A 57,671-nucleotide genomic window follows, 5' to 3' on the forward strand; every position below is an offset into this window, starting at 1 on the left:
GCTTCGGGCGAAAAATCGGTAGGAACAAGGATGTTTTGCATGGCTGGGGCTGGTATAAAGTAAGCCGTACCCAGGCGGCCTGCCTCGGTAACGCCGGCAGGATAATTTACGAAAATATTGTTGTAAAACCGTGTTTATATTACTTGTACTGCCGCGACGTTCTTTTCACAGATGCACGGCTACTTACCGCTGGGGCGCAAAGGGCTCGGATTTGAAAGCAAACTCGCTGATTACGAAAGCGTTTGCGTAAAGAAAGTCAGCCCTTTCCAAGCAAAGCTGCCCGGGAATGAGCATTTTTACTAAGTGGCGCCGCACCGGTGCTAAGTAGTTGACGCTCTATGAAAAACAGCCCCAGCTCACCCGACAAAACCCCACTCGAAAGCCTCGAGCTTTGGGAAGACGACCTGCTGAACCGCTACCCCGACCCGGACGCGATTGCGCAAGGCCGCGATACGGATGCGTACCGCAACTACGTGGAGCCCACCCGCGATTCGGTGCGGGAGTTTTACCGCCTCAACCACCTGCACCAAACCTACGACTTTGTGCAGGCCAAGCGCCAGGAGTTTCTGGGCTTCGACAAGCGCGAAATGCCGGTGTGGGATGCGTTTCAGTTTCTGAACCAGCTCGTGGACGACTCGGATCCCGACACCGACCTCGACCAGTTTCAGCACTTGCTGCAAACTGCAGAAGCGATTCGGCAGGACGGGCACCCCGACTGGTTTGTGCTGGTGGGGCTGCTGCACGACATGGGCAAGGTGCTGTGCCTGTTTGGCGAAGCGCAGTGGGCCGTGGTGGGCGACACGTTTCCAGTGGGCTGCGCTTTCTCCGATAAAATCGTGTATGCGGAATTCTTCCAACACAACCCCGACGCGCACGACCCGCGCTACAACACGCAACTTGGTGTGTACGAGCGACATTGCGGACTGCGCAACGTACACATGTCGTGGGGCCATGACGAATACGTGTACCACATGGTGAAGGACTACCTGCCCGAGCCGGCCCTGTACATGCTGCGTTACCACTCCTTTTACCCGCAGCACCGCGAAAACGCCTACGCGCACCTGCTCGACGCCCACGACCGCGCAATGTTCAAGTGGGTCGATCTGTTTAACCCCTACGACCTCTACTCGAAAAGCCCCACACCGCCCAACTGGTCTGAGCTACGCCCTTATTACGAGGAGTTGGTTGCCAAGTATTTGCCGCCCACGCTGAAGTTCTAACAGAGCAGATTAAAGCTTTAAAACATTGCATATAACTAATTTACAATCAATTGGTTATATACATAGTATTATTTTTGAAATGCTGGCGTACCGGCGCAGACTGCTTAGTTTCCTTCGGTCGTTTCGGGTTGGGCTTGGTAGCGCAACGGGGCGTTATCCAATACGGTCAGAGGCAGGGCGATTGTGAATTCGGTGTACTCACCTTCTTGGCTCTCAACGGTGAGTGAGCCGCCATATCCTTGAGTAACAATGTCATAGCTGAGCGACAGGCCCAGGCCCGTGCCTTCGCCCGGCGGCTTGGTCGTGAAGAAGGGTTGGAAGATCTTGCGCTGAATGGACTCCGGGATGCCTACGCCGTTGTCGCGCACCTTGATAAGCACCTGATCGCCAACCCAGTGCGTGCTGATCCGCACCCACGGTTCGTACCCGGCTCCCTCCTGTAGTTTGCGCTGCTCGACGGCATAAAATGCATTGGCCAAAATATTAAGCAACACCCGCCCTAGCTCGGCCACGACAATAGGCACGGGCGGAAGGGTCGGTGCCCACTCGGTCCGGACTTCCACGGAACACGCTGGGCCGTGGGCGCGCCAGCCGTGATAGGCCAGGCGCAAATACTCGATGCAAACCGTGTTGAGGTTGGTCGGCTGCCGCACGCCGCCCGGCCGACGGGCGTGTTCGAGCATGCCCCGCACAATGCGCGACGCCTGTTGCCCGTGCTGTTTGATCTTGTAAAGGTTTTGGGTCAGGGAGGCCCACAGGTCCGTTTCCTGCGCCGGCGCGGCCTCGTTGGCGTGGGCGGCTCGCAGCTCGGCTACCAACTCGGCGCTTACTTCAGAGAAGTTGGTGACGAAGTTGAGCGGGTTTTGCATTTCGTGGGCAATACCGGCCGTCAGCTCGCCCAGTGACGCCATTTTTTCCTGTTGCACCAACTGCGCCTGCGTGGCTCGAAGCTCGGTAAGGGCTTGGTGAATCTGGTCGCGCTGGGCCTGCATTTCCTCTTTCTGCTGGCTAAGCAACGCGTTGGCGCGCTGCTTTTGCTGGTTGTTGCGCCACAGCAGCACACTCAAGCCGGCCACAATCGTGAGGGCAGCCAGCGAGCCGAAGAGCAACAGCCGCTGCTGGTTGGCGCGTTGGCGGCTGAGCTGCTCGTTGCGCGTGAGCAGCCGAATCTGCGATTGCTGCTTGTCGAGCTCGTAGGTGTACTGCAAGGCAGCCGTGCGGCGCAGCAAGTCCTGGCTGTTGAGGCTGTCTTTGTAATCCATGAACAGCACATGATAGCGATAGGCCTCAGCGAAACGGCCCAACCGGGCGTTGGCCTCGGCCAGCACTGAGCTGGCATCGCGGCTTACGCTCTTGGTGCCGTTGCTTTGGCTGGCTTGCAAACTCTTCTGACCGTAAATCAGGGCGCTGTCCGGGCGATCGGTGTGCAGATAGGCCCGCGCCAGGATGAGGTGTGCCCGCGGCAGGCTCCCGACCGCATCAAGCTTCCGCAACCGCTTCAGACACTGAAATAACCCGGCGAAAGCCTTCGGGTAGTCGCCTATGCGCTCATTGACTTCGGCAATGGCCAACTGGGCAATGGTGATCCAGCCTTGGTTGCCAGCCTGCTCAGCCAGGGCTAGTTGCTGCTCTTGGTATCGCAGGGCCTCGGGCCATTTCCGCTGCCGGCCGTACAGCTCGCCCAGCCCCGACAGGCAATGCACGATACCGTCTTGGTCGCCGGCTTGCTGGGCCAGGCGCAGGCCGTGCAGCAGGTATTGCTCGGCTTTGCCGTATTCGCCTACGGTTAGGCAGGTGTTGCCTAGCTGGCTGTTGAGCAACGTGATCCATTTCTGGCTGTGCAGGGCTGTCGCGATGTGCAGGCCTTCGAGGCTGTAGGCCATGGCTTGGGAAAACTGCCCCTGCCCCGACACCGCATACGACAAATTATACAGGCACGCGATCTGGCTAAGCTCGTCGCCGAGCTCCTGAAACAGCTTTTGGGCTTGCTTGGTGTACGTCAGACCCAGCCCGTACTCGTTGCGAAACCGATAGTAAAAGCCCAGCCCCAGCAGCGCCGTGGCCTCGCCCTCCATGTAGCCCAGCTTGCGCGCCAGGCTCAGGGCCTCTTGGTAAGCCGCCAGACTGCGCTTAGAAGCGTTGGCCCGCAACGCAAAAGCCAATTTGTTGAGGAGGTTTACACGTGCCGTATCGGGCTGTGAATTGGCCTGTACAGCCGCTTGCAACCGCTCGGCCGCCGGGTCTTGCGCTCCAATACCTGCCTGCACAGTCAGGAAGCTAAGCCAGCAAAAGAGCCACAGGGTTTTCATAGGGAGCAGCACGTTAGGAGGCAACTCACTAATAAGATATTGATTATAAATTATTTGCTAAATAAAAAAAGCTCGGATTGCCGCCCGCGCGCCTACTGCGGAGCTTGGATGCAGAGCCAAAACCCGCGCTCTTGGCCGTCTGCACATAAATTCGTACTTTCTAATATTCATCTCCCTAACGCACTTTGCCTATGCCCAACTCCTCCTGTGCGCGCTGCTGCTGAGCAGCCGGTTGTGGCGAAGGCAGCGCCGATGGGCCCACAACAGTTGGTGCTGCCGGAAAACTACCCTGTTGTGCCGAAAATGCTTCGGTTGGCACCCTTTGTTCTTCCGACAGGCCCTTTGGCCATCTGGCAGCTAAGATGGCAGGCCGCCTTGCTTGCAACAAGCACTTGCCTACCAGTCCTTTACCCGACCGGGCGGCTACTATGTTGCCAAACGCCGGAACGAGCCATCGTGTCCGAATAATTCATTCGCCAGATGTATCCGACCCATGCCGCTCACCCCATTCGAATAAATTTTTATGAAAAAATTTATTGGCAATATACCCACGGCCCTTAGCGTTCTTTGCGACCAGCCAGCCAGCATCCTACTTTGGCTAAGCATTTTATTATTAGCAAGTTGCAAAGACGGCGCCCAGCACGAGATAGCGCCCGACACGTACCAACTGGAAGCGCAAAGCGACCTGAAGCTGAAGAAGCCCGACTTGATAGTGAAGCCCGGCAAATCCATTCAGGCGGCCATCGACAAGGCCGAAGCCGGCGATCTGATCCTGATTTTGCCCGGCACCTACCGCGAATCTTTTCAGGTCAATAAGCCCCATATCAAGATCGTCGGGAGCCCGTTTGTGGTCATTGAAAACCCCGGCGAGGCCGAGGATGGCATTTTCGTGGGCGGCCGCAGCCCCGAACCCAGCAACGCCGACGGCTTCGAGCTGTACAACGTGACGCTGCGTGGGTTTGAGGAAAACGGCGTGATCTTAATTCGGGTGAATGACTTTGTGCTCAGCCACGTAACTACCATCAAATGTGGCGAATACGGCCTTTTCCCGCTGTTCAGCAACGGCGGCCTGATTGAGTTTTGCACGGCTAGCGGCCACACCGATACGGGCATTTACGTGGGCCAGTCGGAGAACATAAAAATGCGCAACAACAAGGCTTTTGCGAACGTCAACGGCCTCGAAATCGAAAACTGCTCGCATGTGGTGGCCACCAACAACCAGTGCTACGACAACGTAGCGGGCATATTGGTGGTGCTGTTGCCGGGCCTACGCGTGACAACTTCCACGGATATAGTGGTGGAAAAGAACCGTGTGTACAAAAACAACCACATCAATTTTGCCGAGCCGGGCGCGGGCTTTGAAAGCTTTGTACCCAGTGGCTCCGGCATTTTGGTCGTGGGTACCGACGGCACCCGCGTGGCGCAAAACTGGGTGCAGGACAACAATTTCCTGGGCATTGCGGTAGTCAGCACGAAGCTGCTGGGCGGTTTGGCGGGCTTGCCGGATGAGGCTTTCGCGCTCATCAACCCCGACCCGGATGGCGCGCAGATTGTCAGAAACCGGTTGGTGCACAACGGCATGGCCCCGCCCGCCGGCATTCCGCTGCCCGGCGTCGACTTGCTCTGGGACGGTACCGGTGCCGACAACTGCTGGCGCGACAATGCCTACGCCACCAGCTACCCTGCGGCATTGCCGACGTGCGCCTGGAACGCCTACGCCCAAGGGCGGTAAGTCAAAAAGACGCACGACCAGATGCAAAACGAAAAGGGTGGTTTGAGCTACCACTGGTATGCTCAAATTAACCTTTTTCAGAAACATTGCAGGTAAACACCTCACTCGCAAGTAGTTGTGACAGTATTCGATAGCAAAGCGAACAACCGCCCTAAGCAGGTTGTTTTACCGGCTAGCTTTCAATATTATGTCAACACCACTTGCTGCGCTGCCCCTATCGGTCCTCGACTTGGCAGCCATTTTAGAAGGAAAAACGCCTGCCGATACATTTCGCAACAGCCTCGATTTGGCACAGCACGCCGAGCAATGGGGCTACAAACGCTTTTGGCTGGCCGAGCACCACAACATGGCCAGCATTGCCAGCTCCGCCACGTCCGTCCTGATCGGGTACATCGCCGGGGGCACGTCCACCATTCGGGTTGGCTCGGGCGGGGTGATGCTGCCCAACCACGCGCCGCTGGTGGTGGCCGAGCAGTTTGGCACCCTAGCCACGCTGTATCCTGGCCGCATCGACCTGGGCCTGGGCCGCGCGCCCGGAACCGACCAGCTCACGGCCATGGCCCTGCGGCGCGATTTGCAGGGTTCGGTAAACGACTTCCCGCAGAACGTGCAGGAGCTGCAAGCTTATTTGTCGGCCGAAAACCGTGGCAGTAAAGTACGCGCCATTCCCGGTGAGGGGCTGGACATTCCGATCTGGCTGCTGGGCTCCAGCACGTACAGCGCGCAATTAGCCGGCATGCTGGGCTTGCGCTTTGCCTTCGCCAGCCATTTCGCACCCACGCATTTGCAGGCGGCGCTGCACCTATACCGGGCTCATTTTCAGCCTTCTGAATATCTATCGGAGCCGTATGCGGCCGCGTGCGTGAACGTCATTGCCGCCGACACGGATGCCGAAGCCAAACGGCTCACAACCTCTTTTCATCAGTTTGCCTTGGGCGTTATCCGCGGTTCGACCAAGCCCTTGCAGGCCCCGGTCGATAGCATGCGCGGCCTCTGGAACGAGATGGAGAAAGAAGCCGTCGAGCAGATGATGGCCTACTCGTTCGTGGGCGGGCCGGCCACGGTGCAGAAGCAGCTCGAAGCCTTCGTGAAGGGTACCCAGGTAAACGAACTGGTGGTGGTTTCGCACATCTACGACCACGCAGCGCGCCTCCGTTCTTACGAGATTCTCAAAGATCTTACGAAAGTCGAAACAGCTGCCACAGTGCCCGTTGCCGCGTCTCAGCTGAACTAGAAAGACATGAAAAACATGCCTAGAAGCATTTGATAATCAAATACTTATAGGCATGTTTTTCATGTCTTGATATAAATACAACCTTACCGATTTCAGCTTGCCGCTTGGCGAGTCTGTGCAGGATGAATTGCGGCAACGCCAAGGCTCCCTACCTTGTGCTCCTATGCGGACCCTTCTCCTCCTGACCCTCGGCCTGCTTACCGCTGCCCCGGTGCTGGCCCAACAACCCAACACCCTTTACCGCGCCACCCAGCGCAAAGTCAACGACTTGGTGCATACCAAGTTGGATGTGCGCTTCGACTACGCCAAGCGCTACCTCTACGGCAAGGAATGGGTGACGCTCAAGCCCCACGGCTACCCCACCGATTCGCTGCGCCTGGATGCCAAGGGCATGGATATCAAGGCGATTGCGTTGGTGCAGGGCAATGCATCGCAGCCCCTGAAATACGACTACAATCAGCAGCAACTGCTGGTGCACTTGGGGCGGATAGTACCGGCCGGCGAGGCGTACACCATCTATATTGAATACACCGCCAAGCCCGACGAGCTCAAGGCCAAAGGCAGCGCGGCCATTACGGGCGCAAAAGGCCTGTATTTCATCAACCCCGACAGCGCGGTGGCGGGCAAGCCGGTCCAGATTTGGACGCAGGGCGAATCGGAGGCCAACTCGGCCTGGTTTCCGACCATCGACAAGCCTAACCAGAAAACGACCTCCGAAATCAGCCTAACCGTGCCGAGCAAGTACGTCACGCTCTCCAACGGCAAGCTGGTGGGCCAAGCGGCAGCCGGCCCCGGTCTGCGCACCGATACCTGGAAAATGGACGAGCCCCATGCGCCGTATCTGGTCATGATGGCCATCGGCGACTTCCGCATCACCAAGGATACGTGGCGCGGCAAGGAAGTGGCGTATTACCTCGAACCCCGGTACACGGCCCAGGCCCGGCAGGTTTTTGGCAAGACGCCCCGCATGCTCGAGTTCTTTTCCGAGCGCCTTGGGGTGGCTTTTCCGTGGAATAAATATTCCCAGGTGGTCGCCCGCGACTACGTGAGTGGGGCCATGGAAAACACCACGGCTTCTCTGTTTGGTGAGCAGGCCCAGGGCACGGCCCGCGAGCTGCTGGATTGGGAATACGCCGGCGTGGAGCGCGAAATCGCCCACGAGCTGTTTCACCACTGGTTTGGCGACTACGTAACGGCCGAAAGCTGGAGCAACCTGACGATGAACGAGTCGTTTGCCAACTTCTGCGAAGTGGTGTGGGCCGAGCACGAATACGGTCCCGACGCCGGCGCCGCCCAGGCCGAGCGCAGCCAAAGCACTTACCTGCGCACCCCCGCCAACTACACCAAGCCGCTAGTCCGCTTTCACTACGACGACAAAGAGGACATGTTCGATGCCGTGACCTACCAAAAGGGCGGCACCATCCTGAACATGCTGCGGCACTACTTGGGCGAGGACGTGTTTTTCAAGGGCTTGCAGCGCTACCTAACCCAAAATGCCTTCGGCACCGGCGAACCCCACCAACTGCGGCTGGCCTTGGAAGAAGTTTCGGGCCAGGATCTCAACTGGTTTTTCAATCAGTGGTATTACCGCGCCGGCCACCCTACCGTAACCCTTGATTACCAATGGGATGCGACTCGGAAACAGCAAGCCGTGATCGTGCATCAGACGCAGGCCGGCGAGCCGTTTATCCTGCCGCTTACGGTGGATGTTTATGCCGGAGGGCGCACGCAGCACTACCCTGTCACGCTGCGCCGTGCCGTGGATACGCTTTACTTCCCGTCGGCCACTAGGCCTGATCTGGTGAACGTGGACGCCGAAAAAGTGCTGCTTTGGCAAAAGCAGGACAATAAATCGCTGGCAGAATTTGCCTATCAATTTCGCCACGCGCCCCGCTACCTCGACCGCCGCGAAGCCTTAGCAGCCGCCAAAGCCCAAATAGCCAACCCATTGGCGCAGAAGATTTTAGTAGCGGGTTTGCTCGACAAGTCGCCCGCGCTGCGCAGCTTGGCCATCGACCAGCTCGACCTTCAGAACTCAGCCCTGCGCAAAGCCGCGGCGCCCGTTTTGGCGAAACTGGCGACCAACGATTCGGTGGTGCAGGTGCAGGCGGCGGCCCTGCTGGCATTAGGTACGCTGAAAGAGAAACGCTACGCCAAGCTGTTTGGTAAAGCGCTGGAAAGCAAATCGTACCGGGTGCAGGGCGCGGCGTTGCAGGCGATGTTGCCTCTGGATCCGAAGCAGGCGCTAGCGCGCGCGACGGCCTTCGAGGCTGACAACAAGGGCGCCTTGACGGTTGCTTTGGTGGAAGTGTACGGCCAGGCTGGCGGCCCGGCGAAGTGGCCGCTGGTCATGGCCAAGTTCGACGCGGCCGACGCAAACGGGCGCTTCAACATGCTGTCGGGATTCGCTGCACTGCTCGGACGCCTCGACGACCCAACGGCTTTACGCCAAGGCATTACGCGCATCAAAGACTTGGCGGTGCGCTACAAGCCTTACGGCGTGGATGCCCGCCTCATTGCGTTGCTGCGCGAATTGCAACAGCACCAAGCCACTCGCCCCAATGCGGCCGAAACAACTACGCTAGTCGAGCAGGCCGTGGCAGAGATTCAGGCGGCCAAGTAGCGTAGCGGCGGTTGGGTTTCGGTTAAAAGCAACCTCTGAGGAGCAGTAGGAAACGGTATTATTTGGGCAATGCACAAACGGGCGATGCCAATCCCAGTGAAACCCAATATATTATCAAGATTATTACAAGCTGCTTCCGGCATTCTGTTTCGCCTAACTCCGCTTCTCATGACAAAACCCTCTACTTCCTTTCGCCGTCCGCTGTTGTCTGGTGCCGCGGCTTGTATGTTGGGCTTGCTCGCCGTGGCACCCAGCCCAGCAGCCGCCCAAACCAGCATATCGCCCGCTAAGCTGGAAGCCCTCAAGAAAGAGCTGACCGCCGAAATCGACAAGCAGCAGAAGTCGACGCAGCAGATGGTGGATATGGTCTTCAGCTTTGGCGAGCTGGGCTTTCAGGAAGTAGAAACCTCGCGCTACCTGACCGACATTCTGAAGAAAAACGGCTTCAAAATCGAGCAAGGCATTGCAGGTATCCCCACGGCCTGGACGGCCACTTGGGGTTCGGGCAAGCCGCTGATTGCCGTGGGCAGCGACATCGACTGCATTCCCAAGGCCTCGCAAAAGCCGGGCGTCGCGTACCACGACCCCATTATTGCCGGAGCGCCGGGCCACGGCGAAGGCCACAACTCGGGCGTGCCCCTCAACATCACGGCCGTGCTGGCGCTCAAGAAAATCATGGAGCGCGAGAAAATTCCCGGCACGCTGATGCTCTGGCCGGGCGTGGCCGAAGAATTGGTGGGCGCGAAAGCCTACTTCGTCCGCGATGGCTACTTCAAAAACGTGGATGCCTGCATTTTCACCCACGTCGGCGATAACCTGAGCGTGGCGTACGGCGACGCGGGCAACAACGGGCTGGTTTCGGTCACGTTCAATTTTGAAGGGGCTGCTGCCCACGCGGCCGGCGCGCCGTGGCGGGGCCGCAGCGCCCTCGACGCCGTGGAATTGATGGACATCGGCTGGAATTACCACCGCGAGCACATGGAGGTCACGCAGCGCTCGCACTACGTAATCACCGACGGCGGCGACCAGCCCAACGTCGTGCCCTCGAAGGCGTCGGTGTGGTATTATTTCCGCGACCGTACCTACCCCAAGATTCAGCAGATGTACCAAGACGGCATCAAAATGGCCGAAGGCGCTACGCTAATGACCAATACCACAATGACTTACGAAGTATTGGGTAGCGCGTGGCCGGGTCATATGAACAAACCGATCGCGGAAGCGATGTACAAAAACATCCAAACGGTGGGGCTGCCCACTTGGAGCGAGGCCGATCAGATTCTGGCCCGAGCTGCCCAGAAAGAAACCAAAGCGCCCAAAACCGACCGCCGCAACAAGCCCATCGACGGCTTGGCTACCCAGCTGGATTCGCTCAAAAAGCCCGAAACGTTCTCCATCGGCGGCGGCTCCGATGACATCGCGGACATCTCCTGGAACGTGCCTACGGTGGTATTGAGCTACCCCGCCAACATTCCCGGTTTGCCCGGCCACCACTGGGCCAACGCAATTGCCATGGCCACGCCCATCGCCCACAAGGGGGTCACGGCGGGCGCCAAAGCCGAAGCCCTGACGCTTTTGGACATGCTGGTGAAGCCGGAGATCATCAAGGACGCTTGGACGTATTTCAAGGATGTTCAGACCAAGGAAGTCAAGTACACGCCGCTGGTTTCCAAGACCGACAAGCCCGCTATCACCCTGAATAAGAGCATCATGGCGGAATACCGGCCGCAGATGAAGAAGTACTACTACAATCCCAGTAAATACAAAACTTACCTAGAGCAGTTGGGCATCAAGTACCCGACCATCCGCACGGATAACGTGCCAGCCGCTGGTGCCGGCGGCGAATAACCTACTCCCCCTAACTATTTGCTTGTCAAGTAGTTAGGAGAATACTTTAAATCAACTGGTTATCAAGTACATCTAAAAGCGCCCGCACGACACCGAGCGCTCAACTTGTCACGTATTCTTCCGCATGAACCAAGTGTACAGAACCACAATTGGCCTGCTGGTGTCGGGCCTGACAATCGCGATGCCGCTGAGCGGATCGGCCCAACAGAAAAAGCCGGCACCCAAAAAAACAACTTCCGCCGATGCGCGCGACGCCATCCGCGAGAGTGACCTGAAGCGCGATTTGTTTGCGCTGGCCGGCGATCACTACCGCGGCCGCGAAGGCGGCACGCTCGACGAATTGCGCGCTTCCGCCTGGATTGCCGAGCAGATGCGCGCCATCGGGGCCCAGCCCGCCGGCGACGACGGCACGTATTTCCAGTTTTTCCACATCCAGCGCACCCGCATCACCAAGGGCAGCCGCCTGAGCATTGGCAGCCACCAGCTCAAGGTGAATGAAGATGCAATCATCACGGTACCAGGCATTTCCTCGGTGAATGCACCCATGGTGTTTGTGGGCACCGGCACGCCGGAGGAAGTCGCCAAAGTCGATATCAAAGGCAAAGCCGTGGCGCTGGTGTTTTCGGGCACGCCACCGGCCAGCACGATTTTTCGCTACTTCCTGAACACGACCATGCGCACCCGCTCGGCCGAGTTGGTGAAGGCTGGCGCGGTGGCCGTGGTGTACGTATCGGATGCGCGGGCACAGGAGATTTTTAACCGCTGGGGCACCATCTACGAGCGCGGCCGCTACGACCTGCCCGGCGGCCCCAATACCAAAGTAGCGGAGCAGGCACCAACTATCTGGTTGCCAGAATCCGCGCTTTCTTGGGTGCAGCAGGCCGGACAGCAACTGGTGGCCAACATCAACGTGGAAAGCTTCAGCTATCCGTCCGTCAACATCGTGGCCAAAGTGCCTGGCACCGATGCCAAGCTGAAGGCCGAAAACGTGCTCTTCAGCACCCACCAAGACCACGACGGCGTGCGCCGCGCCGTGGCCGGCGACTCCATCTGGAACGGCGCCGACGACAACGCCACCGGCTGCGCGGGCACGTTGGCCGTGATGCGCGCTTTTGTCAAAAAGCCCGGCCGCCGCACGGCGCTGTTTGTGTTTCACGGCGCCGAAGAACGGGGTTTGCTCGGCTCGCGGTACTATTCGGCCACGCCGACGGTGCCCAAAGAATCCATTGTGGCCGTGCTGAACGCTGAGATGATCGGTCGCAACGCGCCCGACAGTGCCGCGCTGCTGGGCTCGCAACGCCCCCACCGCAACTCCCAGGATTTGGTAAACCTGGCGATGACCGCCAACCAAACCGGCCCGAAGTTTAAGCTCGACACGCTCTGGGACAAGGCCACGCACCCCGAAGGCTGGTATTTCCGCAGCGACCACTTGCCTTATGCGCGTCTGGGCATCCCCGCGATTTGCTATACCACGCTGTTGCACAAGGACTACCACACGCCCAAAGACGAGCCCGACCGCATCAACATCGCCAAAATGGCCAACGTCACCCGCTGGATTTACCTCACGGGATGGGCCGTAGCCAACCGCGATCAGCGCCCCACGCCGGACAAAGATTTCAAGCTGGAACGCTAGCCAGTCGGATGGAAACCCAACCTCTCAGCGGGAAAGTGGCCTTGGTGACGGGCGCCAGCCGCGGCCTGGGCCACAGTATCGCCCGCACGCTGGCCCAGGCCGGCGCCACCGTCATCGTCAATTACCACAGCAGCCCGGCAGCAGCCGACGCCGTAGTGCAGGACATTACGCGCCACAAGGGCCAAGCCTTTGCTATTCAGGCCGATGTAGCCGACACCGCGGCCGTAGAAAGGCTTTTTCGTCAGATTCGGGAACGGGTTGGGGCCGTGGATATTCTGGTGAACAACGCAGGAATTGGCGTGCCAAAGCCGTTTCTGGAAGTCACGCTCGACGATTGGCAGCAGGTGCTGCAAACCAACCTGACGTCGGCTTTCCTGGTTAGCCAAGCCGCGATTCCGGCCATGATGGCCAAACGTTTCGGGCGCCTCATCATGATCTCGTCGACGGCGGCCCAAACGGGTGGCGTCATCGGGCCGCATTACACGGCTTCCAAAGCAGGCCTGCTTGGGTTGGTGCACTCGTACGCTTCCTTGCTGGCGCAGCACGGCATCACGGCCAACGCGGTGGCACCGGCCCTTATCGAGACGGACATGATCAAAGACAACCCCAAGATCACGCCCGATCTGATTCCGATGAAGCGCTTCGGCCAGCCGCAGGAAGTTGCCGACGCGGTGCTCTTGCTGGCCACCAACGGCTACATCAACGGCCAGACCCTCAACGTGAACGGCGGCTTGTACATGAGCTAGCTCCAATTCGCTCGTCATCTACTTCTGCGTCATGCTTACCCGCCTCATTCCTTCCAGCCAAGAGCCTCTTCCCATAATCGGCCTCGGCACTTGGCAGACGTTCGATGCTTCCAGCAAAGCCGCTTATCCGCAGCTTTCACAAACCCTTGACGTACTGCACGTTGCTGGCGGCTCGGTTATCGATTCGTCGCCGATGTACGGGCGGTCGGAGGAAGTAATCGGTGATCTTACGGCGGACTTGGCGGCGCGGGATTCGTTTTTTTACGCCACCAAAGTCTGGACGACGGGCCGGCAGGCAGGTATTCAGCAAATGGAAGCCTCGCTGCGCAAAATGCGTCGCGCCCGCCTCGATCTGATGCAAATCCACAACCTCACGGACTGGAAAACCCACCTCGACACCCTGCGCGATTGGAAGGCCGCGGGCAAAATCCGGTACATCGGCCTCACGCACTACACCGATTCCATGCACGCCGAGCTGGAGCGCATCCTGCGCAAAGAACCCGTTGACTTTGTGCAGTTTAACTACTCTATCCTGGATCGCCACGCCGAGAAAAGCCTGTTGCCGGCCGCCGCAGACCGTGGCGTTGCCACGCTCATCAACCGACCTTTTACCGAAGGCAACCTGCTGGCGCGCGTGAAAGGCAAGGCGTTGCCCGCGTGGGCCAATGAGTTGGGAATCAGCAGCTGGCCGCAGTTTTTCCTGAAATTCATCCTCTCCCACCCGGCCGTTACGTGCATCATCCCCGGCACCCGCGACCCAGCGCATTTGGCCGACAACCTGAAAGCAGGCGAAGGCGAGCTGCCCGATGAAAAAACGCGCGAGCGAATGGCAGCATTTGTATATTCTATATAATTGATAATCAATCAATTATATAGAATCATTCGGTCTCAAATTTAGAACCTCAAGTTTACTTTCTCGTTCGGCATGAGCAGAATTCTACAGTTTCCTGTTTGCTATTTTCTGCTGTTACTCAGCACTTTGGCGCCCAACAGCTACAGCCGTTCACACTCCGCCCCGGCGCTCCTGAAAGAAAAATTTCCGCTTCTGGAAACGACCATCGCCGACATCCACCAGGCGTTTCGGAAAGGCGATTGCAACTGCGAGCAGCTGGTGACGGAATACCTCCGGCGCATCGCCGCCTATGACCAACCGACCAAGCTCAACGCCATTATCCTGACCAACCCGCAGGCCCTCACGACGGCCCGGCAGCTGGACGCGGAGTATCAAAAAACCAAAAAGCTGCGGCCGCTGCATTGTATCCCGCTCATTGTCAAGGACAACTACAACACGGCGGGTCTGCAAACTACGGCGGGCTCGTTGGCCCTCAAAGGCTTTGAACCCGCCGAAGACGCCACCGTCGTCAAGTCGTTGAAGGCGGCCGGAGCCATTGTGCTGGCCAAATCCAACATGGCCGAATGGGCCTTTAGCCCAATGGTTTCGATCAGTTCGATTGCGGGCGAAACGCTCAACCCGTACAACCTGCTGCACGTGCCGGCGGGCTCCAGCGGTGGCACGGCCGCGGCGGTGGCAGCCAATTTTGGAACGGCAGGACTCGGCAGCGACACCGGCAATTCCATCCGCGGGCCATCGTCGCACAACGCGCTGGTTGGGTTTCGGCCAACGCTGGGGCTGGTCAGCCGGGCTGGTATTGCGCCGCTGTATTTGCGCAACGACACCGGCGGCCCCATGACCCGCACCGTTGCCGACGCCACGCGGCTGCTGGAAGTGATGGCCGGCTTCGACCCAGCCGACCCGCTCACCAAGTACAGCGAGGGCAAAATCCCGAAAAGCTACCAGCAGTTTCTCGACAAAAACGGCCTAAAAGGCGCACGCATTGGGGTGTTGCGCACGCTCAGCGAACGCAACCCCGATCCGCAGGTAAAAGCGCTGTTTGAGCAATCGATCGCCGATTTGAAGAAAGCCGGCGCCGACATCATCGACCCCATCGAGGTTCCTGACTTCGCCAGCGTAAGCAAGGATCAGTGGTGCTCGGTTTTTCAGCACGACATCAACGAATACCTCGCGTCTTTGGGGCCAAACGTGCCGGTTAAGAACTTAAACGAGATCATTGCTTCCGGCAAATTCGCGCCGTACATCGCCGAAAACCTCACCTATCATCAGCAGCACGCCGAGGTGCAGCAGGGCACTTCCTGCGCCGATGCCTATTCCGATCCCAAGCGCATCGCCTTCCGCAAAGCCATTACCGACGTGATGGACCGCTACAAAGTGAACGCGCTCATCTACCCCACCTGGAACAACCCGCCCGCCAAAGTAGGCGATTTCAAAGGCTACAAAGGCGATAACAGTCAGCTTATTGCACCGCATACCGGCCAGCCCGCTTTTACCGTGCCCATGGGCTTCACCTACGACAATTTGCCGGCCGGGCTGCAATTCTTGGGGCGCCCCTTCGACGAGCCGACGCTTATCAAGTACACCTTCGCCTACGAACAAGCCACTCACTACCGCCAAGCGCCCAAACTCTTTCCCGCATTGCCTGCTGAGGCGCCGGATAAACAAAAAAGATAGCCCTTAAGCAAGTATTTGATTGTCAATTACTTGCCTAAGGGCTATCTGAAGAGCACGAATGTGCTGTGCAAACGCCGAACGCCGAAGTAACTGCGGCGCAATTAGGTCTGCGTTAGGGAGTTGCCGGCACCGGCTGGCGCAACAGCGGCTGCAATACGCCCCAAACGGTGCGGGCGACCAGTCGGTGCCCCGTCGGCGTGGGATGGATGCCGTCGCGCTGGTTGAAGCGCGCCACCCCACCGACGCCTTCCAGCAGAAATGGGATCAGGGTGAGCTTGTTTTCGCGGGCCAAATCGCCGTAGAGCTTTTTGAAATCGGCGGCGTAGTCGGCGCCTAAGTTGGGCGGTATCTGCATGCCAGCCAGCACAATACGCGCCTGCGGACTGCGACGGCGCACCGTATCGATGATGGCTTGCAGGTTGCGGCGGGTCGCGGAAAGTGGCAGGCCGCGCAGGCCGTCGTTGCCACCCAATTCGAGCACAAATACGGCCACGGGGCGGCGCAGCACCCAGCCCACGCGGCTTCGTCCCCCGGCCGTGGTTTCGCCACTCAGGCCCGCGTTCACGACGGTATAGCCCAAGCCGGCCGAATCAATTTTTTGTCCCACCAACGCCGGAAAAGCCTGTTCGGGCTCCACGCCGAGGCCAGCCGTGATGCTGTTGCCGAAGAAAAGAATGGTTTGCTTGGCTGAGGCGGACGCCGGCTTCGCAGGCGGTGGAGCTGCGTTTTCGGCCGGTGCGGTGGCTACATCGGCGGCGGGCTGGGAGCTGTTGCTGCCGCAACTAATGCAAAGGGCGAGCAGCAACCCGCAACTAAGTATGGACGGAACTGTTTTCATGCGGACAACGATTTTTTTGGGTATATGCGTAACGGTGGAAAGTATCCCAAAGGTTGAAACGTCTTGTAAGTTACCGTTTGATCAACCCGTTATCTCGCTCTTATTCTTTGTTTTAGCGCCGCCTCGCAGCGGTTTATTCCTTCCTGATTCGTGCTGAAAGTAGAAAACCTCACCAAATCATACACCAGCGGCGGCAGGTCCCTGACCGTGCTGGAGTCCGTCAGCTTCGAGCTGCAACCCGGCGACACCTTTTCCATTGTGGGCCCAAGCGGCAGCGGCAAAACCACGCTTCTGGGCTTGTGCGCCGGCCTCGACCGGGCCTCGTCGGGCAGCGTGTGGCTAAACGGCATTCGGCTCGACGACCTTAGCGAAGACCAACGGGCAGCCGTGCGCAACGAACACGTGGGCTTCATCTTTCAGAATTTCCAGTTGCTGCCCACCCTTACTGCCCTCGAGAACGTGCTGGTACCCTTGGAGTTACGCGGCGTAAAGGGCGGCGCCAACACGGCGCAGGCGCTGCTGGAGCGCGTGGGGTTGGGCGGCCGCGGCCACCACTACCCGACTCAGCTTTCCGGCGGCGAGCAACAGCGCGTTTCCCTGGCGCGGGCCTTCGCCAATCGGCCCAAAATTCTGTTTGCCGACGAGCCCACCGGCAACCTCGACGCCGATACCAGCGCCACGGTGGTCGAGTTGCTGTTTGAACTAAACCGCGAGGCCGGCACGACGCTGGTGCTCGTCACGCACGACCTGGAACTGGCCGCCAAAACCCAGCGCGTCGTGCGCATTAAGGGCGGCTCGGTCGTTTCCGATTCACTTGTCCAGCAGGCGGTTGCGCCCGTTTCGGCCTCATGAGTAACCTGCCTTCGGCTCGCCCCGGCGTGGCATGGCTCTGGCGCATGGCCTGGCGCGACAGCCGCCGCAGCCGCTCGCGGTTGCTGCTCTTTATCTCGGCCATTGTGCTGGGAATTGCGGCGCTGGTGGGCATCAACGGCTTCGGCGACAACCTCGCCCGCAGCATTGATGAACAGGCCCGCGAGCTGCTGGGCGCCGACTTAGTGGTATCGTCGACGCAACCCTTCGAACCCGGCCTGCAACCCACGCTGCGCAAGCTGAGCCCGACGCGCAGCAACGAGGTAGCTTTTGCCTCGATGGTGCAATTCCCTAAGGGACAAGGAGTTCGCTTAGCGCAAATTCGAGCGCTTACGGGCGGCTTTCCTTATTACGGCGACTGGGTGCTGGAGCCCGCAGCAGCGGTGGCGGCCTTCCGGCAAGCGTCGGCTTCGCAGCAGCGCGTGGCGTTGGTCGATGATGCGCTGTTGGTTCAGTTTGGCGCCCAGCCCGGCGATTCCATTAAAGTTGGGAAGCTGACCTTCCTGATTGCGGGACGCGTGCGCAAAACACCGGGGCAGTCGGGTTTCAGCGCGGCCGTAGCCCCGACGGTTTTCATTCCGGGTTCTTTGCTCAGCCAAACCGGTCTGGTGCAGCGCGGTAGCCGTATTCAATACCGCATCTACTACCAGTTTGCAGCAGGCACCGATGTCGATCGCCTCATCAAGCCCCTCGAAGCTCGTTTCGACAAGGCCAACATCGACACCGATACCGTGGCCAGCCGCAAAAAGCAAACGGGCCGGTCCTTCGCCGACCTGACGCGCTTTCTGAATCTGGTGGCGTTTGTGGCGCTGCTGCTGGGGTGCGTGGGCGTGGCCAGCGCCGTGAGCCTGTACGTGCGCGAAAAAGTGTCTGCTGTAGCGGTGCTGCGCTGCTTAGGAGCCAGCGGCCAGCAGGCTTTGCTGATTTATCTGCTCCAAACGGCTCTCATGGGCTTGCTGGGCGCTGTGGTAGGTGCGGCATTGGGCACCGCCGTACAACTACTTCTGCCCCAGGTGTTTGCCGGATTTTTACCGGTGGCGGTGCGCGTGGCCATTTCGTGGTCGGCGGTGCTGCAAGGCGTGCTGACCGGCGTGCTGGTGGCGGTGTTGTTTGCGCTGCTGCCTCTGTTGAGCATCCGGCGCGTGTCGCCGTTGCGGACGCTGCGGGCGTCGTTTGAGGAAGACTCCTCCCGCCCCGATCCGCTGCGCCTGGCGGTGTTCCTGCTGATTGCGGTCTTCATTACGGGCTTCGCGTACCTGCAAACCCGCGAGTGGAAGCAAGCGCTAGGGTTTGCGGCCGGGCTGGTAGTGGCCTTCGGGGCGCTGGCAGGCTTGGCGCAGGGGTTGCGTCTATTGGTGCGTCGCTACTTCCCTACCTCCTGGAGTTACGTCTGGCGGCAAGGACTAGCCAATTTGTATCGCCCTAATAATCAGACCATTACTTTAACTGTTTCGATTGGGCTTGGCGTGTTCCTACTGGCGACGCTGTACATGCTCCAAGGCCTGCTGCTGGGCCGGGTGCAGTTGGCCGGCGGTGGCCAACAACCCAACTTAGTATTGTTCGACATTCAGCCGGAGCAGCGGGTGGGCGTCAACCAAATCATTCAGAATCAGCACCTACCGATTTTGCAGCAAGTGCCCGTGGTGACCATGCGGCTGGCGGCCATCAACGGACGCTCGGGGGCCGATTTCCAAAAAGACAGCGCCCGGGGCGTCCCCAAATGGGCTTTTAGCCGCGAATACCGCGTCACGTACCGCAACAAGCTCATCACGTCGGAGAAGTTGGAAGCCGGGCAGCGCCCAGCGCTGGCGGCGGATGGAACGCCGCGTATTTCCATTGAAGATGGCTATTTCAAACGCCTCAAGCTCAAGCTCGGCGACACGCTGACGTTTAACGTGCAGGGTGTGCCCATTAACACCGTCGTCGGCGGCACGCGCATCGTCGACTGGACGCAGATTCAAACCAACTTTTTAGTTGTGTTTCCGAGCGGGGTGTTGGAAGCGGCACCGCAGTTCTACGCCCTCATGACCCGCGTTCCCAACAACGCCGTACTAGGCTCGGTGCAGCGCGCGCTGGTAAGCCGTTATCCCAACGTGTCGGCCATCGACCTAGGCCTGATTCTGCAAACGCTGGACGATATTCTGGGCAAGATATCCTTCGTTATCCGCTTTATGGCCCTGTTCAGCATCGCTACGGGGTTGCTGGTGCTGGCCAGTTCGGTGGTTGTAAGTCGCTACCAGCGGGTGCAGGAAAGTGTGTTGCTGCGCACGCTGGGCGCCAGCCGGCGCCAAATTCTGCGCATTACGTTGGTCGAATACGCGGTATTGGGGCTCTTGGCCGCTTTGGCTGGCTTGGTGCTGGCGAGTGCGGCAGCGTGGGCGCTGGCCTACTGGGTATTTGAGGTCAATTTTGCTCCCGAGCCGGGGCCACTATTGCTGCTGGCTGCCTTCACAACGATTCTCACCGTCCTGATCGGGTTGCTTAACAGCCGGGAGGTGCTCACGCGCCCGCCGCTGGAGGTGTTGCGCGGCGAAGCGGGATAAATACGTAGTATTTAAAGTTTTTCTACGTATTTATCACCGATAATTTTCGAAGGAATACGGGTTTACCACCAATTGCGCGTCTTGCTACAACCTTGCGGGTGTGGGGTAGTAAATGACTCAGGTTCGGAGGGCTTCTGAATGTGGCCACATGCCGTGGCTTCTCACTTAAAAAAAGCGCTGGGAATCGGGTTACTTTCTCCTCACCCTTTAAAGCAACGATATATGCTAGCAATGAGTTTTCGCGGCCCGCAGCGGGTCCGCGTACAGCAGAAACCCATGCCCGAGATCAAGCATCCGGAGGATGCAATTGTACGGGTAACGCGCTCCTGCATCTGCGGCTCCGACCTACATTTATACAACGGCAACGTCCCGGACACCCGCGTAGGCATGACCTTTGGCCACGAATTCATTGGCGAAGTTGTAGAAATCGGCTCGGAAGTTACCAAGCTCAAAGTGGGCGACATGGTAATAGTGCCATTTAATGTGGCTTGCGGTCGGTGTCATTTTTGCAAACAAGGCATGTTCGGCAACTGCCACGAAGCCAACCCCGAAGCAACAGCTGTGGGCGGCTTTTTCGGCTACGCCCACATTGGGGGCGGGTACGACGGCGGTCAGGCCGAATACGCTCGCGTTCCATACGCCAACGTCAGCCCGACGGTGATTCCGGAAGGCATGGACCCCGACGACGCGGTGCTGCTCACCGACGTAGTTCCGACAGGCTACCAAGCCGCCGAAATGGCTGGCATTCAGCCCGGTGACACGGTCGTGGTGTTCGGTGCTGGCCCGGTGGGCATTATGGCCGCGCGGTGCGCCTGGCTGTTTGGAGCCGGCCGCGTCATCGTGCTTGACGAGTACGACTACCGCTTGGAGTTTGTGAAAAACTACGCCAAGTGCGAGGCCTACAATTTCAAAAAGGACATGGAAGATGTAGCCATGTTCATTAAGAAGCAAACCGATTGGATGGGTGCCGACTGCTGCATTGATGCCGTGGGCGCGGAAGCTGCCGGCAACGCTGTGCAGACCATCACGGGCCGCAAGCTGCTGCTGCAAGGTGGCTCGGCTACGGCAATGCACTGGGCCATCAACTCAGTGAAAAAGGGGGGGATTATCTCAGTGGTAGGCGTTTATGGTCCCACGGACAACCTGATTCCACTGGGCAACTTCATGAACAAGGGCCTCACCATGCGCGGCAACCAAACCTCCGTGAAGCGCCTGCTGCCCCGTCTTATCGAACACGTGCAAAATGGCACGCTCAATCCGAAAGGCATCATCACGCACCGTATTCCGTTGGAAGAAGCTGCGGAGGGCTATCGCCTTTTTTCCGATAAGCTCGACAATATCATCAAACCCGTCTTGATTCCTCCTTCCGCCCGATAACCCCCACAACCATGGAACCGACTATCAACAACAGCAAGCCATCTCGCGCGCGCACCAAAACTCCGCCGACTGACCTGCCCGGCTGGGGCATCGACGCGGACCCCAAAAATGACCCTACCTACCCCATGAAGCAACGCACCGACGCGGAGCAGACGGGCTACAGCTGGGAAAGACCAACTTTGCAACAGCCCGACGTCGAGATACTTAAGTCGCTCGAACGGCCCAACCTGACGGCTGTGTTCGGCACGTCTACGCCGCCTAGCGGTTTGAGTGGCATGCTCCGTCGCCACGCCTACGCCAACTACAGCGAAAACGACAACCGGCACTGGTTCACGCTTGTGCTAGCCGACAAGATCAACGTGGTTGAATGCGTCCTCGACGATTTGGCCAGCGGCCATGTGCCCAACATCTTCAAGGAGAAAGGCTACAAAGCTTCTTGGCAACACGACCGCAAAGGTCTGATTGTCTCTCTTGGTACTACCCTAGCGATAACGGCCGGCTTGGCTTACTTGGCGTGGCCTAAGAATAAGCGGGGCAAAAAGCCAAAATCCAGGACCGTCTATCCTTCTTAAATCGCGATAGCAACAACAACAGTACTGGCAACAAAAAGCCCTGCATCCGCAAAGCGTGATGCAGGGCTTTTTGTTGCCAGTACTGAATATCTCTAAGGCATCTTGGACCTGACGCAGCTAGGAAGAGCTAAAGCCAGAAAACACCTTCAAAACCCGTAATCGGTAGAAGCAATACCAAGTATAGTATTATACTTGAGCTTTAAAGTTCTTTTGTTGGTATAGTTATAGCTAGTAATGATTCAAAGATTTGTTGTCTACATCAAATTTACGCATAATAATAAGTAAATCAACAACTTACAATAAAAAACATTAGTAAATATATATACTAAGGTTCAGTAGGCGTCCTAATTTATCAAGCGTCTTAGTCAGCAATGAACAATTTTGTATCTTATCCATTCCAATACAATTCACCACATTGGATTGATAGTCAATATACTACAAAATATGTTTTTATACAACTAATTGAAATTCAATATCTTATATAAATGCCGTGCTATCATGATACATCATTTGTATAAGAGCATAGGTACTAATTACACTTCTAGCCTCGTGGAAAAACAATAAAAAAATACATATTGTAGAAGCAATATTTTGTATGTTTGTCTTTCACCGTTCCACAACTATTTGCCACAACTCTACCTCATGCACCTTACGCAAATTCAGCAGGCGCTAATGCGCCTGGGTTTCAACGTGGACCCTGCCACGAATGTCTATTGCCAGGTCACGAACAAAGGAAAGATCAGCGTTCACCGCAGCGACAACAGCCCGACCCGCGGCCTGTTTATTGAAGGGCCGGGCGGCATTGTAGTCGGCAACCCCGTCAACGAAGACCACATGCACACCATGTTGGTAACGGCCGGGTACTAAATCCGCTCCTGACTTAAACTTCATCCCCAATCCGCTTCGCTGCGAATTGGGGATTTTTCATTTATATCTTATTGATAATCAAGCATATAAACAAGAGCCAATTTTGACACTACGCGAACAGAGTATGCGCCTGTTCGATAAAAACCCGGCTGCTCATCCAAGCCATCACCAGCACGACCAACAGGCCGCAAAAAGTCAGGAACAACGGGTGCCGGTACTCGCCTACCACCGATTTGCGGTGGGCCGCTACCAGCATTGTGCCGAGGGTAATGGGCAAAATAAAGCCGTTGAGCGCTCCAGCAAGAATCAGCAGGCTTACTGGCTTGCCAACTAGCACGAAAATGAGTGTCGACAACAGGATAAATCCGATGATGATTCGGTTTTCGTTGCGACTGATGCCGGCATGAAAAGACCGGAGAAACGTCACGGAAGTGTAAGCCGACCCAATCACCGAAGTAATTGCAGCTGAGAACATTACCACTCCGAAAAGTTTATAGCCTATCTGCCCGGCAGCCAACTTAAATACCGAAGCCGTTGGGTTGCCGGCGTCGATGGCAAGCCCTTGGCTGATCACACCGAGCGAGGCTAAAAACAGAAACACCCGGATAATCGAGGCCACCGTAATGCCCGACGCGGCGCTCGACGTAACCTGCGGCAAGGCGGCCTGCCCTTTCACGCCCGCATCCAGCAGCCGATGCCCGCCGGCAAACGTGATGTAGCCTCCCACCGTGCCCCCCACCAACGTGATGATGGACATAAAGTCGATTTTGGTAGGTGCCACCGTGCGCACCAGCGCCTCGCCCACCGGCGGACCCGACGTAACGGCCACATACACAATGCTTATGATCATGAGCAGGCCCATGATCTGCGCAAATCGGTCCATGGCTTTGCCGGCTTCCTTCACCAGAAAAATAGCGATGGCCATAGCCGCTGTAAGCAGGGCGCCCATTTGGGGCGTGATGCCAAACAGCACTTCCAGGCCCAACCCTGCCCCGGCCACATTACCGATATTGAAGGCCAACCCGCCGAGCACAATGAGCACCGCGATCAAGCTCCCCAGCCCCGGCAGCACAATGTTGGCAATGTCAGGCGCCCGCTTCTCGGCTACGGCGATGATGCGCCAGATATTCAGCTGGACGCCCAAGTCGATGAGCACGGAGGCCAGAATAACGAAGCCAAAACTGGCCCCCAAGGATTGGGTGAAAACGGTGGTCTGGGTGAGGAAGCCGGGCCCGACTGCCGATGTCGCCATCAGAAACGCGGCCCCGAGCAGTACGCTCCAATCTTTTCGTTGCTTCATACGGGCTTTGTAAGCAACGCAGCCTCTAGCACAACTCCTTCATCTGCAAGCACTTGATTAATTTGCTGGGCAAACGCCAATGCGTGTGCGCCGTCGCCGTGAATGCATACCGTATCGGCCTGAATTGCAAGATCTTCTCCGGGTAGCGTCCGGACTTTTCCTTCTTTTACCATGCGCACCACCTGCCGGATGGCTTCGTTGGGGTCGGTGATCAGCGCCTGGGGCAACCGGCGCGAAGTCAGCGTGCCGTTGGGCTGATACGTGCGGTCGGCGAAAACCTCCTGTGCCGTCCGCAGGCCCAGCTTTTGCCCGGCCCTGATCAGTTCGCTGCCGGCCAGCCCATACAGCACCAATTCCGGATTGACACGATGCAGGGCTTCCGCAATAGCCTCGGCGAGGGCCGCATTTACGGCGGCCATGTTGTAGAGGGCGCCGTGGGGTTTCAGGTGGTGCAAAGTGCCGCCTTCGGAGGCTACAAACCCAGCCAATGCCCCTAATTGGTAGACCACCATGTCGAAAGCTTCTTCCGGCGAAACTGCCATTTCGCGGCGGCCAAACCCCACCAGATCGGGCAGACCAGGGTGCGCCCCGATCGCTACGTTGTGTTGCAGGCACAGTCGCACGGTTTTTTTCATTACGGCTGGGTCGCCGGCATGGAAGCCGCAGGCAATGTTGGCCGAGGTCACAAAAGGCAGAATAGCCGCGTCGTGCCCAAGCTGGTAAGCACCGTAGCTCTCGCCCATGTCGCAGTTGAGGTCAACCTGCAAGGGTGGTGTCATGCATTCTCGATTTTAAACTGTAAACTCTTCTTAATCTGCTGAATATCTTGCTCTTGCTTGATGTACAGGCACTGTGCATCTTCCAGTGAAATCCTCTGAAACCGGATTTTTTGCCCCAGCGGCACCTGTGCCAAGCGCGAGAAATCGGCCGTAATCACCTGCGCAATGCGCGGGTAGCCACCCGTCGTTTGATGGTCGGCTAGCAACGCAATGGGGTGGCCTTCGGGCGGCACCTGAATGGTGCCAAAGGTAACAGCGCTGGATAGCAGCTCGCGCGGCTCGTCCCGAAACAAGGCCGGCCCTTGCAACCGGTAGCCCATGCGGTCGGAGTCGGAGGTAACGGTGAATTCCTGGTGCCAGAAATCGTGTTGACTGCTTTCGGTAAACAATTCGTAATCAGGGCCTTGCAAAACCCGAATAACCGGGCTCGCCACGGGCTGCGGGTAGAGCTGCGGGTCGGGAGTCCACTTGGCCTGGCCCCAATCTTTGGCGGGGTAAGCGCCAGCTAAGGCCTGCCAGAGCTTGTGCCCTTGCGGCGTAAGGCCAATGCAAGGCAGCAGATCGCCGGTTTTCAGGGCGCGGCCTCTGAACCCACCGATTTCGGCGCGCAGGTAAGTAGAATAGCTGCCCAGCACCTTCGGAATGGCGAAGCTTCCGGCCACGGCCAGATACGCCCGGATGCCCGAGCGCGGGGTGCTAAACTCCAGCACACTGCCGCGCCGCACCCACACGGGCCGGGCCATTTTTACGCGCTCGCCGTTGAGCACCGGCGACAAATCGGCACCCGTGAGGGCAATCAAATGATCGGCTTCGAAGCGGATGCGGGGGCCTAAGTAAGTGATTTCCAGGCCGGCGCTGTCTTCCGGGTTGCCCACCAGCAGGTTGGCCACGCGTAGGGCTATGGCATCCATAGCGCCGCTTACCAAAATGCCTTGCTTCTGGTAGCCGTGCCGGCCCAGGTCCTGCACCGTAGTCAGCAGCCCCGGGCTAAGAATGTTAAAACTCATACTCGCGGCGGCGTTCGAATTCCTTTTCTGTGATGGCCACAAACCGCACCCGGTCGCCGGCCTGTAACAAGCTCGGCGACGCAGCCTGCGGTTTGAATAGCTGAAGCGGCGTACGCCCAATAAGCTGCCAGCCGCCGGGCGTCTGAATCGGGTAAACGCCCGTTTGCAGCCCGCCGATCCCGACCGAGCCGGCAGGCACTTTGGTGCGCGGCTTGTCTTTGCGCGGCACCGCAATCTTCTCGTTCAGCCCACCTATGTACGGAAAGCCGGGCGCAAACCCGATCATGTACACCAAGTATTCGCCACGCGTATGCAAACTAATTACTTGTTTAACAGATAGTTGGGCGTAATCTGCTACAAACTCCAGATCGGGCCCAAACTTGCCGCCGTACCACACCGGAATCTCCACCACTTTGGAGCGCAGCTTCTCCTTCCGAGTTTCGGCTTGGCGCAGCAGATCGTGAATAAAGTGCGTTACTTCTTCATACGGATTGTAGCGGCCCGCCTGGCTCAGCACCCACGGATCATAGTAAACCGTGACGCTCGCAAAAGCCGGCACATATTCGATGAGGCCCGGAAAAGGGTGCTCGCGCAGGCAGGCGCTGAAGGCCTGCACCCGCAGGTGCGTCGGTAGCTCAATGGCGTCGCCAAACTGCACCACCAGTCCCGAATCGCCCACGGGCGCTAAGTGCGCGGCGGCTGTGCTGCTCGGGTTCCGCTGCGGGTTTTCCATTCTTGCGTCCGTTCGGAGTTGGGGTTAGCTGTGAAAGCTGGCGTTGGTATCTTGGGCCTAAAATAACGAGCAAAAAGCGGCGCACCGACCACCCGACGTGCAGTTTACAAGTATACCACGATTCGACACAAAGACTGCACTGCTATTCAGTGATCAACTCCGGTTCAGAATGAAAAACAGCTTATCTGCGTACGCCAAAGCCGGGTTTCTTGGTTTGGCGCTTGGTACTGCGGCTTGCAGCAAGAAAATGGTTATAACTGATAATCAGCCTGTTGAAAACGGTGTCTCCAAGGAACTGGCCGACAGCCGCAAGCAACGGATCAGCGACATAGCGTATGCGCTTCAGTTTACGGTTCCGGCCCGCAAAGACGACCCAATTCTCGCTTCTGAAACGGTGGCGTTCCGCCTGCACGATATTCAAGCTCCGGTACAGCTCGATTTTAAGGGAAAAGCTGATCATATTAAGTTGTTGACTATCAATCAGAAGCAAGTTGCTATTGATCACCGCAACGAGCACTTGGTATTGCCCGCTTCGGCGCTCAAAACCGGCCAAAATGAGGTAAAAATTGACTTTATCGCCGGCAATCTGTCGCTCAACCGCAGCGACGACTACCTCTACACCTTGTTAGTGCCGGAGCGCGCTCGCACGGTATTTCCCGTTTTCGATCAACCTAACCTGAAAGCGACGTTCCGGCTTTCCTTAACCTTACCGCTTGACTGGCAAGCCGTTGGGAACGGACCACTGCAAGATTCGGCAGTCGTTGGCAGTACCAAAACGTACCGCTTCGCCCCGTCCGATACGATCAGCACTTACTTGTTTTCGTTTGTGGCGGGCAAGTTTACGCGGGTTTCCCGCACGATGGCCGGCCGCCAAATGCAATTTTTGCACCGCGAAACCGACCAGGACAAGCTGCGCCTGAGCCTGGACCCCATCTTCCAGATTCATGCAGATGCGCTGGCGTTTATGCAGCAGTATACCGGCCTTCCGTATCCGTTCCGCAAATTCGATTTCGTCGCGATTCCTGATTTTCAGTACGGCGGCATGGAGCACGTGGGCGCCATCGATTATATGGCCTCCACGCTGTTTTTGGACGAAGGCGCGACGCAGGACCAAAAGATTGCGCGCTCCAACCTGATCGCCCACGAAACCGCCCACATGTGGTTCGGGGACCTCGTAACCATGCAGTGGTTCAACGACGTGTGGATGAAGGAGGTGTTCGCCAATTTCATGGCCGACAAAATCACGCAGGTGGCCGTGGCTAATTCCAACTACGACCTCAAGTTCGTCATCGACCATTACCCCGCCGCCTACGGTATCGACCGCACCAGCGGGGCCAACGCTATTCGCCAGCCACTCAACAACTTACAAGATGCAGGCTCGCTTTACGGCAACATTATCTACCACAAAGCGCCCATCATGATGCGGCAGCTGGAACGACTCATGGGCGCGGAGGCCTTTAAGCAAGGCTTGCAGGAATACCTAAAGAAGTACGCGCACGGCAACGCCACCTGGCCCGATCTGATCGCGATTCTGGATGCCCGCACACCCGCCGATTTGCAGGCCTGGAATCAGGTGTGGGTCAACGAGCCCGGCCGCCCTATCTTCGATTACAGCTTAAAAACGCAAAGCGGCCACATTACCGAGCTCACCCTCACGCAAAAGGCCGAAGACGGTTCCGACCGAATCTGGCCCCAACTGTTTGAGGTGACCTTGGTGTACCCCAACGGCGCTAAAGAGCTAACTGTGAACATGAACAAGCGGCAGGTAACAGTTCCTTCCGCGGCGGGCGCGCCGGCGCCTTCGTACATTTTATTCAACTCGTCGGGGTTGGGCTACGGCGTTTTCCCGGTCGAAAAGCCCATGGCCGCTGGCATGGCGGCATTGTCAAATCCGGTGGCGCGGGCCTCGGCCTACATCAACCTTTACGAAAACATGCTCAACCGCCGGGCTTTGGCTCCGGCGCAGTTGCTGGCCGTGTACCGGCAGGCGCTAACCAGCGAGACCGAAGAACTGAACCTGAAACTGCTAACCGGGCAAATCAGCGATATCTTCTGGAAGTTTTTGCCGCCGCCCGCTCGCGTAGCACTCGCTCCGAGTCTGGAGAAAGAGCTTTGGCAAACCATGCAGCAGCAGGCAGCCCCCAACTCCAAGAAGCTGTTATTCAAGGCTTACCAATCCGTGGCGCTGACCGCGGCGGCACAAAGCCAGTTGTATCGGGTGTGGGAGAAAGAGCAGGCGCCGGCCGGCGTGAAGCTAACGGAGGATGACTACACTGCCCTGGCCTTGGCACTAGCCGTGCGCGATTATGCCGCCGATGGGCAACTCCTGACCAAGCAATTGGCCCGCATCAAAAACCCCGACCGGCGCAAGCGCATGGAGTTTCTGATGCCCGCACTCTCGGCGGACGAGAAAACCCGCGATGCGTTTTTTGCTTCGTTGCAGGATGCCCAAAACCGGGAAAAGGAAGCGCGGGTCGTGGCGGCTTTGGGCTACTTGCATCATCCGTTGCGCCTCGCGACTTCCGAAAAATACCTACCCAAAAGTTTGGCTTTGCTGGAAGAAATTCAGCTGACGGGCGATATTTTCTTTCCGTATTCGTGGCTGCAAGCCACATTTGGGGCTTACCAAAGCCCTACGGCAGCCGCTACGGTTCGCACGTTTCTGCAGCAACACCCCGACTACAATCCTAAGCTGCGTGCCAAAATACTACAGGCCACCGATGATCTTTTCCGTGCCGAAAAACTAATGTTATAGGTAATATAACTGCCAATAATAATTCAGATTACCAGATTTGCATTCAGTCGATAAAACTAAAAAATATACAAGTAATAAAATTCGCAATTAAATTCTAAAGCCGAGCAAACGCCATCTGCTCGACCATTACATCCTGCAAAAATAGCCGAGCGATTCCTATTTGCTCAAAAGTCAATTCTGGCGACAAAGTCGGTTGTAGAATGTCAATTAAGCTCAACAATTCCGCCTTTGAAAGACTAATGCTTTCCTGACGCTGCAATGTATCGTATAACTTTCGCAAATCAGACATAACTTGCTCGTTTTCAATGCTTTGCAGGCCATCCTTGGTATTTACTAAAACTATAGCTTTGCTTATAATCGTTGCATATACCTTTGGCACATGAAAAATATATCGTTCACTCATAACAATGAGACTTTATAGCAGCACAAACTAGGAGTACGATTGATTTACAATCATTTTTATTTAATACTCCTATCCGAAAGAATTGTTATCATTATCCTGATAAAAGGCACAAATTATACTAAAGCTCAACAAGTAAAATTAATACATAGGAATGAATCTATTCTTTCTTACAATTAGCTTACCCTACTTAATTAGTTTGTCGGGTCGTTTAATCCAAACTCCTCTATTACGTGCCACGACCGGCCATCGTGGCGAAAGAGCTGAAAGGCTCGGACCGAAAATTCCGCTTCGAAATGCCGGGCTGCAAAAAGCGTGCGTAATTCGGGTACTTGTGCCGAAGACAAATCGCGCGTGGCCAAGGTCATGTGTGGGGTGAAAGGCCGCTTTTCGCGGGGCACCTCGGGCAAATGAGTGGCGCACCATGCCTCAAGCTGCGCCTGAAAAGCCTGTATGCCAGTAGGTTGGTTTATCTGCACAAATAAAGTCCGGTCACCGAACCAGGCGAAGTTGCGTAGGCCGACTGCAAATGGCGCCTGCGTAGCCGCAAACGCCGAGAGCGCAGCACGAAATTTGATTTCGAATTCTGGTGGCTGCCGCAACGGCGGTATCAGGGTGATGTGCGCGGGCAGCTTCAAAGCGTTACGGCTTCCCGTGAGGCGGTGTACTTCCTGCTTCAACCCCCACACCTCCGACAAAACCGGCTCCGGCGGCATCACCGCGACGAGATACAAAACATTCATAGTATTGATAATATATTATGTATCAACAAGATATATTATTACCGGCATCACCTTCAAGACTCCCACCAGTCGCACAAAAGAGCCGGCTGTCATCCTGAGCTTTGCGAAGGACCTCCTCCCGGAACAACAATTTGTTCTGGCGAAATAAGGTCCTTCGCAAAGCTCAGGATGACAGCCGGGTGAAGTGAGCAGACGGCCAAACAACGACGTAATACTGCCCAAGCAGGTCTTACAGGCCGTATTTGCTGATTAAATAGATCAGGGAGGCCATGCTGGCGCCGCCTAGCTCCAACTCGCGCCGGTTGACTTTGTCGAAGGTATCGGCGGCAGTGTGGTGGATGTCGAAGTAGCGCTGGTCGTCGCATTCGTAGCCGATGAGGGCCTTCACTTGGCCTTTAAGTGGCCCAATGTCGGTACCGCCGTGGCCAACGCTGATTTCCTCGCTGTGGTAGGGCACAAACAGTGGACTCCATTGCTGCACCTTCGCCACCACAGCCGGGTCGCCTTCCACGCCGAAACCGCGCGGTGTGAACCCGCCCCCATCCGACTCCATAGCGGCCACATGCTTTTCGCCGGCAGCTTTGGCTAGCTCGGCGTACTTGTTGCCGCCGCGGGTACCGTTTTCTTCGTTCATAAACAGCACCGCCCGCACCGTGCGCTCGGGCCGCAGCCCCGTGGCCTTGAGCAGACGCAGCACTTCCATGCTTTGCACGCAACCCGTGCCATCGTCGTGGGCACCCTGGGCCAGATCCCACGAGTCGAGGTGGCCACCCACGGTGATGATCTCATCGGGGTACTTCGACCCTTTTATCTCACCAACTACGTTAAACGACTTAACCTCAGGCAGTTGCTGACAAGCCATTTCCAGCTCCACGGTCAGGCCGGGGTCGGCTTTGAGCAGGTGGCTCAACTCGTCGGCGCCGTTGGTGCTGAGAGCCGCGGCAGGCACTTTCGTGACTTTTTCGTCGTAGGCCATGGTGCCCGTGTGCGGAAAATCGTCGTGGGCCAGCGAGAGCGAACGCACCAACGCACCCACAGCGCCCTTTTTAGCCGCTTCGATGGCGCCCCGGCGGCGCTGGTCGCCGGCGTCGCCGTAGGCCCGGCCCGTTTCGATGAACGTCGGGTTCATGGGGCGGTTGAAGAACACGAATTTGCCCTTCACCTTTTCGGCGGGCATAGCCTCCAGCTCGGCCCAAGTATCAATTTCTACCACGCCGGCCCGCAGCTTGCCGTTGGTGCCCACCGAGCCACCCAACGCACACACGTTCAGGTCGATGCCTTTGCCTTTGGCTGGTTTGATCTGGGCTTTTTCCTTGGCTCCGCGCACCCAGTGCGGTACCATTACTTCCTGCAGGTATACGCGGTCGAGTCCGAGCTTTTCCATCGTCACTTTGCCCCAATCGACGGCTTGCTGAGCCTGCGGCGAACCACTCAGGCGGCCACCGATCTTACCGGTAAGCTGGCGTAGGTTCTCATAGCTTTCGCCGTGCAACAGGGCCTGGTCGTAAATTTTGCGGATGTTGATGGAATCGGTTTTGGCGGTGGTTTGGGCGGCGGCGGGTGCAGTAGCCGAGAGCAGAGCAAAACCTAAAGCAGCCTGCCACCGAGAAAAGAAAGGGATCATATAGTAAAAACGTAAAGCGTAAAAGTTGAGGAGCTTTGCCCAGGAATTCAGCCGCCGAAGATAGAGCTACGGGACGCCGGACAAAACTTATTTCTGGCCTGCGCCATAGCGCGTGGCTTTTGCGGTGCTTGCGCCCTGCGCAGGCACTTTGACTTCGAGCAAATAATTGAATTCGGCATCGCCGATTGTCGGGACTGGGCGCGTGGCCCCGAGCGCTTCGGCTGTTTCCAGAATGGTGTTGGAATGCCCCACCACCACTACGGTTTTGCCGGCGTAGGTTTGTTTGATCTGGGTGGCCAACTCCGTGAGCTGCCGCGGATTATACACTTGCGGCGTAAGCTTCAGGGCCGCGGCAAGGGGAGCCACGGTGGCACGTGTGCGGCGGGTATCAGTGGTAAAAATGGCCGCGACTGGCTTGCTTTTGAGCTTGGCGCGCAAGGCCAGCGCCCGCTGCTCACCGGCCGGCGTGAGGGGTGGATCGTTGGCGGGCTCGGTGCCCTTTTCGGCGTGGCGCACGATGTAAACGGTTGTTACAGAGCCTTTTGCAAGATCAGCGTTCCCGGATTGCGAAGCGGCACATCCAGTAAAGCACAGGAAAAGACAAATGATTGATAACCAACGAAGTGCAGTACACATACAACGAGCAAAAAAGAGGTGTAACGATTCAGGGTGCGGCCAAAGACAAGCCCGATGCTCGGAAGCTGCTTTATTTCAGGCTAAGAATCTGCTTTAACTCGGCGTCGCTGACCGTGAGCAGGCCGACTTTGGGCAGCCGCTCGGTGAGGATGCGCCAGTTAGGCTCTTCCTTAAAAATCGGGCGGAGCAGCGCCAGCGCAGCAGGCACTTGCTGCTTGTTGGCCAGCGTGATGGCGTGCCAGTATTTCATTTCCAGGTTGTTAGGAAACATTTTCTCGGCGGCCTGATATTCCTGAATGGCCTTGGGCATGTCGTTTTTTTCCACGGCCAAATCGCCGGCGTTCATGTGCTCGTAGGCGCGGTGCAGCTTCAGCAGACGGCGCAGCTCGGTGAGCGGGGCCGCATTGTCGTCCACACGCAAATCGACGAGGCGGTCGGCCCAGGGGCCTTCGGTGGCCTTGCCGCGCACCACCAACAGCGCCGCCGATTGCCGGCCGCGAATGTCGCCGCCGGCTGCCTGGGCCGCGTCAAGCGCGGCCAGCACACGCTCAGCCAGGGGCAAACTGGCGTTTTGCTCGTAAGCTTTGGCCATAGCGGGCCATACTTTGTCATTGAGCATCATGTTGGCCTGCACCGAAAACTCCTTGCCGGCGATGTGCCCGGCCATGTCGACGCATTTTTTGCCGGTGTGCACGGCCACACGGCCCTGGTTGTCGAGAATGGCGACCTGGCGCACATCACGGCCTTCGTCGTTGGCAAGTAACTCATCCAGTGCTTGTTGAGCCGATTTACCGCTTTTCAACAACGCCAACCCGCGCAACCCAAACGACTTGTTGGTAAACGACTGCGTAGCCACGACGCCCACACCCGCCTCGCCCCACGAAACCGACGTCCCGACCGAAAACCAATGGCTTTGCACGGCCACGGCCATGTCGCCGGTGGCGGGGTCGCGGGCCACGATGGAGAAGGTATGCGCCAGTGGATCGGTGGTCGAATATACTTGAGCCGCAGCAACTTGGGCCAACCCGAGCAGCAGAACCGCCAAGGCGACCAGAGAGCGTTTTAGAAACATAAAGCAGATAGTTGTTAAGGGAAAGGCGCGTCAAGATAAATCCAAAATGGTGAGCAACTTACCGCCGGGCCAATTTCCCGATTCAGCCCTACCTTTCCGGCTGCCACTTGTCCTCCTTCGCGTGACTTCATCTGCCTCGTCCTCCCCTGCTATCATTCGCGTTCGTGGCCTCAGCAAGCGCTACGGCAACCATACGGTGGTCAACGACGTGGGCTTTACCCTAGCGGCCGGCGAAACCCTGGTGCTGCTCGGCCCCAGCGGCTGCGGCAAAACAACGCTGCTCAAGATGCTCAACCGCCTCATCGAGCCCGATGCGGGCACGGTGGAAGTAAATGGCAGCGACATCCGAACGCAAAAACCGGAGCTGCTGCGGCGTGGCATTGGCTATGTTATTCAGCAGGTTGGCCTGTTGCCCCATTACACCGTGGCCGAAAATGTGGCTGTAGTTCCGACACTGCTCGGTCACAACCCCGCCGACATCTCGACGCGCACCACCGCCTTGCTCACGCGCCTGCACCTGCCCGCCGAACGCTACGCCGGCCAATATCCCAGCCAGCTTTCGGGCGGGCAGCAGCAGCGCGTGGGCCTAGCGCGGGCGTTGGCCGCCGATCCGCCGATTATTCTCATGGATGAGCCCTTCGGCGCCCTCGACCCCATTACCCGCGCCGCCATCCGCCGCGATTTTCGCGAATTGGAAGAGCTACGCAACAAAACCATCGTGCTCGTGACCCACGATGTGGCCGAAGCCTTCGAGCTAGCCGACCGCATTGCCCTGCTCGACGGCGGCGTGGTGCAACAGCTGGGCACGCCGCGGGAGTTGCTGTTTCGGCCCGCGAATGATTTTGTGCGGCGCTTCTTCGAGGCCGAACGCCTGAGCCTACAAATGCAGGTTTTGCAACTATCTGATTTACTGATTTTTATAAAATCAACAAATCATCAGCAATCTCTGGCTTCGGCTCTACCGAGTCTCCCAGCGTCAGCTACGATACGCGAGGCGCTGGAAGCACTTACGCGGCCCTCAGAGACGCCTGATCCTCAGCTTTTTATTACGCAGGATTCCGTCAATGCCCAGCCAGTAACGCTCTCGCAACTCATGCTCGCTTTTGGCGAAGCAGTGCAGTCGATAAAGACTACCCGCGTGGAGGAATGATTGGCCTTTGGAATTTCGTGGGAACTGTAGCTTTCTGATTGTAGCTTGAATCGCTTATATAGAATAATCTTGACAACACTAAAAAACATTAGGAATGGGCTTTGTTGAATACATATTCTACTGCAATTATATTCTTTTTGAGAAGTTAAGGAAAAGCGATTTTCCTGAAATCAAGTCAATTGCTGTAATGGCATCTAGTTTTTGTTGCTTGATCATTACTCTATTATTTTCATTTGGATTGTTTTACAAAACGATCCATAATATAGGAGTAAGCTTTATTTTATTGATTATTTTATACATATTTCTATATATTTACATTATAAGACATGATCGATACAAACTAATAGTAAAACATTATGCAAAAAGAACAAACTCAGCAACACTAGATATATTTTTCTCAATCACAATAACTATGATAAATTATTTTTCAATTGTCATATATGCCTATTTTAGATCAATCTAGATACATCCCTGCATTGGCGCGCGTAGGGTTAAGAATGCATTACCTTTTATACTCTTAAACAGAATGCGATTAAAAATAACAGAAACAGACTTCACAAATACGTTTGATTGGCTCTTTATACTTACTGACGAAAGCGGAAAAGTCTTTTATATAATGGAGCATTTATTTTATAAAAAACATAATTTAATTAATCCTATAACTAGAAAAGAATTAGACACTTATGACAAAGGTCAATGGATAACAGCTTTTATTAAAGAAATAGATGGAGTCGAGACTGTAATTAAAATAGCTTAACCACTCCCTTGCTGGCACGCTTGCAAAGTAGTACTGATATATCCCAGCCCACTGCCACGACAGCAGGTGCTGTGGCAATAGTCATAACTCACCGCATTTCCGTTTTAGCAGCTTAATTTTCACCGAGGCAACCAACTTGGCCGTACCCAGATTCAACCCCAAAAAGCCGCGTGCAAACCCTCACTGAACTCTTTGCCTTCTGGCACGCGCAGGCCGACAAGCTAGCGCAACAAACCGTGCAGCACATTGGCCTCACGGCGGCTTCGCTGCTGCTGGGCGTGCTGGTGGGCGTGCCGCTGGGGCTGTTTCTGACCCGGAAGCCGCGTTGGGCCCCGGCGGTGCTGGGCCTGACGGGCGTGTTGCAGACCATCCCGAGCATTGCGCTGCTGGGCTTCCTGATTCCGGCGATGGGCATCGGGCCGAAGCCGGCCATTTTCGCGCTGTTCCTGTATTCGCTGCTCCCGATTGTGCGCAACACGCTGACGGGCGTGCAGGGCGTGAGTCCGGCCGTAGTGGAAGCGGCTCGCGGTCTGGGACTTACGAACTGGCAGATTCTGAGGCGCGTGGAGCTGCCGCTGGCGCTGCCGGTGCTATTTGCGGGTATTCGCACGGCCACGGTCATCAATGTGGGTGTAGCAACGCTAGCGGCCTACATCGCAGCGGGCGGGTTGGGCGAGTTCATTTTTGGCGGCATCGCCCTGAACAACCCCGCCATGATCCTGGCCGGCGCGATTCCGGCTGCGGCGCTGGCCTTGGTTTTCGATGCGGCGCTGGCGGGCTTGCAGCGCCTTTCGGTGCGACGGCTGGTGCGCGTGGGCGCGGTGCTGCTGGTGGCGTTGCCGGTGTTGGCGGGCCTGTATTTGTTGCCGCGCGCAACCAGCAAGCTGTTGGCGGGGTTTAGTCCGGAATTTGTAGGCCGCGCCGACGGGTTGCCGGGCCTGCGCCAGACGTACGGCTTAAAGCCCACGAACGTAATCCTGGCCCCGGCCCTCGTGTACGAAGCCGCTCGCCACCGCGACGTCGACCTGATCGACGGCTATTCCACCGACGGCCGCATCAAGGCCTATCACCTGCGCGTGCTCCGCGACGACCGCCGGGCGTTTCCGCCGTATTTCGCTGCTCCCGTGGTGCGCCCGCAGGTGCTGGCCGATCATCCCGAATTGCGTGCGGTGCTGGAAATGCTGGCCGGCCAAATCAACGATTCGGTGATGACGGATCTGAATTACCAGGTCGATTACCTCCACCACGAACCGCGTGCCGTAGCGCTGGCTTTTTTGCGCCAGAGGGGGCTATGGCGCGCGCCGCAGCCAATAAGCGGACCTGCTATCGTGTTGGGTTCCAAGATCTTTGCCGAGCAATACATTCTGGCTGAGATGTACGCGGCCCTTATTCGCGGCTACACGTCGCTCGATGTAAAAACCAAAACCGGCCTGGGCGGCACCAACATTTGCTTCGAAGCGCTGCGCACCGGCGCCATCGACCTCTATCCCGAATATACGGGCACGGGGCTGCTGGTGCTGCTTCAGCCCTCGCCCGCAACGCTCGACTCGCTGGGTGGCGATCCGCAGGCGGTGTATCGCTATGTGCAGCAACGCTTTCGGCAACGTTTTGATTTAGAATGGCTTACGCCGTTGGGTTTTAACAACACCTACGCGTTATTGATGCGTCAGCAGCAGGCTGCACAATTGGGCATCGGCTCAATTTCGGAGTTGGGCGCGTATCTGAAGCAATAGGACCACTGCGCAAGCTTTGTAGTCAGCTGTCCCTCAACGAGCTATGCAAGCTGCTGGAAATGAACACTAAGTCCGTGCTAGGGATTGCCCTTCATCCCCTCTTCACAGCTGCTATGCGTATGTTGTGGTGAAAACCCGTATCAATCCCCTCGCTTTGCTATGCACGTCCTGATTGTTGAAGACGAAAAAAGCCTGCACCAAGAGGTGCGGCAGTTCCTGACGCAAGCGCAATACCTCTGCGACTCGGCCTATACGCACGCTGAGGCTTCGGAAAAGATTTTTGTGAACAGCTATGATTTCGTGTTGCTCGACTTGGGCCTGCCCGACGGCGATGGCTTAAGTCTGCTGCGGGAAGCCCGCGAAAACGAAAACCAGGACGCCTCTTTCATCATCCTTACCGCCCGCGGTGCCCTCGACGACCGCATCAAAGGCCTCGATCTAGGCGCCGACGACTACCTACCTAAGCCCTTCTCCCTCTTGGAGTTACTGAGCCGGATGCAGGCTATCACGCGCCGCAAATTCGGACTAAAGCGGCAGGAAATGACGTTCGGCCAGGGCTTCCACTTGGATGTCACGGGCCGCACCCTGCGCCACGAAGGCAACGAAGTCGTGCTCACAAAAAAGGAGTTTGACCTGCTACACTACTTGCTGCTGCACAAAAACCGCGTGCTCACGCGCCTTCAGCTTGGCGAACACCTCTGGGGCAACGTGCTCGAAGACGACTCGGACTCCAATTACATCGACGTGCACATCAAAAATATCCGCAAAAAACTCAGCCAATACGCGCCCACCGACTTCCTGGAAACCGTGCGCGGCATCGGTTACCGGGTAGTGCAGCCGGAGAATCAAAGCTGAAAAGCAAACCGCGCGGAAATTAGAATTCCCCTCCTTTTTTCAAGGAGGGGTGCCCGCAAGGCGAGGTGGTAACGGCGTTGTTTGGTTGTTTAGCTGCTTCCCAATGAAAGTGGTCATGCAGAGCGAGCGCGAAGCATCTCTCCCGCTTCGTTGAGTTACTAATTAGCAGAGGTGCTACGCTGCGCATGACCTCCTACGGTTTATTACTCATACTAAATAACATCAGCAACGAGCCAACCACCCCAGCGGCAGCTTCGCTGCCGCGTCCCCTCCTCGGCTGAGGAGGGGAGTTTCTTTTATATAACCATTTAGTAACCAACACATTGCGTCTCGAAGCAAAACAGGCTCTTTTCAATGCGCTTTCGAAGCTGCTGCTGGTGCTGACGGGCGCGTTGGTGATTCCGCCGGTGGTGAGCCGGGTGGCGGTGGGGCACACGGACCAGCGGCTGTACGAGAAGCAGGCCGAGGTGCTCAACCTCATCAAGCGCGACGGCATCACGGCGTTTGTGCGCGAAGAGCAAGACGAAACCTACGCCGATTACAACCTGCTCAAGCAGGAATACATCACCCTTTCGCCGCTGCCCACGGCCAAAGCGCCCGATCAGGCTGTCCACATCTTCAACGAGCCGCGGCAGGTGGGCAACGAGATCGAAGATTTCCGGATTTTGAGCTCCGAGTTTCGGGCCAAAGGCCGCCCCTACCGCCTGGAAATCGGGAGCAGCCTGGCCACGGTGGAGCTGCTCACGGCCACGCTCCGGCACATGGCGTTGTGGGTGCTCATTGTGGGGGCGCTGCTGACGGTGATCACCGACGCGGCTTTTTCGCACTACCTGCTCAGCCCATTGCGCCGCCTGATTTCGCAAAAGCTTCAGGGCGTACACCACCCGTCGGCCTTTCCGTTCGAGTCCATTCCGACTACTACCACCGACTTCCGGCGCCTCGACGACAGCCTTAACGAGATGATGCGCACGATTCAGTCGGCGTTTGAAAAGGAGCGCGAATTCATGTCCAACGTTTCGCATGAGTTGCTTACGCCGGTGAGCATCCTGCAATCGCGGTTTGAGAACATGCTGCAAGACCCCGAGCTGGGCCACGCGCACTCGCTCAAAATCGTGGATTCGCAGAAGACGCTTTACCGCCTGCGCAATACGGTCAAAACCCTGCTGCTCATCGCCAACATCGAAAACGAGCAATATCTGCGCGACGAGTCGGTATCGTTGGCGGCGGTGCTGGCCGACGTCACCAACGAGCTGGAAGACCGTCTGGCCCAGCGCGAACTAAAGCTGCTGGTCGACCTGAAACCCGATTACGTGCTGACGGCGGCCAACCGCACGCTGCTGTTTACGCTGCTCTTCAACCTGATCAGCAACGCCATCAAATACAACCATTGGGGCGGCAGCATTACCATTCAGGGCGCCATGCAGGCCAAGGGCTACTTGCTCAGCGTCACAGACAGCGGGCCAGGCATTGCGCCCGAGCATCTGCCGCACCTCTTCGATCGGTTTCGGCGGTTCAATTCGGGGGCGGCTTCGCCGGAAGGTTATGGCCTGGGCCTGCCCATCGCCAAGACCATTGCCGAGTTTCACAAAGCTGTACTGAGCGTGGAATCGGTGCTGGGCAAAGGGACTACGTTTAAGCTTTTATTTACCTGACTGACAAGCCGTAACCTCACTTATTCTTCATAATGGAGGAGCTATCTTGAGGCTATATTTCCTTTCCTTCCATCCTATTTTCCCACCCCATGAAAAAGTCCATCGTTCTGCTCGCCGCCCTTACTTTGTCGCTGGCTGGCTTCGCTCAAACCACGCAGTCCAAAACTGCTTCTACTTCGACTTCTTCCTCGGCAAATGGCACCCAGAAAACGGCCACCCAGACCAAGGAAATGAAAACGCCCAGCGGCCAGACCAAGTCGTCGTCGATGACCAAAACTTCGACCAAGCCCGTGATGAAGCATGCCGGCACGGCGCACGCGCACAAGAAGGTAACCGCCGTCAAGACCACTACGAAGCAGGGCATGTAACCCTCGCTTTTGCGTTGCCAACTATACAAAAGCCCTGATGCACAATCAGGGCTTTTGTAGTTACACAATTACTTGATTATCAATATATTATAAAATAATATCCTTTTCATTTATCCCCGATATTTCACATCGCCTTCATCTTCCGAAGGCTAGCTTAGAGGCGCAATCTGCTTTATGCTTTTCATGAGAAAACTCCCCCTCCTGCTTGGGGTGCTGGCACTCGGAATTTTCCTGGTGCTCGCGGCGCTCCTGTACCCGCGAACCCACCCGCCCACGGCCAAGGCATTCGTGCCGGTGGTCCGTAAATCGGCCCGGACCGCAGGAGAGCCCAAACGTGTGTTGGCTGTTCATACTTCCCCCACCCGCAAAGCCTCCACCAAATCCACCCGTGCCCGATAGAAGTCCTAACGCAAAAAGCCCTGGCAGCACTGCCAGGGCTTTTTTGTGCTCGTCGAACTACGCAGGAGCTTATTTTTTCGGAGCCTTTTCGCGGCCTGGATTTGCTGGTGACGCGCTCCCGATGCGGGGAGCATGCGCATCCGCCACGCGGGTTTCGTAGCCGCCGCTCAAGCTCAAATCCCAGTTTTCGTTCATCTGAGCCATGCCGTGCAACGCTGTGAGGTCAAACTGGCAAGGCACCACCGAAATGTAGTTGTTGGCCAGCGCCCACTCGTCGGTGTCGTTGCCTTGGTCTTCGTTTACGAAATTTCCGATAAGCCAGTAATACGGGCGCTTGTGCGGATCGTGGCGTAAGTCAAACTTTTCCTGCCACTTGGCGCGCGCCTGCCGGCACAAGCGAGCGCCGGCAATGGGCTGATCAGATATCTTGGGAATATTGATATTCAGGGCCGTACCGAACGGAACGCCGTGCTCCAAGGCTTGGCGCGTGAGGTGCTCAATCCACTTTTCGGTGTGCGAAAAATCGATGAGGTGGCCGTAGTCGCAGAGCGAAAACCCGATGGCCGGCAGCCCCTCAATGGCCGCCTCGATGGCCGCCGACATGGTACCCGAATACAGCACGTTCACCGACGAGTTGGAGCCGTGGTTGATGCCCGACACCACCAGATCAGGGCGTCGGTCGCGGAGCACCACATTCTTGGCCAGTTTCACGCAGTCGGCGGGCGTGCCGCTGCACTCGTAGGCCTCAATGCCTTCGAAGATGGTGCTGGGGTCGAGGCGCAGGGGCTCGCCAATCGTAATGGCGTGGCCCATACCCGATTGCGGCGAATTGGGCGCCACTACCACCACTTCCCCAATGCGCTTCATCACGCGCACCAGCGTGGCAATACCGGGGGCCGTGATGCCGTCGTCGTTGGAAATCAGAATCAGCGGTTTGCGAGTTTTAGCAGTCACGGGCAGCTTGTTTTGAGGTGAAAAGGCACGGCAAAGGTACGCAAGCCCACGGCAACGGTTGAGCGGCCTAAATGGCTTTCTGAACGGTGTGGGCGTGGCTTGCGTATGAAAGCGCCTATGCAGTGTCTATCACCTACTTACCGCGCCACAGCCTGGGCGGCATTTCTTGCGTGCGGCCTCGCGGCCTGCGACTCGCCCACCGGCCGTACGCCGGCTTCTTCGGGCAGTGCCGGAACGCCTTTCGAGGCGGGCAACACGGCTACCGATCCGGCCGCAGCCGCGCAACGCTTGGCAGCCAACGCCAACGTGCCCGATTCACTGCACCTGATTAGTCCGGGGCGGGTAGGCCGCTTACGTCTCAACCAAACCGAGAAAGGCCTGCTGGCTCTCGTTCCGGTCAGTCAACTGACCAAGACCAGTTATCAGTACCAAGGCGCTACCTACCCAGCCTACGAAATGCGCGACGCCCAAGAGCCGAGCGCTCCGCCAACCATCCTGGAAATGGATGGATCCGAAAAAGAAGGCTACCGGCTACGGCGCATCCGCATTCGTGACCCTCAGTACCGCACGGCGGAGGGCATTGGGGTAGGCTCGCCCTTCGGAGCAGCCCGGCAAACGTACGGCCTCACCCGGGTTCGCTTCAACGAGCAGGATTATGTAGCCATTTCGGGCACCATGCGTATCGGCTGGATTCTGGACGAGAAATCATTGCCTGCCAAGCACTCCAGCGATATGAGCTCCGCGGATATTCCGCCCGCTACCCGCATTACAGGCGTAATCGTCGTCCGATGATAGATAGGTTTTGCAGCATTTGTGTACTTTGGCAATTACAATAGCCTAAGAATACTCCAATATTCACTTCGCCCTAGCCGCTGCTTTACTTCTTTCCCACTTTTGCCTATGATACTGTTCGAAAACCGGTACCGCACTCACGATCTGGGTTTGTTGCTGTTGCGTGTAGGAATTGGCATCATGTTCACGATTCACGGCTACCCGAAACTGATCGGGGGACCCACGATGTGGGCGCAGATTGGCACGTCGATGAAGCTGATTGGGTTGGATTTTGCCCCGGCCATGTGGGGTTTCTTGGCCGCCGTGGCCGAGGCCGTAGGTGGGCAATTGCTCGCACTGGGCCTGTTTTTTCGAATCGCCTGCGCCTTTCTGCTCGGCACCATGATTATGGCTACCATTACACACCTGAGCAAGGGCGACGATTTCAACACCTATTCCCACGCCTTGGAAGCGGCCTTTTTGTTCCTGGGGCTCTTGTTGGCAGGTCCCGGCAAATACAGCCTCGACCAAATGCTGTTCCCAGGTCCGCGCCGCTTGTATTAGTCTGGTAATCAAGAACTTACTCAAAAGGGTAACTCTGAACTATTCGTCCGTTGCGGCGAAGCATAATTCGCTGATTAGCTGGCAGTTGCGCTTACTTAGGCAAACAGCCTAACATCTTGTGCCAACTTGCCGGTCGAACTTTGTGTGGTGGGGCGCTTACCTTTAGCCCACTATGTTCGCGTTTCTGCTCTCTTCGCTCCTCTTTGCTGCACCTGCTACCGACTGGCGCACGCCTTTCGAAAAAGGCGACGGCAACACCACCGCTACCTACGCCGAGTGCATTGCCTATTACCAGCGCCTCGATGCCGCTTATCCCGAAATCACGATGCGGGAAGTGGGGCCAACCGACATTGGACAACCTCTGCACGAAGTTGTGATCTCGCTCGACGGCGACGCTGACCCTGTTTCGGTGCGCCGCAAAAACCGACGCATCCTCCTGATTCAGAATGGCATACACCCCGGCGAGCCGGAAGGCATTGATGCGTCGATGATGCTGGCGCGCGACTACGTGCAGAAGAAGGAGTTGCGCCGCCAACTCGAAGACGTGACGCTGGTTATCATTCCGGCCTATAACATCGACGGCATGCTGAATCGCTCCGCAACGAGCCGAGCCAACCAAAACGGCCCGCGCGAGTACGGTTTTCGTGGCAACGCCCGCAACCTCGACCTAAACCGCGACTACATCAAGCAGGATTCGCGCAATGCCCGCTCCTTCGCCCAGCTTTTCCAGCGCTGGCAGCCCGATGTATTCGTGGATACGCACACTTCCGATGGTGCTGATTATCAGTACACCATGACGCTCATCGACACGCAGAAGGATAAGCTGCATCCGGCCTTAAGCCAGTACATGCAGCAGCACCTGCTCCCGACGCTGTACGCGGGCATGGAGAAAAAGAAGTGGCCGCTGACGCCCTACGTCGATTTTGAAGGCCGCACGCCGGAAAGCGGGCTGCACGGCTTTCTGGAAACGCCGCGCTACTCGACGGGCTATACCACGTTGTTCAATACGATTGGGTTCATGACCGAAACGCATATGTGGAAAGCATTTGCGCCGCGCGTGCACACCACCTACGCTTTTCTGGATTTGCTCGTCCACACCGTTCACCGCGACGCCGCCCAGATTGCACAGGCGCATAACACTGCTAATCAACAAGTTCTGACCCAAGCCGAATTTCCATTGAGTTGGGAGCTCGATACAACAGCCGCTGACAAGGTCAATTTTCGTGGGTATGAGGGGCGCACCAAAACCAGCGAAGTCAGTGGCTTGCCGCGTCTGTATTACGACCGAAAGGCGCCGTTTACGCGGCCAGTAAAGTTTTTTAACACCTATCGCCCGACGGCTACGGCGCAGCGGCCGGCGGCCTACCTCATCCCACAGGCGTGGGCCGACGTGCTGGATCGCTTGCGCTCGTCGAATGTGCAGCTCCAACGCCTTACCCGCGACACTGTGCTAACGGCCGAAGTCTATTACATCGACGATTACAAAACCGGGGCGCGCCCCTACGAAGGCCATTACCTGCACAGTCAGGTAAAGCTGCGGACAGAACAGCAGCAACTTACTCTCCGGAAAGGCGATTTTGTGGCGTGGCTCAACCAGCCCGCGGCCCGTTACCTCATCGAAACGCTGGAGCCCCAAGCCACCGACTCGTTCTTTGCCTGGGGATTTTTCGACAGCATTTTGCAGCAGAAGGAATACTTCTCCGACTACGTTTTTGAAGATTTGGCTGCCGACTTGCTGCGCCGCGACCCGAACCTTCGGCAGCAGCTCGAAGCCCGCCGCCAAGCCGATCCCGCCTTCGCCAAAAGCGCCCAAGCCCAACTCGATTTTGTGTACCGCCACTCGCCCTACTACGAAAAGTCACATTTGCGGTACCCAGTAGTGCGCTGGCAAAATGGCGTACTACCAGCTTCACCAGAGAATTAATTATTAATACGTAATATATTGTTAATCAAATTATTATAAGCCCAATTAGTAAATCATCAATTTCTCCAAGAAGTTATCAAGCATAATTTCAAAACTCACTGAGTTGCAATTTTCCACTCTCACTCAATAAATGGCTGCTGTTCTCGAACTCGAAAATCTGACGAAGCACTACGGGCCTACAACGGCGTTGCGGGGCCTCAATCTGCAAGTCGAAGCCGGCAGCGTGTACGGGTTGCTGGGGCCCAACGGCAGCGGCAAGACCACTACGTTGGGCATTGCGCTGGGCGTGTTGCGGGCTTCGGCGGGCACGGTGCGTTGGTTTGGGCAAGCGCCCACGCCCGCCAGCCGGCGCCGGATTGGGGCCTTGCTCGAAACGCCTAATTTCTTTCCTTACCTCTCGGCCCGGCAAAATCTATTGCTCGCCGCCGAGGTAAAAGGGGCCGATGCGAAAAGCGTTGACGAAGCCCTGGAAGCCGTGGATCTTGCTCAGCGTCAGCGCGATGCCTTTTCGGGTTTTTCGCTGGGCATGAAACAACGCTTGGCGCTGGCGTCCACGCTGCTGGGCAACCCGGAAGTACTCGTGCTCGATGAGCCCACCAACGGCCTCGACCCACAAGGCATTGCCGAAGTCCGGACGCTGGTGCAGCGCCTCGCTCAGCAAGGCAAAACCATCCTGTTGGCCAGCCATTTGCTCGACGAAATCGAGAAGGTGTGCACGCACGTAGCAGTGCTCCAACGCGGCGAATTACGCGCTGCCGGCCCCGTAAGCAGCATTCTCAACGCTACTGACCGGGTGTTGCTGCGGCCGTCCTCCGCCGCAGCCCTCCCCGAATTGCAGCAGGCGCTCAGCCACATTCCGTGGGTGTCGGACATCAAGCCTGCCCCCGACGGCAGCGTGAGCGTGGTGTTGGCGGCCGGCCTTAGTCCCGCCGAGCTGAACCGGGCTTTGTTTGCCCATAACGTAGCCGTCGCCGGTTTAGAGATGCGCCACCGCAGCCTGGAAGCGCAATTCCTGGAGCTTACGGGCAAATAACACCCTTAACACAACTTATTAACAATCAATCATTTATGAATATGATTGATTGTGCTCAAATTTTACTTCTCCGAAATGCTTCGCGCTGAATTACGCAAACTCCTTCCCTACCGCACTGCCTGGGTTATTTTGGTGCTATACGCGGTGTTGCTGGCCATTTTTGTTTCGGTAGGCGGAAACGTCGTGATCAACGGGCAACGCGTGGGCCAGACGCTGTATGCGTTTCCGGCAGTATGGAGCAAGCTGTCGTACGCGGCCAGCTATTTTAACATGCTGCTGAGCATCTTGCTCATCATTCTGATTACCGACGAATTTCAGTTCCGCACTTTCCGGCAGCAGGTCATTAACGGCGCGTCGCACCTCGACTTGATTCAGGGAAAAATGGCCGTATCGGCGCTGCTAACGCTATTCGGAACGACGGCTGTGCTCATCATTGGGTTTTACTTCGGCCTGACGCGGGCGCCGGAAACGGCCGCCGCAGCTACTACCAACCTGAGCGCCGTGGCTTTATACGCCGTGCAGGCGCTGGGGTATTTGGCGCTGGCGGCGCTGCTGGCCTTCCTGATCCGCCGGAGCGGAGCGGCCATTCTGCTGTTTTTGCTGTATTCCTGGGTGGTCGAACCGCTCATCCGGTTCTCGCTGCCCGACGAGCTGGACCGCTTTTTCCCGATGAAGATCCTGGCCAGTCTCACGCCTACGCCGGGCCAGGAAATGCTCGACACCGTGACCGGCCCCAACGGCTCGTTTACGGCCACGGAAGCCTTGCCCTTCGCAATCGGCTACATCGGACTTTTCTGGCTGCTCAGCTACGCTTTGCTACGCAACCGCGACTTATAATAGCTTATTAAACAATAGTTTACCTTAGCCATCGCGTTGCACCGCTATTGAGGCTTAGCCAGCGAATTGGCATAATTGACCAGGAAAGCAAGCTCGCGGGCGTTGGTGTAGCTGAGCTTGTTTTCCTTGGCGTACTGCTCAATCTGGTGGGCCTGTTTGGGGAAAGCGGCCAGCAAATCCTTCTTCGGATTGCGCAGCGGCAATACATTTCCCTGCGGGGTCCCGAGGTAGAAATTGTCCTTTATTTCGGTGTAATACCCCGTCGAACGCGGCATTCCGTATGGGTAAGCGCCGCCGTAGCCGTACCCATAGCCGTATGGGCTGCCGTAGGAAACCGGGCGCTGTACCAGGGCCTCGCGCCGCAACAGAATCGTAGGCCCGTTGCTGAGTTGCTCGAAGAAAGCCGGTGATTTGAAGTCGCTGTAATCGTTGTCGTGGTTCCAGCGATACGTGCGAAACACGCGCACCAAGCTGGTATCGGGCTGCTCGCGGTGGCGGGGCGGCGGCATGTTGTAGAAAGCCGGGTTGCCGTAGTAATACCCGCGCCGGGCGTCGTAAAAGTCGTCGTAGTAATACGAATCGCGGCGCCGGTCGAGGCGCTCCCCTTTCACAGCAAAGCTCTGGATGGCCACCGCCGACAAGGTGCTGACCGTGTTGTTGGGCATCGTCACGAGCACTACATCTTCCGTGCGATGCAGCGAAATGGGGCCTTCGATGGTATCACCCGTAGCAAGCAGCACGGTACCGCCGGCAAAGTTCTGCACATAGCTGCCAGCCGAGCGCTGTGCCTCAGCCGTGGCTGGGCCAACGAGGCTCAACAACAGCACCGCAAAGCCAATGGATAGGGCGGAACGCAGATTTTTCATAGCTAAGGAAAGATAATCCAAATACGCGTACCGCCCGCATCCGTTCCTAGGATTCTTTTTCGGCCGTATTGGAGGCTGCTATTACGGGCCGCATCTTGCTCAGGATGGTGTGGCCGAGCTTGTCGCGCTTGGTGGTAAGGTATGTCTCGTTGTGCTCGTTGGGCTCGATCTCAATAGGCACAGTATCAACTACTTCCAGGCCGTAGCCCAACAGGCCGGTCCGCTTGCGTGGGTTATTGGTGAGCAGGCGCATTTTGGTGATGCCCAAATCACGCAGAATTTGCGCGCCCACGCCGTAGTCGCGCTCGTCCATACCGAAGCCTAACTCCAGGTTGGCTTCCACGGTATCGCGGCCTTGCTCCTGTAACTTGTAGGCTTTCAGCTTATTAAGCAAACCAATACCACGGCCTTCCTGGTTCATGTACACAATCACGCCTTTGCCTTCGCGTTCTACCTGCAACATGGCGCGGTGCAATTGCGGGCCGCAGTCGCAGCGGCAAGAGCCGAAGATGTCGCCCGTGACGCAGCTGGAGTGTACGCGCACCAAGATGGGCTCTCCGGTCGAAACATCACCCTTTACCAAAGCTAAGTGCTGGGCATTGTTGGAGCGTTGGGTAAACGCAACCAACTCAAAATCACCAAATTCAGTTGGGAGCTGCACCGAAATCTCGCGGGTGATGAGGCTCTCCTGCTTGAGGCGGTACTTGATCAGATCCTGCACCGAAATCAGCTTGAGATCCCAGCGCTTGGCTACTATTTCCAGGTCGGGAAGGCGGGCCATTTCGCCATCTTCTTTCAGAATTTCGACCAGCACGCCAGCCGGCTCAAAACCAGCCAGCCGGGCTAAATCTACGGCGGCTTCGGTGTGTCCGGCGCGGCGCAATACACCTTCTTTGCGGGCCTTCAGCGGGAAAATATGGCCGGGACGGCCCAGCTCTTCCGGCTTGGTAGTTGGGTCGATGAGGGCCAGAATGGTTTTGCTGCGATCAGAAGCCGAGATGCCGGTAGTAACGCCATTTTTCAGCAGGTCGACCGAAACCGTGAAGGGGGTCGCGTGCAGGGCCGTGTTGCGGCCTACCATCAGCTCCAACCCCAGTTCTTCGCAACGATCTTCGACGAGCGGAGCGCACACCAGACCGCGGCCGTGGGTGGCCATGAAATTGACGATTTCGGGAGTTGCGCAACGGGCTGCGCAGATGAAATCGCCTTCGTTTTCGCGGTCTTCGTCGTCGACGACGATCACAACTTTGCCGGCCCGAATATCGGCAATAGCGTCTTCTATGGAATCAAGCATGGAATTTTGAGCAAATATTATGTACAACCGCGTACGAAGGTGCGAAGTTACGCGGTTCCGATTTCTCGCGGGGGTTTTGCTGATTTGCCCATCTTGGGCTGGCTTTCGCGGGAAACGTCTGCCGCCGTTATTTTCGAAACAGCGCGTCGAGCCGGGAAGTGGCCGCGTCCCAATTGTAGTGCTCGCTCACGAAGGCCAGCCCGCGGCGCGCAAGCGCGTCGGCGTGGGCCGATTTGCTCAGCAGCTCGCTGATGCTGGCGGCCAGCTCCGCCGCCGACTGCGCCACGAGCAAATGCTCACCGGGCGTGCCCCGCAACGCGTTGTTGGCCAAGGGAGTAGTCACGCACGGCAGGCGCATGGCCATCGCTTCCAACAATTTGTTTTGCAGGCCCGTTCCGGTACGCATCGGGGCCACAAACACCCGCGCTGTGGCGTACGCTTCGCGGATATCAGCCAACCAGCCGCTTATGGTAACGCATTCAGAAGCAAGGGCTTGCACACGAGCCGCGGGCGTAGTGCCGGCAATGAGCAGCCGCGCCCGCGGGTGAGCACGGCGAACCAGCGGCAGAATTTCCTCCGCCAGAAAAACGGCCGCATCCACGTTGGGATGGTAGCTCATGTTGCCACAGAACAGCAGCTCGTACTCCTTCCGAACCTGCACGGGTCGGAAAAAGCGGGTGTCTATGCCATTGAGTACCACATGGATATCCTCCCGGCGCGGGTGGTCGATGAGTTCGCGGTCTTGCGTGGAAATGATGGTATGGTGTCGAAACCACTCGAAAGCCGCGGCTTCGTAAGCGCGCAGGCGGGCAGCTTCCAGCGCAAAGACGGGCCGTTGCCAAGCCGGTGCTTTTTCAGCCCGCCGCTCCATTCCCTTCGAAAACACATCCATGTAATCGAGGGTCATGGGCACCTGGCCGGCTATCGGGCGCAGGTATTCAGCCATTCTAATGAGCTGGCAGTAAATATGTTCGGGCTGAAACTGTCGGCGCACCTCGTCCAGCTTGTCTTGCGCCGCTTTGTCGTAGAAATACCCCACCTGAAATGGCCGCCCCGTAGCCAGCGCCCGCGCCATGTTGCGGGCAATGCCTGGCCGCCGGAGCCGATGCACATGCAAGCCGCCCGCACAGAGCGGCTCTACGGCCTCGTAGGCGCTCTGCGGAACATCTTCGTCGGTGAGGGCAAACAGGCAGATTTCGTGGTGGCGGGCCAGGTACCGCAGCTGATGAAACGCACGTAGCTTGTCGCCTTTGTCGAGGGGATACGGAAACCGAGACAACAGTACGAGCAGCTTCATAGGGCAAACTTACGCGCTTTCGGGGCGGGCGCGCACAATCTGATATAGGGTCTGGAAACGCTCGACCACACGCTGGTTATCGTAAAGGCGGCAGATGGTTTGGCGGGCCGCCTTGCCCATGTGCGGCACGCTGATTTCGCCCCGGTAATAGCGGGTAATGCGGTCGACCCATTCGCTGGGCTCGTCGCAAAGGATGATGTCGTGGTTGTTGCGCACATGAATCCCCTCCGAGCCTAACCCTGTGCTAATGATGCACTTACCCATCGCCATGCCCTCAATAATCTTGACGCGCATGCCGCCGCCCGACAGCAGTGGCACCAGCATCACCTCGTATTGCTGCATAAAATCGGCGGCCGATTCGACGAAGCCGTGCACGATCACGTTGGCGTGGTCTAGGTGCTTTAGGCGCTCCGGCGTGTCTTTGCCGGCAATGTGCAGCTCCAGATCGGGCATTTTCTCGTGGACTTCCGGCCACACATTCGCTAGAAACCAATCGAGGCCCTCCAGATTGGGCAGCCAGTTCAGGGAGCCAATCATAAATAGGGTGCGGGGCTTGGGGCAACGCTTAGGATGGGGCTGAAACCGCTCCAGATCGACGCCTGCCGGGATAAACACCACCGGCTCGGGGCAGCCCAACGCGCGCAGCCGCCGCTGATCGGGCTCGGTGATGGCCGCAAGGGCATCGAACTCCGGCAGATAGTCGAACTCGAAGCGCTTTAAGCCTTTTGCTAAGTATTTCATATACAATGACTTAGCAATATTGGTTTCGCGCTGGGCAAGCATTTCCCAAATCGTGTATTCAACGTTGTGCGCCCGCAGCACGACGGGCACATGCGGCGCCGCTTTCCGCACCACTTTCAGGTACCAAGCCACCAAGGTTCCCTCGATCTGGACCACATCTACGCGCTCAGTTTGCAGAATATGTGCTAGCGCATCAGCCAGCGCCGGGCTGATAAAGCGCTCGACGTTGTACGGTATCTTGCTCACCAACAAGTTTTTCAGCGCTTTCACCGGCGACAGGCTCGTATCGACGGGCACCGTTACGAGGCGCACATTGGGCAGGTGGTCGAGCACGTTACCGTCTTGCCAGTGCTTGGGCGTGTTGGCGGCCAGCACCGTCACCCGATGGCCGGCTCGTGCTAGTCCGGCCGTTACGTCGTACATGGCGATGGCCCCACCGTCGTGAGGCGGAAACGGAACGCGCGGACAGAGCTGGAGAATGTGCACGGAGGGCGGGAAAACGGGCTTTTTGGAGCGAAAGAGCAACAAAACTACAAATAAGAACGCAGCATCACTCCTCAGTCCGAAGCGCTACCGTTTAGGCCCGAAACTGAGTGACCAGGGTGGCAATTTGGGCTTCTGTACCCAACAGCAACAGGACGTCGCCGGGGGCAGGGCGCGTGTCGGCGCTGGGGCTGATTTCAAATTCGCCGGAGAAATGCTTCAGGCCAATAACCGTAGCGCCCGTACGCGAGCGCACATCCAGCTCGCGGATGCTGCGGCCCTGTAATTCGCGGCGCAACTCCTTGAAGCTCAGCTCTTCCAAACGAAGCTTGTTCGGGCCTAAGCCGTTGATCATCTCCAGAAAGCGAATCACTTCGGGGCGCATCACCAGGTTGGCCATGTGCGAGCCCCCGATTTCGTCGGGCATCACTACCGAGTCGGCACCGGCGCGCAGCAGCTTGCTTTCGCTGGTTTTGAGGCTGGCCCGCGCAATGATTTTGATGTTGGGGTTCAGCTCGCGGGCCGTGAGGGCCACGAATACATTGTCGGCGTCTTTGGGCAAAGCCGTGATCAGGGCTCGCGCCCGCTCCACGCCCGCCATCAGCAGGGTTTCGTCGGAAGTGGCGTCGCCAAACACAGAAGGCAGGCTCCTTTCGCCGTTTTCGCTGGCGGCACGCAACAGGTCCTGATTTTGCTCGACCACCACTACCCGCGCCCCACTGGCCACCAGCTCAGAGCAGGCTTTGCTGCCGTTGCGCCCAAATCCGCACACAATCACATGGCCTTCGAAGCTTCGGATTTCCTGATCAGTTCTGAACATTTTGAAGATGGTACGAAGCTCGCCGTCAAAGATATACGTGGTCAGGACCGACACAAGGTAAGCGATGACCAACAGGTTGAAAAAAATGTAAAAGGAGACGAACAGCCGCCCGTCTGGCGACAGGGGATGTAACTCGCCGAAACCCACCGTCGAAACGGTAATCATGGTCATGTAGAAGGCATCGACAAAGCTGAAGCCCTCGATGCTCATGAAGCCTACCACGCCCGCCGCAAAGCTGACCACGGCCAACAGCAATGCCAGAAAAAACCGGTTGAGGTTGGCGCGCTTCCACAAATTGACCATCCGGCTTCGTTCTGCCGCAAAATCAGCGCCGAGCTTATCTACGGAAGAAGTATTCGGCATATATTATTGATTATCAACTATTTACAATGTACCACGGGGAATCACGGTACCCAAGTGGTTGGCGAGTTCGTTGTCGAGGCGCTTGTAGAGCATGAGGGCCTCCAATATCTTATCGACGGCGGCGGCATCCTGCGCCAAGCGCAGTTCTTCCTGCAACTTGCTCAATTCGCGCTGCACAATCTCTTTTTTGAGCCGCAGAATAGCGTTGTCGCATGCCTGCTGCAACAAATCGAGTTCGCGCGGCACGTAAATCTGGTGGGTAGTCCAGTTGGGGCTCAGCTCGTATTTGTCTGTAGCTAAATCACTGACCAACTGCCGGATATCTCCGCGTCCGTGCTGTACAAACGTGCGCACGTCGGGCCAGCGGCCCTGCTCCAATTCTTCCCGGCACAAGTGCATCATGTCGGCATAGAGCGGCGTGCGAAACGTTGTGTCGTCGAGCTGGCTGAACAGGTAGTGCGCCACCCCTACTTCGGGCTGCACCGGTTGCGAAGCGTAGAGCACCATGAGGCGCACAATTTCGCGTTCACAATCGGCCAGCACGTCGGGCAGCGGCTCAATCTCCTCCCGCTGGGCACCGCCACCAGCCGCTACAAGGTCGTCGGGAGTGGCACCGTACATGGCCATTTCGGCCTCCTCGTCGGGCGACAACGGCCGTGGCGCAGCCGCAGTACGCTGCCCCCCAGCGCTTGCGGCGCCCCCACCGCTCTGGCCAGGCGAAGCGACTGCCTTGGAGCTGGAATTCTTGACCAGCTTGTTATACTCCGTGATAAGTACCTGCTCGTCAATACCGAATGTGCCGCTGGTCTGCTGCAAAAATACCTGCCGCTTAATAGGGTCGGGCACTTTGGCAATGCTTTGCAGCACCTCCCGAATGGCTTCGGCTTTCTTTACCGGGTCGTGGGCCGCTTCTTTGGCTACGAGGTTGGTTTTGAAGGAGATAAAGTCCTGGCTGTTGCCGTCGACGTAGTCCTTGAAGCGCTGATCGCCGACTTTGCGGATGTAGCTGTCGGGGTCGTCGCCGTCGGGAAACAGCACCACGCGCACGTTCAGGCCGCCCTCCAGAATCAAGTCGATGCCGCGCAACGAGGCCCGGATGCCGGCCGCGTCGCCGTCGTAGAGCACGGTTACGTTATCGGTATAGCGCGAAATCAGGCGTATCTGGCTCTCCGTGAGCGAAGTACCCGACGAGGCCACCACGTTTTTGATGCCGCCTTGGTGCAGGGAAAGCACATCCAAATAGCCTTCCACCAAGTAGCACAGCTCTTCGGTGCGAATGGCTTGCCGCGCCTGATACATGCCATAGAGCACGTCGCTCTTGTGGTAGATCTCCGACTCCGGCGAGTTTAAGTACTTGGCCGTCTTGTCATTAGCTTTCAGCGTACGCGCTCCAAAGCCAATCACCCGGCCCGACACGTTGTGAATCGGGAACATCACCCGGCCCCGGAAGCGGTCGTAGCGCCGGCCGGAATCTTTGCCCTGCTCGTCTTCCCGGATGATGGTTAAACCTGTCTTTTCCAGGTATTTAGCTTCAAACCCTTCCTTCTGCGCGGCTTTCAGCAGATCATCCCACTGATCGAGCGAGTAGCCCAGCTCAAAGGTCTGGATGGTCGTTTGGTTGAGGCCGCGCTGGCGCAGGTAGCTCAGGCCAATGCTCTGGCCTTCGTCGGTGTTGAGCAGCAGCTTATGATAATGGTCTTTGGCCCAGTTAGAAACAATGAATTGGCTATCTTTCTCATTCTGAGCCAGTTGCTGTTCAGGCGTCTTCTCTTCCTCCTGAATCTCGATTCCGTACTTTTTGGCCAAGTACTTCAGGGCTTCCACGTAGCTGGTGCCCTCGATGTCCATGATGAACTGAATCACGCCGCCCGCTTTGCCGCAGCCGAAGCATTTGTAGAGTCCCTTGGCTGGCGCCACCGAAAAGGAAGGCGACTTTTCGTGGTGAAACGGGCAACAGGCCCACATATTCTGGCCTTTACGCTTCAGACTTACAAAATCGCCCACCACTTCCACGATGTCGGCGTGGTGCAGGATTTGATCAATGGTTTCTTTCGGGATACGGGCCATAGGAAGCGCAAAGGTACGGAGCCAAGCCCACCGCTTTACATCAGGTGCGAGCTTGGGCCGCAGCAGTAACAAACTCAACCAACTTCTGCCCGGTTTTCCGGGTTATCTTTGCAACTGCATTTCGCATTTCTGACTTATGGCTATTACTAAAGAAGACGTCCTGAAGGCGCTGAGCTACGTGGAAGAGCCCGATCTGGGCAAAGACCTCGTGACGCTCAACATGATTGAGGACGTGCAGATTGAAGGCAAAACGGTGTCGTTTACCGTCATCCTGACAACGCCTGCGTGCCCGCTCAAAGAACTCATTCAAAACGCCTGCATCCGGGCCATTCATACGATGGTTGACAAAGAAGCCACGGTGAATGTGCACCTGACTTCTCGCGTGACCACCGCGCGTGCCGCGAATGCGGCCGTATTGAGCGGCGTGAAAAACATCATTGCGATCGCGTCAGGCAAAGGCGGCGTGGGCAAGAGCACCGTGACGGCCAACTTGGCCATTGCGCTGGCTCGTACGGGCGCCAAAGTCGGCCTCGTGGATGCCGACATTTCCGGTCCCAGCATGCCCGTTATGTTTGGCGTGGAAGACGCGCGGCCACACGTATTTCAGACCCCGGAAGGCAAAAACCTGATTCAGCCTGTCGAGCGCTACGGCGTGAAGCTGATGAGCATTGGCTTCCTGGCTCCGGCTGAAAGCGCAATTGTGTGGCGCGGCCCGATGGCCTCATCGGCTTTGAAGCAGTTCATTACCGAAGTCGATTGGGGTGACCTAGATTACCTGCTCATCGACATGCCGCCCGGCACCAGCGACATTCACCTCACGCTTGTGCAGACGGTGCCCGTAACGGGCGCGCTCATCGTGACCACGCCCCAAAAGGTAGCCCTCGCCGACGCGCAAAAGGGCCTGCAGATGTTCCGCCAGCCCCAGATCAACGTGCCGGTGCTGGGCATCGTGGAGAACATGGCTTGGTTTACGCCCGCAGAACTTCCTGAAAATAAGTACTTTATTTTTGGCGAAGGCGGAGGCAAAGCCTTGGCCGAAAAGCACGAAGTGCCGCTGTTGGGCCAGTTGCCGTTGGTGCAAAGCATTCGCGAAAACGGCGACTACGGCACCCCGGCAATCTTGCAGGAAGGCTCGCCTTCGGCCGCAATGTTTGAGCAACTGGCTGAAGAGCTCGCTCGCCAAGTATCCATCCGCAACGCTGTGGCACCCCGTACCCAAGTAGTAGAAATGAATCGCTAGGCAGCGGTGCTTCGGGCGATTTCAACTGGTTATTAAGCCTGTACTAACAAGCGCAGGAGCTAAAAAATCAGCGAAATCAACGCCGCCAGCACCAATCCGCAATTTAATGCCGAACTTCGTCCTGCCCTCGATTGTATATCCTGTATGCTGTATTCCACTGCCGTAGAAGAACATCCGTTGTTGCCCCGCATTGAGCAGGCCTTGGACTCGATTCGTCCGTACCTGGCCGCTGACGGGGGCAACGTGCGCGTGCTCAACATCACCGATGACATGGTTTTGCAACTGGAGCTGCTCGGCGCTTGCGGCACCTGCCCCATGTCGCCGATGACGCTAAAAGCGGGCGTGGAAGAATCGGTGAAGAAAGCTGTGCCCGAAATCATTCGCGTGGAGGCCACCAATGCCACCCCCATGGAAGAGCAACCCGCCGGGCAAGTTCGATAATTGCTTGATTATCTGATTTTTATAAAAAAGACCGCTAAGCAGCGGTCTTTTTTTAGTTTTAGGACTAGGGTTAAAACTAAGCTCCCCTCCATTTTTCAAGGAGGGGTTGGGGGTGGTAAAAACCGTTGAACGACAACTAGCTCTAGTTTCTACTTCTAGCCGAACCACCCCCAGCCCCTCCTTAAAAAAGGAGGGGAGCTTAGTTTTAACCCTAGCTTTAGCCGCATAGGCCTCCAAACTTCTCCCCTTCTATATTTGCCGACTGCCTTTCTCCGACGCCAAATCTTGTGCTCGCCATGCTTGCTGCCAATAATCCCGACCTCCACTCCTGGATTGATATTTCGCCACTCAGCGATTTTCCCATTCAAAACCTGCCCTTTGGCGTGTTTGAAACCCCGGAGCGAGGCACGAGAGCCGGCGTGGCCATCGGCGACTATGTACTTGATCTATACGCGGTTAGCCAATACGGTTTCTTCGACGATCTGGACATCACCAACCAGCCGAAAGTCTTCCGTCGTCGCTCGCTGAACAGCTTTATTCGCCTAGGTCGCCCGACCTGGCGGGCCGTGCGTCAGCGCGTCAGTGAGTTGCTGCGCCACGACAACCCCGCCCTGCGTGACAACGAGGAAGCCATGCACACTTGCCTGGTGCGGCAAAGCGAGGTGCAAATGCTGCGCCCTGTAAGGCCCGGCAACTACACCGATTTCTATTCCAGCATCGAGCACGCCACCAACGTGGGCATGATGTTTCGGGATCCGGCCAATGCCCTGCTGCCCAACTGGCGCCACATCCCGATTGGCTATCACGGCCGCGCCAGCAGCATTGTAGTGAGTGGCACCGACATTCGCCGGCCTAACGGGCAGCGCAAAGCACCCGATGCAGCGGCCCCTACCTTTGGGCCATCGCAGCAGCTGGATTTTGAGCTGGAAGTTGCTTTCATCGGCGGGCGCGCTACCCAGCTCGGCCACGCCGTCCCGATCCAGCAGGCTGAGGACTACATATTTGGCTTGGTGTTGTTTAACGATTGGAGCGCCCGCGATATCCAGAGTTGGGAATACGTACCGCTCGGCCCGTTTT

Annotated in this window: 47 protein-coding genes (2 of these 47 cut by a window edge); 28 read left to right on the forward strand and 19 right to left on the reverse strand. The window is 57.2% G+C overall.

The features are described from left to right. Positions 1 to 41: the 5' portion of a universal stress protein gene (locus FHG12_RS19470; protein ID WP_139517375.1), read on the reverse strand. The gene continues 826 nt to the left of window position 1, outside the view; the window shows 41 of its 867 coding nt (coding positions 1–41); the start codon lies at positions 39 to 41; its stop codon lies beyond the left edge, outside the window. Positions 42 to 338: 297 nt separating this feature from the next. Here FHG12_RS19470 and FHG12_RS19475 point away from each other — a divergent pair, with 297 nt between their 5' ends. Continuing rightward, entirely contained in the window at positions 339 to 1,220 is an 882-nt protein-coding gene (locus FHG12_RS19475) for an inositol oxygenase family protein (protein ID WP_139517376.1), read from the forward strand. Positions 1,221 to 1,324: 104 nt separating this feature from the next. Here the strand turns inward: FHG12_RS19475 and FHG12_RS19480 are convergent, their stop codons facing one another. Beyond that, on the reverse strand, positions 1,325 to 3,529 hold the full coding sequence (locus tag FHG12_RS19480) for an ATP-binding protein (protein WP_139517377.1): 2,205 nt from the start codon (positions 3,527 to 3,529) through the stop codon (positions 1,325 to 1,327). A 523-nt stretch (positions 3,530 to 4,052) separates the two neighbouring features. Here FHG12_RS19480 and FHG12_RS19485 point away from each other — a divergent pair. The 8 genes from FHG12_RS19485 (at position 4,053) to FHG12_RS19520 (ending at position 15,869) form a co-directional block, all read left to right on the forward strand. Continuing rightward, positions 4,053 to 5,261 (forward strand): parallel beta-helix domain-containing protein, encoded by a 1,209-nt coding sequence (locus tag FHG12_RS19485; RefSeq protein ID WP_139517378.1) that lies wholly within the window; start codon positions 4,053 to 4,055, stop codon positions 5,259 to 5,261. Between the two features lie 187 nt (positions 5,262 to 5,448). Continuing rightward, complete coding sequence (locus FHG12_RS19490; protein WP_139517379.1) at positions 5,449 to 6,495, forward strand: LLM class flavin-dependent oxidoreductase; 1,047 nt, start codon at positions 5,449 to 5,451, stop codon at positions 6,493 to 6,495. A gap of 163 nt (positions 6,496 to 6,658) precedes the next feature. Beyond that, on the forward strand, positions 6,659 to 9,118 hold the full coding sequence (locus FHG12_RS19495) for a M1 family metallopeptidase (RefSeq protein WP_139517380.1): 2,460 nt from the start codon (positions 6,659 to 6,661) through the stop codon (positions 9,116 to 9,118). A gap of 168 nt (positions 9,119 to 9,286) precedes the next feature. Beyond that, complete coding sequence (locus FHG12_RS19500) at positions 9,287 to 10,963, forward strand: amidohydrolase (RefSeq protein WP_394348425.1); 1,677 nt, start codon at positions 9,287 to 9,289, stop codon at positions 10,961 to 10,963. A 124-nt stretch (positions 10,964 to 11,087) separates the two neighbouring features. After that, positions 11,088 to 12,596 (forward strand): M28 family peptidase, encoded by a 1,509-nt coding sequence (locus tag FHG12_RS19505; RefSeq protein WP_139517381.1) that lies wholly within the window; start codon positions 11,088 to 11,090, stop codon positions 12,594 to 12,596. Between the two features lie 8 nt (positions 12,597 to 12,604). Beyond that, the gene (locus tag FHG12_RS19510) at positions 12,605 to 13,342 is read left to right on the forward strand and encodes a 3-oxoacyl-ACP reductase family protein (protein WP_139517382.1); all 738 of its coding nucleotides are present in this window, start codon (positions 12,605 to 12,607) and stop codon (positions 13,340 to 13,342) included. A 31-nt stretch (positions 13,343 to 13,373) separates the two neighbouring features. Then, positions 13,374 to 14,195: an aldo/keto reductase gene (locus FHG12_RS19515; RefSeq protein WP_139517383.1), complete on the forward strand. Its 822-nt coding sequence runs from the start codon at positions 13,374 to 13,376 to the stop codon at positions 14,193 to 14,195. A gap of 72 nt (positions 14,196 to 14,267) precedes the next feature. Further along, the gene (locus FHG12_RS19520) at positions 14,268 to 15,869 is read left to right on the forward strand and encodes an amidase family protein (protein ID WP_139517384.1); all 1,602 of its coding nucleotides are present in this window, start codon (positions 14,268 to 14,270) and stop codon (positions 15,867 to 15,869) included. 112 nt (positions 15,870 to 15,981) lie between these two features. On the opposite strand, the gene FHG12_RS19525 is transcribed toward FHG12_RS19520, so the two are convergent. Then, positions 15,982 to 16,707, reverse strand: coding sequence for an arylesterase (locus FHG12_RS19525; RefSeq protein ID WP_139517385.1), 726 nt, complete (start codon positions 16,705 to 16,707; stop codon positions 15,982 to 15,984). Positions 16,708 to 16,857: 150 nt separating this feature from the next. On the opposite strand from FHG12_RS19525, the gene FHG12_RS19530 reads away from it, so the two are divergent. The 5 genes from FHG12_RS19530 to FHG12_RS19550 all read left to right on the forward strand — a co-directional run bounded on the left by FHG12_RS19530 (position 16,858) and on the right by FHG12_RS19550 (position 22,936). Beyond that, positions 16,858 to 17,559 (forward strand): ABC transporter ATP-binding protein, encoded by a 702-nt coding sequence (locus tag FHG12_RS19530; protein WP_139517386.1) that lies wholly within the window; start codon positions 16,858 to 16,860, stop codon positions 17,557 to 17,559. Beyond that, positions 17,556 to 20,120 (forward strand): ABC transporter permease, encoded by a 2,565-nt coding sequence (locus FHG12_RS19535; protein WP_230471206.1) that lies wholly within the window; start codon positions 17,556 to 17,558, stop codon positions 20,118 to 20,120. Before FHG12_RS19530 ends, FHG12_RS19535 begins: the two co-directional genes overlap by 4 nt. A 222-nt stretch (positions 20,121 to 20,342) precedes the next feature. Continuing rightward, positions 20,343 to 21,497 (forward strand): zinc-dependent alcohol dehydrogenase, encoded by a 1,155-nt coding sequence (locus FHG12_RS19540; protein ID WP_139517387.1) that lies wholly within the window; start codon positions 20,343 to 20,345, stop codon positions 21,495 to 21,497. A gap of 11 nt (positions 21,498 to 21,508) precedes the next feature. After that, positions 21,509 to 22,069, forward strand: a complete 561-nt coding sequence (locus FHG12_RS19545) for a hypothetical protein (protein ID WP_230471207.1) — start codon at positions 21,509 to 21,511, stop codon at positions 22,067 to 22,069. A gap of 642 nt (positions 22,070 to 22,711) precedes the next feature. After that, on the forward strand, positions 22,712 to 22,936 hold the full coding sequence (locus FHG12_RS19550) for a hypothetical protein (protein ID WP_139517388.1): 225 nt from the start codon (positions 22,712 to 22,714) through the stop codon (positions 22,934 to 22,936). 109 nt (positions 22,937 to 23,045) lie between these two features. Here the strand turns inward: FHG12_RS19550 and FHG12_RS19555 are convergent, their stop codons facing one another. The 4 genes from FHG12_RS19555 to pxpB are packed head-to-tail and all read right to left on the reverse strand — an operon-like array spanning position 23,046 to position 26,755. Further along, entirely contained in the window at positions 23,046 to 24,236 is a 1,191-nt protein-coding gene (locus tag FHG12_RS19555) for an NRAMP family divalent metal transporter (protein WP_139517389.1), read from the reverse strand. Next, complete coding sequence (locus FHG12_RS19560) at positions 24,233 to 25,015, reverse strand: LamB/YcsF family protein (RefSeq protein ID WP_139517390.1); 783 nt, start codon at positions 25,013 to 25,015, stop codon at positions 24,233 to 24,235. The genes FHG12_RS19555 and FHG12_RS19560 overlap by 4 nt, the downstream gene beginning before the upstream one ends. Further along, the gene (locus FHG12_RS19565) at positions 25,012 to 26,022 is read right to left on the reverse strand and encodes a 5-oxoprolinase subunit C family protein (RefSeq protein WP_139517391.1); all 1,011 of its coding nucleotides are present in this window, start codon (positions 26,020 to 26,022) and stop codon (positions 25,012 to 25,014) included. Before FHG12_RS19565 ends, FHG12_RS19560 begins: the two co-directional genes overlap by 4 nt. Next, entirely contained in the window at positions 26,012 to 26,755 is a 744-nt protein-coding gene (gene pxpB, locus FHG12_RS19570) for a 5-oxoprolinase subunit PxpB (RefSeq protein ID WP_139517392.1), read from the reverse strand. The genes FHG12_RS19565 and pxpB overlap by 11 nt, the downstream gene beginning before the upstream one ends. Before the next feature lie 169 nt (positions 26,756 to 26,924). Between pxpB and FHG12_RS19575 the strand changes: the two genes are divergently transcribed. Continuing rightward, entirely contained in the window at positions 26,925 to 29,510 is a 2,586-nt protein-coding gene (locus FHG12_RS19575; protein ID WP_139517393.1) for a M1 family metallopeptidase, read from the forward strand. 94 nt (positions 29,511 to 29,604) lie between these two features. Here the strand turns inward: FHG12_RS19575 and FHG12_RS19580 are convergent, their stop codons facing one another. From FHG12_RS19580 to FHG12_RS19600, 5 genes are all read right to left on the reverse strand, one after another. After that, entirely contained in the window at positions 29,605 to 29,913 is a 309-nt protein-coding gene (locus FHG12_RS19580; RefSeq protein WP_139517394.1) for a hypothetical protein, read from the reverse strand. Positions 29,914 to 30,104: 191 nt separating this feature from the next. Next, positions 30,105 to 30,653: a 2'-5' RNA ligase family protein gene (locus FHG12_RS19585; protein WP_139517395.1), complete on the reverse strand. Its 549-nt coding sequence runs from the start codon at positions 30,651 to 30,653 to the stop codon at positions 30,105 to 30,107. A 229-nt stretch (positions 30,654 to 30,882) separates the two neighbouring features. Further along, complete coding sequence (locus FHG12_RS19590; RefSeq protein ID WP_139517396.1) at positions 30,883 to 32,277, reverse strand: M20/M25/M40 family metallo-hydrolase; 1,395 nt, start codon at positions 32,275 to 32,277, stop codon at positions 30,883 to 30,885. A gap of 87 nt (positions 32,278 to 32,364) precedes the next feature. After that, positions 32,365 to 32,793 (reverse strand): histidine phosphatase family protein, encoded by a 429-nt coding sequence (locus FHG12_RS19595; protein ID WP_165699468.1) that lies wholly within the window; start codon positions 32,791 to 32,793, stop codon positions 32,365 to 32,367. Between the two features lie 190 nt (positions 32,794 to 32,983). Further along, entirely contained in the window at positions 32,984 to 33,985 is a 1,002-nt protein-coding gene (locus FHG12_RS19600) for a DUF1028 domain-containing protein (RefSeq protein WP_139517398.1), read from the reverse strand. Positions 33,986 to 34,106: 121 nt separating this feature from the next. On the opposite strand from FHG12_RS19600, the gene FHG12_RS21200 reads away from it, so the two are divergent. The 5 genes from FHG12_RS21200 (at position 34,107) to FHG12_RS19625 (ending at position 40,500) form a co-directional block, all read left to right on the forward strand. Next, entirely contained in the window at positions 34,107 to 35,135 is a 1,029-nt protein-coding gene (locus FHG12_RS21200; protein WP_317129683.1) for an ABC transporter ATP-binding protein, read from the forward strand. A 927-nt stretch (positions 35,136 to 36,062) separates the two neighbouring features. Then, complete coding sequence (locus tag FHG12_RS19610) at positions 36,063 to 37,625, forward strand: ABC transporter permease/substrate-binding protein (RefSeq protein WP_139517400.1); 1,563 nt, start codon at positions 36,063 to 36,065, stop codon at positions 37,623 to 37,625. 159 nt (positions 37,626 to 37,784) lie between these two features. After that, a complete protein-coding gene (locus tag FHG12_RS19615) occupies positions 37,785 to 38,480 on the forward strand; it encodes a response regulator transcription factor (protein WP_139517401.1) in 696 nt (231 codons plus the stop codon). Between the two features lie 323 nt (positions 38,481 to 38,803). After that, on the forward strand, positions 38,804 to 40,132 hold the full coding sequence (locus FHG12_RS19620; protein WP_139517402.1) for a sensor histidine kinase: 1,329 nt from the start codon (positions 38,804 to 38,806) through the stop codon (positions 40,130 to 40,132). An 89-nt stretch (positions 40,133 to 40,221) separates the two neighbouring features. Next, entirely contained in the window at positions 40,222 to 40,500 is a 279-nt protein-coding gene (locus tag FHG12_RS19625) for a hypothetical protein (RefSeq protein WP_139517403.1), read from the forward strand. 468 nt (positions 40,501 to 40,968) lie between these two features. Here the strand turns inward: FHG12_RS19625 and surE are convergent, their stop codons facing one another. After that, positions 40,969 to 41,853 carry a 5'/3'-nucleotidase SurE gene (gene surE / locus FHG12_RS19630; RefSeq protein ID WP_139517404.1) on the reverse strand — a complete coding sequence of 295 codons (885 nt, stop codon included), beginning with the start codon at positions 41,851 to 41,853 and terminating at the stop codon, positions 40,969 to 40,971. Between the two features lie 117 nt (positions 41,854 to 41,970). Here surE and FHG12_RS19635 point away from each other — a divergent pair, with 117 nt between their 5' ends. From FHG12_RS19635 to FHG12_RS19655, 5 genes are all read left to right on the forward strand, one after another. Next, positions 41,971 to 42,645: a hypothetical protein gene (locus FHG12_RS19635; RefSeq protein ID WP_139517405.1), complete on the forward strand. Its 675-nt coding sequence runs from the start codon at positions 41,971 to 41,973 to the stop codon at positions 42,643 to 42,645. Between the two features lie 108 nt (positions 42,646 to 42,753). Next, positions 42,754 to 43,188: a DoxX family protein gene (locus FHG12_RS19640; protein WP_139517406.1), complete on the forward strand. Its 435-nt coding sequence runs from the start codon at positions 42,754 to 42,756 to the stop codon at positions 43,186 to 43,188. Between the two features lie 172 nt (positions 43,189 to 43,360). Beyond that, positions 43,361 to 45,112, forward strand: a complete 1,752-nt coding sequence (locus tag FHG12_RS19645; RefSeq protein WP_139517407.1) for a M14 family metallopeptidase — start codon at positions 43,361 to 43,363, stop codon at positions 45,110 to 45,112. Positions 45,113 to 45,242: 130 nt separating this feature from the next. Beyond that, positions 45,243 to 46,145 (forward strand): ABC transporter ATP-binding protein, encoded by a 903-nt coding sequence (locus FHG12_RS19650; protein WP_139517408.1) that lies wholly within the window; start codon positions 45,243 to 45,245, stop codon positions 46,143 to 46,145. A gap of 75 nt (positions 46,146 to 46,220) precedes the next feature. Beyond that, positions 46,221 to 46,982 carry an ABC transporter permease gene (locus FHG12_RS19655; protein WP_139517409.1) on the forward strand — a complete coding sequence of 254 codons (762 nt, stop codon included), beginning with the start codon at positions 46,221 to 46,223 and terminating at the stop codon, positions 46,980 to 46,982. A gap of 44 nt (positions 46,983 to 47,026) precedes the next feature. On the opposite strand, the gene FHG12_RS19660 is transcribed toward FHG12_RS19655, so the two are convergent. The 6 genes from FHG12_RS19660 to dnaG form a co-directional block, all read right to left on the reverse strand. Continuing rightward, entirely contained in the window at positions 47,027 to 47,848 is an 822-nt protein-coding gene (locus FHG12_RS19660; RefSeq protein WP_139517410.1) for a hypothetical protein, read from the reverse strand. Positions 47,849 to 47,894: 46 nt separating this feature from the next. Then, entirely contained in the window at positions 47,895 to 49,142 is a 1,248-nt protein-coding gene (locus FHG12_RS19665) for a bifunctional 3,4-dihydroxy-2-butanone-4-phosphate synthase/GTP cyclohydrolase II (protein ID WP_139517411.1), read from the reverse strand. Positions 49,143 to 49,269: 127 nt separating this feature from the next. Then, entirely contained in the window at positions 49,270 to 50,439 is a 1,170-nt protein-coding gene (locus FHG12_RS19670; RefSeq protein ID WP_139517412.1) for a glycosyltransferase, read from the reverse strand. 9 nt (positions 50,440 to 50,448) lie between these two features. Then, positions 50,449 to 51,666 carry a glycosyltransferase family 4 protein gene (locus FHG12_RS19675; protein WP_139517413.1) on the reverse strand — a complete coding sequence of 406 codons (1,218 nt, stop codon included), beginning with the start codon at positions 51,664 to 51,666 and terminating at the stop codon, positions 50,449 to 50,451. Between the two features lie 91 nt (positions 51,667 to 51,757). Then, positions 51,758 to 52,846, reverse strand: a complete 1,089-nt coding sequence (locus tag FHG12_RS19680) for a potassium channel family protein (protein ID WP_230471208.1) — start codon at positions 52,844 to 52,846, stop codon at positions 51,758 to 51,760. A gap of 21 nt (positions 52,847 to 52,867) precedes the next feature. After that, the gene (dnaG, locus tag FHG12_RS19685) at positions 52,868 to 54,913 is read right to left on the reverse strand and encodes a DNA primase (protein ID WP_139517414.1); all 2,046 of its coding nucleotides are present in this window, start codon (positions 54,911 to 54,913) and stop codon (positions 52,868 to 52,870) included. A gap of 136 nt (positions 54,914 to 55,049) precedes the next feature. Between dnaG and FHG12_RS19690 the strand changes: the two genes are divergently transcribed. The 3 genes from FHG12_RS19690 to fahA all read left to right on the forward strand — a co-directional run. Next, positions 55,050 to 56,153, forward strand: a complete 1,104-nt coding sequence (locus FHG12_RS19690) for an Mrp/NBP35 family ATP-binding protein (protein WP_139517415.1) — start codon at positions 55,050 to 55,052, stop codon at positions 56,151 to 56,153. A gap of 144 nt (positions 56,154 to 56,297) precedes the next feature. Then, positions 56,298 to 56,594 (forward strand): NifU family protein, encoded by a 297-nt coding sequence (locus FHG12_RS19695; RefSeq protein WP_139517416.1) that lies wholly within the window; start codon positions 56,298 to 56,300, stop codon positions 56,592 to 56,594. Positions 56,595 to 56,890: 296 nt separating this feature from the next. Beyond that, positions 56,891 to 57,671: the 5' portion of a fumarylacetoacetase gene (fahA, locus tag FHG12_RS19700; RefSeq protein ID WP_139517417.1), read on the forward strand. 500 nt of this gene lie beyond the right edge of the window; only the first 781 of its 1,281 coding nucleotides appear in the window; the start codon lies at positions 56,891 to 56,893; its stop codon lies beyond the right edge, outside the window.

The sequence above is a fragment of the Hymenobacter jejuensis genome, from assembly GCF_006337165.1.
Classification (GTDB): domain Bacteria; phylum Bacteroidota; class Bacteroidia; order Cytophagales; family Hymenobacteraceae; genus Hymenobacter; species Hymenobacter jejuensis.

Bases quoted from the DNA above. Each gene is read 5' to 3' on its own strand.
- FHG12_RS19475 (WP_139517376.1), top strand. From the start codon at position 339: ATGAAAAACAGCCCCAGCTCACCCGACAAAACCCCACTCGAAAGCCTC.
- FHG12_RS19480 (WP_139517377.1), bottom strand. From the start codon at position 3,529: ATGAAAACCCTGTGGCTCTTTTGCTGGCTTAGCTTCCTGACTGTGCAG.
- FHG12_RS19485 (WP_139517378.1), top strand. From the start codon at position 4,053: ATGAAAAAATTTATTGGCAATATACCCACGGCCCTTAGCGTTCTTTGC.
- FHG12_RS19490 (WP_139517379.1), top strand. From the start codon at position 5,449: ATGTCAACACCACTTGCTGCGCTGCCCCTATCGGTCCTCGACTTGGCA.
- FHG12_RS19495 (WP_139517380.1), top strand. From the start codon at position 6,659: ATGCGGACCCTTCTCCTCCTGACCCTCGGCCTGCTTACCGCTGCCCCG.
- FHG12_RS19500 (WP_394348425.1), top strand. From the start codon at position 9,287: ATGACAAAACCCTCTACTTCCTTTCGCCGTCCGCTGTTGTCTGGTGCC.
- FHG12_RS19505 (WP_139517381.1), top strand. From the start codon at position 11,088: ATGAACCAAGTGTACAGAACCACAATTGGCCTGCTGGTGTCGGGCCTG.
- FHG12_RS19510 (WP_139517382.1), top strand. From the start codon at position 12,605: ATGGAAACCCAACCTCTCAGCGGGAAAGTGGCCTTGGTGACGGGCGCC.
- FHG12_RS19515 (WP_139517383.1), top strand. From the start codon at position 13,374: ATGCTTACCCGCCTCATTCCTTCCAGCCAAGAGCCTCTTCCCATAATC.
- FHG12_RS19520 (WP_139517384.1), top strand. From the start codon at position 14,268: ATGAGCAGAATTCTACAGTTTCCTGTTTGCTATTTTCTGCTGTTACTC.
- FHG12_RS19525 (WP_139517385.1), bottom strand. From the start codon at position 16,707: ATGAAAACAGTTCCGTCCATACTTAGTTGCGGGTTGCTGCTCGCCCTT.
- FHG12_RS19535 (WP_230471206.1), top strand. From the start codon at position 17,556: ATGAGTAACCTGCCTTCGGCTCGCCCCGGCGTGGCATGGCTCTGGCGC.
- FHG12_RS19540 (WP_139517387.1), top strand. From the start codon at position 20,343: ATGCTAGCAATGAGTTTTCGCGGCCCGCAGCGGGTCCGCGTACAGCAG.
- FHG12_RS19545 (WP_230471207.1), top strand. From the start codon at position 21,509: ATGGAACCGACTATCAACAACAGCAAGCCATCTCGCGCGCGCACCAAA.
- FHG12_RS19550 (WP_139517388.1), top strand. From the start codon at position 22,712: ATGCACCTTACGCAAATTCAGCAGGCGCTAATGCGCCTGGGTTTCAAC.
- FHG12_RS19555 (WP_139517389.1), bottom strand. From the start codon at position 24,236: ATGAAGCAACGAAAAGATTGGAGCGTACTGCTCGGGGCCGCGTTTCTG.
- FHG12_RS19560 (WP_139517390.1), bottom strand. From the start codon at position 25,015: ATGACACCACCCTTGCAGGTTGACCTCAACTGCGACATGGGCGAGAGC.
- FHG12_RS19565 (WP_139517391.1), bottom strand. From the start codon at position 26,022: ATGAGTTTTAACATTCTTAGCCCGGGGCTGCTGACTACGGTGCAGGAC.
- pxpB (WP_139517392.1), bottom strand. From the start codon at position 26,755: ATGGAAAACCCGCAGCGGAACCCGAGCAGCACAGCCGCCGCGCACTTA.
- FHG12_RS19575 (WP_139517393.1), top strand. From the start codon at position 26,925: ATGAAAAACAGCTTATCTGCGTACGCCAAAGCCGGGTTTCTTGGTTTG.
- FHG12_RS19580 (WP_139517394.1), bottom strand. From the start codon at position 29,913: ATGAGTGAACGATATATTTTTCATGTGCCAAAGGTATATGCAACGATT.
- FHG12_RS19585 (WP_139517395.1), bottom strand. From the start codon at position 30,653: ATGAATGTTTTGTATCTCGTCGCGGTGATGCCGCCGGAGCCGGTTTTG.
- FHG12_RS19590 (WP_139517396.1), bottom strand. From the start codon at position 32,277: ATGATCCCTTTCTTTTCTCGGTGGCAGGCTGCTTTAGGTTTTGCTCTG.
- FHG12_RS19600 (WP_139517398.1), bottom strand. From the start codon at position 33,985: ATGTTTCTAAAACGCTCTCTGGTCGCCTTGGCGGTTCTGCTGCTCGGG.
- FHG12_RS19615 (WP_139517401.1), top strand. From the start codon at position 37,785: ATGCACGTCCTGATTGTTGAAGACGAAAAAAGCCTGCACCAAGAGGTG.
- FHG12_RS19625 (WP_139517403.1), top strand. From the start codon at position 40,222: ATGAAAAAGTCCATCGTTCTGCTCGCCGCCCTTACTTTGTCGCTGGCT.
- FHG12_RS19635 (WP_139517405.1), top strand. From the start codon at position 41,971: ATGCAGTGTCTATCACCTACTTACCGCGCCACAGCCTGGGCGGCATTT.
- FHG12_RS19640 (WP_139517406.1), top strand. From the start codon at position 42,754: ATGATACTGTTCGAAAACCGGTACCGCACTCACGATCTGGGTTTGTTG.
- FHG12_RS19645 (WP_139517407.1), top strand. From the start codon at position 43,361: ATGTTCGCGTTTCTGCTCTCTTCGCTCCTCTTTGCTGCACCTGCTACC.
- FHG12_RS19650 (WP_139517408.1), top strand. From the start codon at position 45,243: ATGGCTGCTGTTCTCGAACTCGAAAATCTGACGAAGCACTACGGGCCT.
- FHG12_RS19655 (WP_139517409.1), top strand. From the start codon at position 46,221: ATGCTTCGCGCTGAATTACGCAAACTCCTTCCCTACCGCACTGCCTGG.
- FHG12_RS19660 (WP_139517410.1), bottom strand. From the start codon at position 47,848: ATGAAAAATCTGCGTTCCGCCCTATCCATTGGCTTTGCGGTGCTGTTG.
- FHG12_RS19665 (WP_139517411.1), bottom strand. From the start codon at position 49,142: ATGCTTGATTCCATAGAAGACGCTATTGCCGATATTCGGGCCGGCAAA.
- FHG12_RS19670 (WP_139517412.1), bottom strand. From the start codon at position 50,439: ATGAAGCTGCTCGTACTGTTGTCTCGGTTTCCGTATCCCCTCGACAAA.
- FHG12_RS19680 (WP_230471208.1), bottom strand. From the start codon at position 52,846: ATGCCGAATACTTCTTCCGTAGATAAGCTCGGCGCTGATTTTGCGGCA.
- dnaG (WP_139517414.1), bottom strand. From the start codon at position 54,913: ATGGCCCGTATCCCGAAAGAAACCATTGATCAAATCCTGCACCACGCC.
- FHG12_RS19690 (WP_139517415.1), top strand. From the start codon at position 55,050: ATGGCTATTACTAAAGAAGACGTCCTGAAGGCGCTGAGCTACGTGGAA.
- FHG12_RS19695 (WP_139517416.1), top strand. From the start codon at position 56,298: ATGCTGTATTCCACTGCCGTAGAAGAACATCCGTTGTTGCCCCGCATT.